Consider the following 57,671-nt stretch of genomic DNA (forward strand, 5'->3'; position numbering starts at 1 on the left):
ATTTTTAGCCGATCGTTATTTGCAGTTGTCGGATGACCTGGCACAGTTTGATTTGTTTAAAGATTTTATCGTTGCCGACTATCACATTTTTAAATCGCTGATTTTTGCAAAAGTGACGTTAGGGTCGGACGAGTTCCGCCTGTATAAAACCATGTTTGACATTATCTATAAAGAAATGCCCAAACCGGGACTGTATGTATACCTCTACCAAAACACGGAACGCTTACTGCAAAACATCAAGAAAAGAGGCCGTTCTTATGAACAGGAAATTCCCGCAGAATACCTGGACAAAATTAACCGCGGCTATCTGGATTATATCAAATCGCAGACCAGCCTTAATGTGTTGGTTATTGATGTTTCCGACTATGATTTTGTGGAAAACCAGGAAGATTACCTGAGCATTCTGGAACAGATCCAGGAAAAAATGCAGTCTTAACCGGGAAACTGCAGTTTTTTAAACAAATCCCAAACCACAATTCCGGCACTAACCGAAATATTCAACGAGTGTTTCGTACCCAATTGCGGAATTTCAATTGTTCCGTCACATTCATGGATTGCCTGCTGCGAAACGCCTTTTACTTCGTTTCCAAAAACCAACGCATATTTCTTACCGGTTTCCGGTGTGAAATCCTGCAATAAAACGGAGTGTTCCACCTGTTCAATCGCAAAAACAGCAACCTCTTCTTTTTTCAGGTTTTCAATTACTTCCAGCACGTCTTTGGCATATTCCCAGCTTACCGTATCGGTTGCGCCCAATGCGGTTTTGTGGATCTCTTTATTGGGAGGCGTTGCCGTGATACCGCACAAATAGATTTTTTCAATTAAAAAAGCATCGGCTGTTCTAAAAACCGAACCGATATTGTGCAGGCTGCGGATATCGTCCAGTATAATGATAATTGGTGTTTTTTCCGCTTCTTTAAATTCCGCTACATTCTTTCTTTCTAATTCGCTATTGGCAAGTTTTCTCATCTTGTTGTAAATAATTGAGGGCAAAATTAATTATAAAATTTGACAGAATCCCCGAATGTTTTTCTTTTTGCTTTTAAAACATTATGTTCAAAACATCTTATTTTTCTATTATAAAAAATCCTTAATTTCGCTCTTTACGAATATTTAAATCTTTAAGCCTTGTCAACAAAAGAAAAAACTCCGAAAGAAACGCCCCTAATGAAGCAATATAATGAAATCAAAAGGAAATATCCCGATGCCTGTTTGCTGTTCCGTGTGGGTGATTTTTACGAAACTTTTGGTGATGATGCTGTTCGTGCTTCCCAGATTTTAGGAATCACCCTGACCAAACGCGGTGCCGGTTCGGATTCTGAAACCGCTTTAGCCGGATTCCCGCACCATTCGTTAAATACGTATTTACCCAAACTGGTAAAAGCCGGACTTCGTGTTGCGATTTGCGATCAGCTGGAAGATCCCAAGATGACCAAAACCATCGTGAAACGCGGGGTTACAGAACTGGTTACTCCGGGTGTAGCGCTAAACGATGAAGTGCTTAGCTCTAAATCCAATAACTTCCTGGCTTCCGTTCATTTTGGCAAAAAACTTTTAGGTGTATCTTTTCTTGATGTTTCTACCGGAGAGTTTTTAACCTCACAGGGTAATGAAGAATATATCGACAAGCTGTTGCAGAATTTCAGTCCGAGTGAAATCCTAGTTCAGAAAAACCATAAAAATCAGTTTAAGGCGGCTTTTGGCGAAAACTTCCATGCTTTCTTCCTGGAAGACTGGATCTTTAAAGAAGACTATGCTTTTGAAACGCTGACGAATCATTTCCAGACCAATTCATTAAAAGGGTTTGGTATTGAAGAACTTCCGGAGGGCTTAATCGCTTCGGGAGCTATTTTATATTATTTATCGGAAACACAGCATAACAAAATACAACATATCACTTCCATTCACCGTATCGCCGAAGATGCCTATGTGTGGATGGACCGTTTTACAATCCGGAACCTGGAATTATACCACAGTACGAATCCGAATGCCGTAACGCTTTTAGACGTTATCGACAGAACGCTTTCGCCTATGGGAAGCCGTTTGCTGAAACGCTGGCTGGCACTTCCGCTGAAAGATGCGCAGCGCATTAAAGACCGCCATGAAGTAGTGGCTTATTTCAAGGAAAACGGAGACGAGTTACAGAAAGTACAGTACCAGATCAAACAGATATCCGACCTGGAGCGTCTGATCTCAAAAGTAGCTACCGGAAAAGTAAGTCCACGTGAAATTGTATACATGTGCAACTCGCTGGATGCTATTGTCCCGATCAAAACGCTGGCAATGGAAAGCACCAATGCTTCGTTGCGAAATATCGGAGACAAATTAAACGCCTGCGAAGTACTGCGTGAAAAAATCAAAGCAACTTTAAATCCGGAAGCACCGGTTTCGATCAATAAAGGAAATGCTATTGCAACCGGAATCCACGAAGAACTGGACGAGCTGCGCAGTATCGCTTTTTCCGGAAAAGAATACCTGGAAGCACTGGAAGCACGCGAAAGTTCGAAAACCGGAATTCCTTCTTTAAAAATATCCTTTAACAACGTTTTCGGGTATTATATTGAGGTTCGTAACACACATAAAGACAAAGTTCCTGCCGAATGGATCCGCAAGCAGACCCTGGTGAATGCCGAGCGTTATATTACAGAAGAATTAAAAGAATACGAAAGCAAAATCCTGGGCGCTGAAGAGAAGATCTACAAACTGGAAGTAGAATTATTCGAACAGCTGGTACTCTGGATTTCGACTTATATCAAAGTAGTTCAGCTAAACGCTAATTTAGTGGCGCAGCTGGATTGCCTTACCTCTTTTACGCAGCTGGCAATCGAAAACAATTATATACAGCCGGTACTGGACGAGAGTTTTGAACTGGATATTAAAAACGGACGCCATCCGGTAATTGAAAAGCAGTTACCAGTGGGTACACCTTATATTGCCAATGATGTTTTCTTAGACAACAAAACGCAGCAAATTATCATGATTACCGGACCGAACATGTCGGGTAAATCGGCGATATTGCGCCAGACGGCCCTTATTGTATTACTGGCACAGATGGGCAGCTTTGTTCCGGCTGAAAGTGTGCGAATGGGCATAGTTGATAAAATCTTTACCCGTGTGGGCGCTTCCGACAATATTTCGATGGGAGAATCGACGTTTATGGTGGAAATGAATGAAACGGCTTCTATTTTGAATAATATTTCCAACAGAAGTCTTGTTCTTCTGGACGAAATCGGCCGCGGAACGAGTACTTATGACGGTATTTCCATTGCCTGGGCCATTGCCGAATATCTACATGAGCATCCGGCAAAACCAAAAACATTGTTTGCCACACATTACCACGAACTAAATGAGATGGAAGTGATCTTTGAAGGGGTTCAGAATTTCAACGTTTCCGTAAAGGAATTAAAGGATACGGTATTATTTATCCGTAAACTGGTAAAAGGCGGCAGTGCGCACAGTTTTGGTATCCATGTGGCTAAAATGGCAGGTATGCCGCAAACGGTAATCCAGAAAGCCCAGAAGTTATTAAAGAAACTGGAAAAAGATCATTCGAGCGAAGCTTTAGCCGGTGTTAAGTCGGATAAAGAGGAAATGCAGCTGAGTATTTTCAATCTGGACGATCCGCTACTGGAAGAAATCAAAGAAGAGATTCTCAATATTGACATCAATACGCTGACTCCTGTGGAGGCTTTAATGAAGCTAAACGAGATTAAACGGATGTTAACCAAAAAATAATTTATTTTTAAACCAAAGGTTATCAATAAATTAAAAAAAAGTTTTGTTTTTTTTCTGAATATTTCTTGTGTAATTAGATTTATGTACTAAATTTGCATCCGCAATACAGAACAAGTATAGCGAAGTTCAAAAAGAGAATGAAAATGCGAAAATAGCTCAGTTGGTAGAGCGCAACCTTGCCAAGGTTGAGGTCGCGGGTTCGAATCCCGTTTTTCGCTCAACTACCTTACAATGCTCGAGTGGTGGAATTGGTAGACACGCTGGACTTAAAATCCAGTGAACAGTAATGTTCGTGCGGGTTCAAGTCCCGCCTTGAGTACAAAAGCTTCAAACTAACGTTTGGAGCTTTTTTTATTTATATAAATATCACATTTTCACGCACTTTTGTTATTTCTTAAAGTTTTACGAAATTCTCAAATTGTAGTCTTTATTTTACACCGTTGCACTTTATCGATTATTTACATCCGTTTAAAGATTTATTAACGTAATCATAATAATCGGGTATATATTCGTCACATCCATAAAGATTATACCAGAAACGTTGATAACATAGCAAAATGAAACCCTTCAAAATTATTGTTTGTTCTTTATTATTTTCATCACAATTATTCGCCCAGGGGCAGAGTAATTCCAATAAAACATATAAATTACCGCAAAGTAACGGTTTAAGCTTTACTACATTCGATTCAGGCGTAAATACTGAGTTATCCGAAGTAGGAACAGCTTTCTTTATGAACAAGTACCTTATTTTGTCTAACAAAAAAAGAGGGTTTGCCAAAGTTTCCGTTGATCCGGTAACAAACACGCCTTACAACAATCTTTTCTGTACCGATCTTGACAAAAACGGAAATCTTTTACGTCCGGTTATTTTCTCGAAATTACTGGATGCCGATACCGATGAAGGCGGAGTGACTTTTTCACCGGATGAGAAAACAATTTACCTAACAAAAGCGAAAGAAAACAATCCTAATCAATATTCGCTTCAAAAGGCGACGCTTGACCTGGAAACAAAAGGATACTGGAAAGATATCCAGGAACTATCAATAAACGGTGATTATTCAATCGAAACGCCTTATATGAATGCTAACGGCAAGAAGATTTATTTCGCGTCGGATATGAAAGGTGGTTTTGGAGGATTTGATATTTACAGTGCCGATGTACTTGCTGACGGAACATTGAAAAATGTAACCAATTTGGGTCCGACGGTAAACTCCGATAAAGACGAGAAATATCCTTATGCTACTGCAGACCAGAAATACATTTATTTTTCTTCCAAAGGACACGAGACTTTTGGCGGATATGACGTTTTCAGAGTTTCTTTAACAAACAAGGCTATCACCAATCGTTCCAACCTGGGAGAAACCATCAACACTCATAATGATGAGATTGCGTTTACCTTCAGCAATAACGCTAAGGGATATATTTCTTCGAACAGGAAGGCCGACAAGTCCGATTTTGACATTTACAAATTCGAATTAGTAGAATTAGAACAAAATTTCAATGCCGTAGTAGAAGAAAGCATCACTAAAACTGCTTTACCCAATGCCAGCATCGTTATTAAAAATGAGTTTGGCGAAATCATCAAGAAAACAACATCTGATGCTCATGGTAACATTGCCCTGAAAATGAATCCGCTATCGGCTTACAGCATCGAAACAAATAAAGAAGGTTACCTGCCAAATACTATATTTTTCAAACCGGACGGTAACGCTACACATTACAACAAACACATTGCCCTGGTTCAGACAAAAGCCAACATAACAGACAGCGCTATTGAAATTGAGAATATCTATTTCGATTTTAACAAAGCATCGCTACAAAAAGAATCAGAGCTTTCGTTAAACAAAATTATCGATGCCCTGGAAGCGAATCCGGACATGAAGATCAACATCAATGCGCATACGGATTCCAAAGGAAAAGCAGATTACAACATGACCTTATCCGAAAAACGTGCTGCAGCAGCTTACGCTTATCTTATACAGCACGGTGTTAGTGAGAACCGCCTGGCTTACAAAGGATACGGTAAAACACAATTAAAGTTTAAATGCAAAGGGAATTGTTCCGAAGAGCAGGAAAGCAAAAACAGAAGAGTAGAATTTATAATACAAAAATAGAATCATGAAAAAATTAATTTTAGCGGGAATTATTTCTGTTTCCGTTTTATCAGCATCATGCTCAGGAGGTTGGAACTGCAAATCAAGTTATGTTAAAAACGACGTAGCGAAAAAGAAAGAAATGCAGAAAGAAGCATAAAGAAAAGTCCCGTAAATCGGGACTTTTTTGTTAGTTTTGCCGTCCGAATTTTACAAGAAAGCAGCACTAAATGGGAGCATTTGTTATTACAAAAAGAGAAAACGGACAATATCGTTTTAATTACACTTCCAGAAAAGGTAAGATAATTTTAACCGGAGCCAGCTACAATCAGAAAGTAGAATGCGTGAGAGACATCCAGATCATGAAGATCTATTTTGAGAAGATGTTATTTCTCCGATTTAAGACTTCCAGCGGCAAGTATTTTTTCAGAGTGGTGGTTCAGGATCAGATTTGCGCTACCAGCAGAAAATTCACCACCGAATTGCGTATTGCAAAAGGTATTGAAGAGATACAACGCAATGTTGAAGCGGCAGAAGTGCTGGATTTTACCGAAGAGATATTCTTTTAAGTCATTGCTTAAAAAATAACCTCACATTTATCGGGCCGATAATCCTCCTTACCTCAGCAATATACCGTATTCCCTGTATTTTTTTCATCCGTATTCCTTAAGAAAGCTTGTGAAATTAAAATTTAATACTACCTTTGCAACGCAATACAGAAACGTATCGCATTATTCTCAAAATCGATTTTATATTTTCAAAGAATATAAGCTTGAGTGGTGGAATTGGTAGACACGCTGGACTTAAAATCCAGTGAACAGTAATGTTCGTGCGGGTTCAAGTCCCGCCTTGAGTACAAAAGCTCCAAACGTTGTTTGGAGCTTTTTTTGTTTTATAGCTGTTTGAAAATTGTGGGTTCTTGTCTTAATAGGTCTTTACTTATGGCTTGCTGTTATTTACTAAGGCCAGATCATTTATTCAAGCTTTAATTTTATGTTCATTTTTGACGAGGGGATAAATTATTCCAATAAATATAGAAAGCACAGCAAAATGTATTCTATAAGCCATCATAGCCACAAGATCTTAATGAGCAATAGAAACCATAAATTCACTTGATCCCAATGTAGATTACAAAGTCATATAATACATAAAAAAGTGAAGCCTCTTCAAAAGAAGAGAAGCCTCACTTTTATCATTTATAGCCTACACAGATTAAATATCAGACAAATAGTGCTCCATACCATCTTTATCATGCGTTGGAGCCATATAACGTTCTATTGCTACCGGATTTTTTAAGCTTTCGAAAGAAATATCCCCTAAACCTATACCAGTTTCAAATTTCTTTTTTATACGCATTTGATCTCCAAAAGTATAATCTTTTACAATCTTTAATTCATCATTAATTTTGGCAACAAATATACTTTCTCCATAACGAAAAATCATATTAATTGGGCTCCTACCAGAAACATACACTACATAAACATCTCCGTAAATTTCATCTTGATATTGGCTTATTTTATATATATTCCTTGGAGCCGACGGAATTGCATCTTGCCATTCTTCATAAAAATCATCATCCCATAATTCAGTTCGTGGAACCATCCCAAATTTATTCTGCAGTTGTTCAATACAAAAACTGTTCATATAAACCAATTTGTTATTATAGTCATCTAAATTTGGTTTTACTAAAGCATCTGCAGCTAATGCTTCGGCTTTTAAAAATTCATTTACAAAGGTTTTTATTTCTTCCATACTTAAAAAAATATATTATTTCAACACGTTTTGTAATGTTTCATCAGCTCCAATCTCTATTGGTATAATTCCATGAACTATTGGTTGATTTCCATTAAGTTTTACTTTTAAAACTTTATAGACCACTCCTTGAATTAACTTTGGATCTGTATCTTTTGCTAGCTCTTCACCTAAACTTTTCAGTATCTCTTTATCTGTATCTGGATTCAAGTCTACAAGTCTCATATATACAGTATTATCAGTCAATTGTTTCCACTTAGCTGTTACCTGTAAATCAAAGGTAATATAATTTTGCTTATTTATTTCTTTCTGATCATCTTCAACTGATTCCAATGCTTCTAGAAGTCTGTTTTCAGCCCCCTTCATAGTTTCTTTATTATATGGTCCAGAAGCCGTTACCAAATTTAATGTCTGCTTATAACCCGAACCTAAAAATAAATCGGCAATCATATGTGAAGCATTAAACTCAATTTGTTGATTTGGATCTTTCTTTAAATTTTCTATAGCCTTATTTGCCTCAACCTGATTTTTAGAATGTGTTTTACCTCTTGAACCAGTTTCTTTTGTCACCAGGTTATCTCCTTTCGCAGACTGCTCAAACAATTTTCCGTCAATATCAATAACTTTAAGGGAGTTTTCAAATTTTCTTATTGCTTTTTTACCATCAACTTCTACTTCATAAAAGTATGCAAATTTAATTTGTTTATTTGCCCCTATATACTCAATCTTTATCGGCTTATATTTTGTATGTTCAGCCTCTTTGGCAGAAAGATCATTCAATTCATATTTATCTCCAAAAGCATGGATATCTGCACTTAATTTATCAAATCGTTCTTGAGCTTTGTCCATACTCTCTGCTTTTTTAGGACTATCCTCCTTAAGCTTTTTAGAATTAACCAATGCTTTTTTAACGGACGAATTTTCGTTTTCTAATTGCGCCAGATCATTTATAATATTAGCATCTTTCCCGTTGTATTGATCTTTATTTTTCTCTACATGATTTCTAAATTTAGTAAGCTTTCTGGTTAACATTCCTTTTTCACTTGACATATAAATCTCGTCATTTTCAAAAGTTAAGGTATGTTTAGCACCATTCATCATAAGCGGTTCAGGTGCAATTTCAGAATCCATATTCTTGAAGTGCTTATCTTCCACTTGCTTTTTATCTTTCTTACTTCCAATACCAACCTTACCTAACAACGCTTTCCCCTTCTCCTTCACAAAATTCCAAAACCTGGTAATTCCGGCCACAATACGCTGACGTATCTTTCGGATCACAGCAAGCACCTTATCGGCCAATCCGCTGATACCTAATATCGAGGCTAACAATCCAATCAATACCGGTATGGCTTTTGCTAATGCATTTTCAATCGCTACGGCCACTGCGCCCACTTTACCGCTGGCAATTGCTGCCACACTATCCATAAAGGCTTTAATTAATTCGGCAATCTGTGCGGCACGCTGTACAAAGAATTTCACTACATCTATAATAGCCATAATAGCTTTTACAAAGGCTCCCACAGGTGATAACAATCCTAAAATCCATTTAATACCGGCCTGAATAACCTGGTTTTGAATGATATCCATAATGGCATCCATAACGGTTTCCTTCAAATCCTGGAATTGATCTTTCAGGTATTCCCAAAGTCCTGCAATACCATCTTTTCGTACTACCTGTACTATTTCAACACCTGTTTCCAGTACTTTCATTAACGGTTCCCCTACTACAGTGGCCCCGATAGAACGTATACCTTCCCAACCCAGGCTAAGTACCTGCATGGTTATCGAGAAAATTCCTTTTAATGAGAAGATATCTTCCGGCATGGTAATCGTAATCCCTTTTGACGCTCCTGTTAACCAACTAAAGAATCCGGTTTTAAGGTGTGTCCAGATATTTGTCGTAAAGTTTGAAAATCCTTGTCCAACACCCGCGATAAGATTACCGAAGAATCCTATAGGGTCCATAATAATAGCTCCTACTACCTCAACCACTTTCGCCAACAGGCTCATCAATGTGTTTTTCACTTCAATGATGAAGGCAAAAACACCGCTCAGGGCTTTTAACGCCATACCCACTAAACCGCCGTTCAGTTCTTTTAACGCTTTAATTCTGGCATCGACAGCTTCAATATTTTCAACATATTTCTTAGCCAATACATCAATAAGTGCATCTTTTTTACTGTCTACGTCTTTTTCAAGCGCATTGAATTTACCCTGGATTTCGCTGATCGCAGCTGCTCCCAGTTTCTTTAAACTTGGCGATAACGTGTCTACATAATTTTGCACCTCTTTTTTACCGGTAGCAATTCTTCTTTTTGCTGCGTTAAGTTGTGATGCTACAACATTAGCGATATTGTCAATGTAAACATCCATCGTTTTGATATAAACTTCTTTTCCGCTTGTAAAGAATTCATTAACTTCCGGTGGAAGACCTACAACGGCATCTTTTACACGTTTTAGATTTCTCCAATCCAACCAGGAATCGCCGTAACGTTTCTTTTTATAGGCTGTCATCTCCTTGTCCACATGGTTTTCAAAAGCAATTTTTGCAGCTTTACTACCTGCTGCAAATTTACCCGCAACGGTATCATCAAGACCATTTAGAATATCATCAACATCTTTTTTGGTATCCCCATAAATTTTATTGATCTTATCCGCAATCTCTTTACGCTTCTCGGTATCTTTCGACGCCGTTTGCTGCTGGTTTCCAAGCACTTTATCCAATCCGCCCTTACGTGTGCCATGCATACCCGAAATTTGCTGTGCCGCTTGTGCCTGAGCTTCATTCTGAGTTTTGTTTATTTGCTGACCTTCCTCGGTTCTAAACTGGTTTGTAGCCGCCTTACTTTGCTCTTTTGCTTTATTTTTCTCATCTAAAGCCCCTTTAAATGAAGGTTCATTAGAGTTGGCAAGCATGCTATCCGTAACACCATGCTCTTTCATCTGGTTATCAATGCTGTCTGTTTCTGACTGAATCGGTTTTTCAATGTTAGCCGCATCTCTTTTTGACGGCATTGCCTTAGACGCATTAATAGCTGACGGAGCTTTACCATGATCCGGCGTTGGCATTTTGGCAACATTTCGAACAGGTTGTGCTCCTGTATCCGGTTTTTGAGATGTCGTATTCGCGATACTTCCCGAAGCGGCATTTTTCTCTTTTTTCACCGAGCCCATTGCCTGCTCGTTTACCTGTTTGATGTTGTTATTTTTTTCAAAATTGTCGGCCTGCTCTTCATTTTTAGGAAGCTGCATCCCGGCAATTTTCTTTTTCAGTTCGGCTTTAAAAGCAGCTGCACTAAACGTACCCGGTTCCTGTTCACTCATTTTTTTCACCTGCCCGGCTTGTGCCTTACTTTGGCGCTCGTTTGCCGGCGAAGGTGCTGCAGCCTGTGCATCCTGTGATGCTTTACCGGCTGGTCCATGTTTTCGTTGTGCTTTTGCTGTTGTCGTTATCTGATCCTGCATTTCCAGGAAAACAGGATTGGCCGTAGCCGTCTTCGGTGTTGCATCTTCAGCTTCCGGTACTTCCTCTTTGTCGGCAACTGGTTCCAACGATTCTGCATTCACCACTTCTCCTTTATCAACAATTGCTGGCGATTTAAGCGGAGCATCCGTACTGGATGTACCCGCGGCAGTAGCCACCGGAACCAGTTCCTCTTTTTTATCTGCCTGAGCCGCTGTTGCTGGTTTCGCTTCCGCCGGCTTAGCATCGTGGTATTCCCTCAATTCACTAATGCCCAGCGTACTCTTATACTCCATCTCTTTCTGTTTGGTATCAGGATGATCCAATTCCCCTGTTTTCTCAAGACTGGTCTGAAGTTGTTGGTACTTTTGTTCAGCACCATCGGAATACGCCGGACTGGAGCCATGAACCGCCGGAATGCTTTCATTACCGGACGTCGGGCTGCTATTCTCAACGGAAGCTGGTCTTTCCTGTATATTAGGGTCCTGCGTTTGAGAATTGGCATTCTCAGTTTCGCGCAGAGAAAGAGGCAAAATCACTGCCTGTTTCTGTTCTTTCTTATGCGCTGCTTTCTTCGGATTACTCTCTTTCTCTGCGTTCATTTACCTTACTATTATATTATTTTCTTGGTTTTGTGATACAGTTTTGCACTATACAAGGCGTAACGGTATGCGTTACATCTCTTATAGCACATTACTGTCTGAAAAAAAATCAAAAAATCAGACGATTGTAATTTGATTTTGGAAGGCTTAATCGATTGTTAAGCAGTTTATGCGAATATTCGATCTTCTTTTAAATATTCTTTTTGAATACTTTCCTTCAATACGTCCAGGCTTACTTTGTAATCGGCCGATTTTGAGGCTATTGTTTTCAAACTTATATCCTGAATGACATTCATGATATTTGAACCTGTCAGTTCATAGCGTCTGGCGATATCATTTAAGTCAATATTTTCTAAGTTCAATTGTTTGGGCAAATTATGTTGCCAGATACGCAGACGCTCCTCATGCTTGGGACTATTGAATCTGATGCAGCTATGAAAGCGTCGCGTAAAGGCTTTGTCCATATTGTTTTTATAGTTTGATGCGAGTATGATCAATCCCGAAAAGGTTTCGATTCGCTGTAACAGATAGGAAACTTCCTGATTGGCATATTTATCGTGTGCATCGCGAACGTTGGTACGTTTACCAAAAATGGAATCGGCTTCGTCAAAAAACAGTATCCAGTCTTTGTTTTCTGCTTTATCAAAAAGCTTGGCCAAATGTTTTTCCGTTTCACCAATGTATTTCGAAACCAGCATGGAAACATCCACTCTAAAAACAGGTCGGTTTATATATTTCCCCAAAAGGCTTGCAGCCAATGTTTTACCCGTACCCGGATCGCCGTAAAACAACACCCGGAAGCCTGGTTTTAAGGTTTTTTGCATACCCCATTCCTCCATGAGTATATTACTGCTACTGTACCAGGCTTCTATGCTTTGAAGTTCGTTTAACGTGGATTGGGGAAGTATGAGGTCGCTCCACGATCTGCGGGTGTGTAATTGTTCTGCCGGAAAATCTTTACTCATTTTTGGCAATAATTCTACGCCCTGCAGGATGCGGTTAAAAGCTTCCTGCGTGACATTTATCTTACTGCCAATTGCGTCTTCATCCTGATTTGCCAGCTTTATAATGTTTTCTTTTATTAAGATATTCGAGTCATCAAAATATTGCAATACCTGTAATCGTCCTGCAATACAGCTTCCTCCTAAAATATACTGTACCGCTTCGACTGTTGGATAAAAAAGCCTGCCGCTATCATTGGTTGAACATACGTCAAACAATACACTATTGGGTACCTCTAAATAGATACGTCGTAACAACGCCGGGTCCAATCTTGGCATCAATGCCATTAAGAGAATGACAACTTCCTGATGGGCAAGCTCTTTTTCCGAGATATAGTCTCCTAGTGGAAAGCCTTCATGGTCACTAGTGCTATATCCAGGTGCTTCTATATTGAAATCTTTTGAAGGATTGTTAATTCGCCAGATAATTACTTGTTCTAGATAACTGAATATTTGCTGTAATTTTTTTGACTCCATTGTATTTTTGGTGTTTGTTTTTTAAACTTCTGAAGTTCAAAATTCACTATTTTTTTTCTCAAAAAGTATTTTTTCGGGCGCTGTATTCAGTAGTTGCAGTAAGTCGTAAAATTTACCATTTTTAAAAACCAAACAACTAAAGATCAACCATATACCAATAACCGCGTACAAGCCGGGAAAACCCGGATTGTAATACTTTATGTGTCTGTTTTTGATTGTTCTTCCGGCTAAGGCAGTATGCCTTAAAAAACCTCACAGGCAGATTGAAATACCTGTGAGGTTTTGTGTTTAGTAGTTCCTTTTTATATAGTTGACTACGATATAGCTCTTGTCTGCCATATTGAAAGAGAGCATACCTTCTTTATCAAAGAATTCGTAATTGTGCGGTTCAACAATGTATGGTGAATAATACTTTCCGTCATCTGTCCTGAAACATACTATGTATTTTATTTGTGCATTTACCAGATCCTTGTCTTCATATTTTTCGGACGGATTATGATAAAACGTAAGGATTTTCAAATAGCCTTTCTCATTTTTATCTCCGGGCTCCATAGCTAATTGTGCTAAATTAACAGCACCATTTGGCGATGTAGCAGGAGCAATGGTCAGCTCACCCGAAAAGTTACCAGTTCCTTCAACATCTAATCTTGCTACAGGTGCCGATGTCCCTATCCCGACATTACCTCCCTGTCTTTGCAGACTTATATCCTTACTGTATTTCTGGCCGTAATTGCCTCCCTGTATATTCGGTATCTGCAGTTTATTAGTCTCCAGTCTTAGTGAGCTATCCTCGGATTTATCCAGAGAAGCAAAAGCACCTTCAATTCCTAAATTTCCTGTTTTTGTTTCATTTCCTGTTTTGCGCAGATAATCGCCGCCACTATTGGTCATACCATTCCAGGGAGACCACTCCCCGTTATAAAATGCACGATGGTATATCATATTGTTCGTTCCATAGGTATGGTAGGTCTGATAGCACATCACCTCATCTTTATAATTTCTGACAACGGTTAACATCCCTGCCATAAATGAAGGATAATTCTTGCCTGATCTCGCTGCTTCATCAGAGTTTTGAGAGAAAATACCGGTTCCCCTGTATTCGTTTAAGTCCTCATCATACCCCAACTGTCCTCTAACATTTAAAGTGCCTTGTACGTCTGCTTTATGGGCCAATCCTTCATACATAACAGTTATACTTTCAGCAAATTTCGCATCCACATCGGCGGCATTCGCTTTTGACGCTAATCCCTGATACATTTCGGCGGCACTTACTTTTTCGGCTAATCTGGCATTCACTTCAGCAGTGTTTGCCTTTAAAGCCAAGCCAGCATTCAGGTCGACCATACCTACTTTTTCAGCTAATTTGGTATTCACGTCAATCGTATTTGCTTTTTCGGCAAGTCCTGAACTTAAATCGGCTTTATTGGCTTTTAATGCCAAGCCTTCATGCATAATGATGTTTGTTTCCGTAAATTTCGTATCCACATCACTTGCATTGGCTTTTCCGGCTAATCCGGAATTCAGATCGGTTATATTCGCTTTTGCAGATAATTTCCCATCAACATCAATAGTGTTGGCTTTTAAAGCCAGACCGGCATTCAAATCGACCATGCCTACTTTCTCTGCTAAACCTGAACTCAAATCGATTTTGCTTGCCTTTAAAGCTAAACCTTCTTGTATAACAGTACTCGTTTCCGCAAATTTCGCATCCACATCACTTGTGTTGGCCTTTCCGGCTAATCCTGAATTCAGATCGGTTATATTCGCTTTTGCAGATAATTTCCCATCAACATCAATAGTGTTTGCCTTTAAAGCCAGACCGGCATTCAAATCGACCATGCCTACTTTCTCTGCTAAACCTGAACTCAAATCGATTTTGCTTGCTTTTAAAGCTAAACCTTCTTGTATAACAGTGCTCGTTTCCGCAAATTTCGTATCCACATCACTTGCATTGGCCTTTCCGGCTAATCCTGAATTCAGATCGGTTATATTCGCTTTTATAGCAAACTTTGCATTAACATCGGCTGTATCAGCTTTTAATGCCAATCCTTCATGAAGTTCTGTCGCACTTACTTTCTCCGCTAATTTTGTATCAACATCCAGTATATTGGCTTTTGAAGCAAGTCCTGCGTTCACATCAGTTATATTCGCTTTTACAGCAAATTTTGCATTGACGTCAGTTGTATCGGCTTTTAATGCCAAACCAGCATTGATAACGGTAGCACTTTCCGATATTTTTGCATTAACATCGGCTGTATCGGCTTTTAAAACCAGTTCCTCATGAAGTTCTGCTGCACTTACTTTTTCTGCTAATTTTGTATCGACATCAAGTATATTGGCTTTTGAAGCAAGTCCTGCGTTCACATCAGTTATATTCGCTTTTACAGCAAATTTTGCATTGACGTCAGTTGTATCGGCTTTTAATGCCAAGCCCTCTTGTAATTCTGTCGCGCTTACTTTTTCGGCTAAACCTGTACTCAAATCAATTTTGCTTGCTTTTAACGCTAACCCGGAATTCAAATCTGTGATATCCGCTTTTAAGACTAATCCCTCATGAAGTTCTGTTACGCTTACTTTCTCCGCTAATTTTGTATCAACATCCAGTATATTGGCTTTTGAAGCAAGCCCTGCGTTCACATCAGTTATATTCGCTTTTACAGCAAACTTTGCATTCATATCGGTGGTATCGGCTTTTAATGCCAATCCTTCATGCAATTCTGTCGCGCTTACTTTCTCTGCTAAACCTGAACTCAAATCGATTTTGCTTGCTTTTAAGGCTAAACCAGCATTCACATCGGTTATATCCGCTTTTAATACCAGGCCAGCATTGATAACGGTAGCACTTTCCGTGATTTTGGCATTTACATCAGTGATATCTGCTTTTAAGACTAATCCCTCATGAAGTTCTGCTGCGCTTACTTTCTCTGCTAATTTTGTATCGACATCGAGTATATTGGCTTTTGAAGCAAGTCCTACGTTTACATCAGTTATATTCGCTTTTACAGCAAACTTTGCATTCACATCGGTGGTATCGGCTTTTAAAGCTAATCCCTCTTGCAGTTCTGTCGCACTTACTTTCTCTGCTAATTTTGTATCGACATCGAGTATATTGGCTTTTGAAGCAAGTCCTGCGTTCACATCAGTTATATTCGCTTTTACAGCAAATTTTGCATTGACATCGGTTGTATCGGCTTTTAATGCCAAGCCCTCTTGTAATTCTGTCGCGCTTACTTTCTCTGCTAAACCTGTACTTAAATCGATTTTGCTTGCTTTTAACGCTAAGCCGGAATTCAGATCCGTGATATCGGCTTTTAATGCCAGGCCAGCATTGATAATGGTAGCACTTTCCGTGATTTTTGCATTCACATCGGTGGTATCGGCTTTTAAAGCTAATCCCTCTTGCAGTTCTGTCGCACTTACTTTCTCTGCTAATTTTGTATCGACATCGAGTATATTGGCTTTTGAAGCAAGCCCTGCGTTCACATCAGTTATATTCGCTTTTACAGCAAATTTTGCATTCACATCGGTGGTATCGGCTTTTAACGCCAAACCTTCATGCAATTCTGTTGTGCTTACTTTTTCGGCTAAACCTGTACTTAAATCGATTTTACTTGCTTTTAGAGCCAAGCCGGAATTCAAATCCGTTATATCCGCTTTTAATGCCAGACCGGCATTGATAACGGTAGCACTTTCCGTGATCTTTGCATTTACATCAGTGATATCTGCTTTTAAGACTAATCCTTCCTGAAGTTCTGTTGCGCTTACTTTTTCGGCTAAACCTGTACTCAAATCTACTTTGCTTGCTTTTAAGGCTAAACCAGCATTCACATCGGTTATATCCGCTTTTACAGCAAATTTTGCATTCACATCGGTGGTATCGGCTTTTAATGCCAATCCTTCATGCAATTCTATCGCACCTATTTTCTCTGCTAATTTCAAATTGACATCAATGGTGTCTGCCTTTAAGGCTAAGCCGGCATTCAGATCGACCATGCCTACTTTCTCCGCTAAACCTGAGCTCAACTCGATTTTACTTGCCTTTAAATTCAGATCCGTTACATCGGCTTTTAAAGCCAGACCGGCATTGATAATGGTCGTACTTTCTGTGAATTTTGCATTCACATCAGTTAGGTCGGCTTTTAAAACTAATCCATTATGCAGTTCTGTCGCGCTTACTTTTTCGGCTAATTTCAAATTGACATCGCTGGTGTCGGCCTTTAAGGCTAAACCGGCATTCAGGTCGGTTATATTCGCTTTTACTGCGAATTTTGTATTCACTTCAGCCAGGTCGGCTTTCAAAATTAAGCCATCATGCAATTCAATAGCACTTACTTTATCGGCTAATTTTGTATTGACATCGGTTAGGTCTGCCTTTAAAGCTAGACCGGCATTAACATCAGCGATATTCGCTTTTACAGCAAACTTTGTATTCACTTCAGCCAGGTCTGCTTTTAAAATCAAGCCATCATGCAGTTCGATAGCACTTACTTTATCGGCTAATTTGGAATTCACTTCAATAGTGTTTGCTTTTAAAGCCAGTGCATCAGCAACGCCACCACTTGAAACAGCATTATTACTTCCTGCTGTTGGTGTGCTATCCACATCGGTTGCTTTTGGAACACGTCCCCAGGCAGTACCATTAGAAATAACCCAATCACCAATTTTGAAATTGTTACCCTGCTGGGCTCCTTCAACATTTACTACCCAATATTTTCCTTTATTAGCCGATGCGACCGGTAAAGCAGGATTATTTGTTGCCGCATCATACGTTCCCTGATAATTAACCGCACCAACAAGGGCATCATTAATTTGTGAAAGGGGTATTTTTCCGTCAACAAGGTCCGCTTTATTCAAGAACCCGGCATTTAAGAAGTCAATTGCGTCCTTTAGCTGCTGATCAAAACCCAGCGCTGTCCATTCCGTTCCATTATGTCCCTCAAACTTTTCAGTCATTGGATTAAAACGAATACGTCTCTTAAGTGCAACATTCGGCAATACATGCGCCTCAGAATCCTCAGGAACCTGCATAACAGTTGTAGCACTTACACCACCAAGATATTCCGAAATTATAACTTCGTCTCCTGTTGTAATTGTTTTACCTTGTGCATTGATTTTCATATTATCGTTTTGTATAAAGTATTATATATTGTGTGTTTGCTCTAAAATCCCAATTCGATAAAGTCCCGGTTATCGGGTCCAGTTGTATTACATCCATATCTATCTGCCCCATATACATCACTGCATTCAGCGTGGTATTTTTAAGCGCATCAACCTGCAGTTCAGAAGTGTCAACGGTTGGAAAAACGGGTAAAAACTGATACGGTGTCGAAACCCTTGCAAATAGTTCAGCATGGGCATTCATGTCTGTTGCATGAATACCGAGCGATGCTTTTTCTGCTTTATTATCAAGATCGGCTTTAAGATTCTGAATTTTAGCCTGTGGAATAATATCGTCTTTATGCCAATAGCTTTCCATCCATTCCCAAAACTGGGATTGTGTTGGAAACAAGCCCGTTTTAAACCAATTTTTTAAAATATTCTTACTTGCCATAATTATCCTTTAAATTCAATAAACATTACTATTTTTTATAAGGGCTCCTTATTTCAAAGGTTTGACCACCATTTGTTATCGTTGCTGGATTCCCCTTATCCGAACCCAATGCCTGAAGGCAGCCTGATTGCTTTATTCTTAAATTCTGTTGCCGAATTAAAATTCCGGCAGGCTTTTTCCTCCTGCCGTTATTACTTTTACCTATACCGTTGGTTCGGCGTCTTTATTCGCCTGTTTTGCAGGTGGTTCCTGCAATCTTAATTTAAGCGCTCCACATACTGCCACAAATATTCTCAAAGCAGCTCCCACCCATTCCGGTGCATTAATTTGTTTTAAGAACAAAGGCATAATGTCTGTTGTCTGATCGATCACTGCTAAAATGATTACTACTGCGAACAAAGTCCAATTTTTAAATTTTTCCATAGTCTATTTGGTTTTATTTGGTTACTGCTTTATGTCCATCTTGACGTATCGATTGGCAGCCTCACCCAGTTATTGGTGTCTACGCAAAAGTATACGTATGAAGATCCTACTCTTATTTCGCCTTTTCTGCCGGTGTCTGTCTGCGATGTCGGAGCGGTATAGCCTATATTCGCATCAAAGTATTTTTTGACCCCTCCGGCCGTCACATAATTCAGATCATTATTGAACTCGCTACCGGAGTGATCCGTTACGTTTCTAAGACCGTAGTTATAGGCATTTACTAATATTCCGTGTCCGGATGCATCGGAAGCTCCCAGTTTCAGAAATGTTTCAAATCCGAAATAGTCTCTAACATACAGTTCTGCATTAGTGCCGGTTCCGGTATCGAATAAATCCAGTTTGGCGCTACCATAGGCAAGCCCAGGTCCTATCTGATCATTACTTTTAGATTCAATTCTTACCAGGCCTCTTTTTTCAGCAATTGAATTGACTGCTAAAACTTCCTGCAATCCGGAAGCCGGAGGAATAACCGGTATCTGATCCGTAGTTGCCAGAGTACCGTTTCGTTCAGGTACGTTCAGGTTGTAGGTAGCGGCTGTTACACCGGAAGTCGGAAAGTTCAGGTTAACGCTGCCGGTAGCAGCATTTTGAATACTTATCCCGTTTTTTTTATAAAATGTTTCCGACAGATTCCCGGTTGTGGCTTTAATCATCATCCCGCCGGGATCTGAAGTATATGGAACCGGATTTAATATTGTGAACTCATTGGTATTGTTTAACGTGATGCTATTGAATGCAGCACTCGACCTGGTATTAAGAACCGTATCTAATCCGGGCGATAATGAACTTCCTTTAAAAAGATTACCGGATTCATCTGTTACAATGGGTTTATAATAGCTGTCATTGCCCGTTGCTTCCATTAGCTTCATGTTAACAACTGCCGGTTTAACCGTTGGCTGAAAATAGGATATCGGAGTTACCACCGTTCCGATTGTTCCATCATAAACAAAATATCGGTATTCTCCTATCATTATTGACGAGAAGCCATACACACCAACAGCTCCGTCTACATCTAACATAACCGCTACTTCATTCCCAAGCTGGTCAGACAGGTTATAATGTATGTTAAGTCTTAAAAAGGTGTAGTTGTCATAATCCGGATACCCTGTATCATTGCCCACTATTTCGATATTAGCATATTCTCCAAAATGCTGATACGGTATATTTTCCACTACGGCTTTACCCGTTAATTCCACATAGGACAATTCTTTTAAAACAAGCGCTTCCGATGCATGACTAACGGAACCATTGTCATTCATCAGCATGACTCTTTTTATGCCTGTTTCCGGTTCTCCGGAATCGGGAGGAACCTGCATTCTGACATCGGCATAGTTTAATTTCCGGTACTGGTAGTTTCCGGTCATCTCTATCGAAATGGTATTCTCATCATCCCAAAGCTGGTAGTTGGAACAATACATTATTCCGCCTCTATCGCCAAAATCTTGTTTTGTAAAGGTGTAGTAATCTGTATAAGTATCTTCGTTTTCGGTTATGGTTAACTCAAAGTTTATTTCATTACTATTTGTTATCGCACTACGGTCCTCGTTGAATATAAAAGTTCTGTTCAAAAGGTTCCCGTCCGGGATGTCTGCCCTTACCGGTACTAATATAAGTGCCGGATCGGTTTCACTGGCATCCGTATCATCACCTAACAAAGCAAAGGTTCCGACTTTGTTATAAGTAAAAGAATTATAATCCATGTCTACCGACCTGTCATCGTCCATCTCGTTATCTCCTGTTCCGAATTTGTTACCGTTAACCATCTGAACCAGGTCCTGCTGCGCTACTATTTCGCCGCTAATTGTTCCCCAGGTAGCCGTTCCGGAACTACCACCATCTATAGTAATATTTCCTTCTTTATCGGCAGGCTTGCCATTTACGGTAATGGGTATGATATACGGATTTGAACCGGGGTCATTTCTTCTCGGGCTGGCCGGCCACACATAGAAATGCCTGCCTTTATAGGCAGAACCCATTTCATGCTGCAGTCCGATATAAACATCATATTTAGGTTCTCTGCTATAGCCGCCATAAAGCCTGTAACCGGAATCATAATATTCGGCATAGTTGTCGTCTGTATCGGCTGTTCCGGATCTGGATATTATTACATTTTTTCTGCTGACGTTTCCCTTATTGGTTACTTCATTTAATGTTGTCGCCGGCAGCACATTGTAAATTGGGGTCTTTTTTAGTTTGTCACCTTCAACAACGACCACTTCCTGGCCCATTCCTTTATCCATAACAGGTGGTAGTCCTGCAATTATATCGGAATACTTTTCTCCTACGAATCCCTGATATTTATATGATCCTCCAGATAAAAACTCAGACCTATAGATCCATTTCCGGTTGTTTGCATCATAATTAACATAGAAGCCTTTCGGGAAATAAGGAGCTCCGTCTTTTGAAACCAACAGCTGTAAATATCCGCCGGGAGGCGTGTAGCTTATATTGCTTCCATCGGCTCTGTAAATTGTACAAACCCCTTCCGTTTCGTCATTTTCTAAAATGACTGCTCCCTCATCCTGAGCCGTCAGCTCTTCTATGTTTCCATAAGGGGTATAGTTGTTGATTATGAAATCGCCAGCATGGTCAAACTTCATATTCTTTCCGTTCATATCCACAAACCGGTGGTTAATCCCATCCGGCATTTTATTGTCCTCTATACCGAATCTGCTTCCGGCACCTTTTTCGGCTTTATTCTCAAGGTCGGTTATAAGGTTTTGAATTCTGGATTGCGGAATAACCTCGTCTTTATGCCAAAACGAGTCCCATGTTGCCCAAAATTGTATTTGTGTTGGCTTCAAACCGGTTTTGAACCAGTTTTTTATTTCTGCTAAACTTGCCATATAATGTTTTTTATTATTTACGTTCCTGTTTATTGTGTCTTCCGGTAATTATCGCTGCAAAATCCGGTTGTATTTATGATCCTCTTTTTATTTTATCCGACAATTGTCCATCCTTTATTGGTCGCAATAGCCCTTTCTTCTGCAGTGAGTAATGAAGAACCCCAGTTATTGGTAATGGTTACGGTTTTTGACACCACACCTGATGCCAGGTTGTTGAATATATCAACCAAGGCACTTTGTGACAGTTTAGAATTAGCATACGTAATTGTATTTTTCGTTCCTGAGAGCGCCGCTTTACTCAAGGAGCCGCAATTGATGAATATGTCGGTGAGATTTGTTCCATTGGACGTATTCAATGCCGGAACAATATCCAGTTTACCGCATGAATGAAACATGATACTGAAATCTGTTCCATTTACCGTATCCAACAGCGGAACGGTTCGCAAGGCTGTACATTCAAAAAACATACTGTTGAATTCGGTTCCGCTTACAGTATTCAATAAGGGAACGGTTCGTAAGGATGTACATCCTAAAAACGTGGCAATAAAGCCCGTCACTTTTGACGTATCAAATAAAGGAATGGTTCGTAAAGCAGTACATCCCAGGAACATGGCATTAAAGCTCACGCCATTGGATGTATTGAATAGCGGAACGGTTTTTAATGCCGCACATGAGGCAAACATATTCGTAAAAAAAAGTCCTTTTCCCGTATCAAATAAGGGTACTTTTTGCAATGAAGTACAGGATCTGAACATATAACTGAAATCTGTTCCGTTTGAAGTATCAAACAGGGGCACTATTTCCAGTGCTGTACAGGAGGCGAACATATTGGTAAAATTCGTTCCGTTTGAGGTATCCAATAATGAAACGGATTGCAGCAGACTGCATCCCTGAAACAATTTACGGAAGTCGGTCATTGCATTATTGCCTAAAAAACAAAACGCTTCTAAATATCCGTGATACATTACAGATCCGCCAATAGCGAGACTCGTCATGTTTTTTCCGCTTAGCCTGATATCCATCCATCCGGAACTGTAAAAATTCAGGAAAGCCTGTTTGTGCTTTCGCTGCAAATTGATACCGGTCAGATTCTGGCCCGCCTGAGGCGTAATCGTAACGATAGCCTGCCGGCAACCGCCTGTCGTTTCCGTTCCTTCAAAAGAGCCATACGAATAAGTATGATAGGCCGTAACTCCGGAGGCGAAGTTTTCAACAACACCATCACCCCAATCTACCGTATAATCTGCTGTAGCAGCAAGCGAAATAAAGTTACTATCTTCCAATACCGCATATAAGCCCACGAATTTCTGATCGCCGGCCACTACCTTGTTTTCTATGGGTAACCAATCTGCAGGGCGCACCCATTCCAGCGGATCTTTTTCGTTATCCGCTGTCGTTATTTCAAGAATCTTACCGGCATATTCCCTAAAGGTGGTTTCCGCAGGAACCGTAACGCCTTTTAAAATGATAGCCTCCCTTATTTCGGCTTTCGTCTGGCCCAAATAGGTTAGTTTATCTGCAATTGTTCCCATCCCGTTAAACTATTTGTCCGTTAATGATATCCATAGCATTCCCTATAGTTCCTATGGCTCCATTTACCGCATCCACTGTGGGAAACTTTGTTCCCGTCCCATCCGGCGTCAGACTATTTTGTTTGTATCCACTATTTTCTTTAGATGCAAACAGAACAGTATGAGCCTGCTCGTCTGTGAGGTGTGCTGTAAATTGTACCTGTCCGGCCTTTTGGTTAAGCATCGGTTCCAAACCATCGATTTTATTCGCTGGAATTACCTCATCCTTATGCCAAAAAGACCGGAATGTTGCGTCAAAATGTAACTGCGTCGGTTTCTTACCCTGTAAGAACCATTGTAGCAGGTCATTAAATGGTGTTATCATATTATATGCTCTGTATTTGATGAAATTATTACGCCATAGGAATCCACTACCTCAAGAGGTAGCCTGCTTCCTTTTATAGTTTTCGGTTTTGTCCTGGTCAGGTTCCGATGCCTGAAGATGGCTTTTTAAATACCGGTTATTCCGATAGTCTATCCGGTTTTATCCCACGATAGTCCATCCTTTATCGGTAGCGACAGCCCTGTCTTCTGCTGTTAGTAATGCTGCGCCCCAGTTATTCGTGATGGTAATGGTTTTAGCGACCACACCTGAGGCCAGGTTGCTGAAAACAGCGACCAAAGCTGTCCGGGAAAGCTTGCAGCCTGTATAGGAAATATTTTCTTTGGTTCCTGAAAATGACGCTTTGCTCAATGTCCCGCAATTGGTAAACATGCTGTCAAAACGAGCAACGTTTGAAGTGTTCAATAGCGGAAGCGTTTCCAATGCATAACATCCCGAAAACAGGACACTAAAATCTGTTCCCTTTGAAGTATCCAATAACGGAATGGTCTGTAATAGTGTACAGCCACTAAACATGGTGTTAAAATTAGTACCGTTTGCTGTATTCAATAAGGGTATTGCCTGTAAGGACGCATTTGAGGTAAACATGCTACTAAAATTAGTCCCTTTTGCCGTATCCAATAAGGGAACGGTTTGTAAGTTGTAACACATAGAAAACATGCCGCTAAAATCCGTTCCATTTGCTGTGTTTAATAACGGAACCGTTTGCAGGGACGTATTTGAGGAAAACATGTTATTAAAGTTAGTTCCTTTTACCGTATTCAATAAGGGTATTTCTTGCAATGCGGTACAGCTCTGGAACATACTACTAAAATTAATTCCCATAGAAGTATCAAATAGAGGAACCGTTCGCAATGACTTACAGTTTTGAAACATATAACGAAAGTCCGTTCCTTTTGCCGTATCAAAAAACGGGACGGTTTTTAAGGAAATGCAATCCTGGAACATATTACCAAAAACAGTTCCTTTAGCAGTGTTAAACAATGGAAGCGTTTGCAGCGCAATACAACTCTGGAACATACTACTAAAGTTAATGCCTTTGGAAGTATCGAGCAAAGGAACGGATTGCAGTAAAGTACAAACCTGAAACATATATTTAAAATCCGTCCCGTTAGAAGTATCCAACATGGGGATGGATTGCAACACATAACATCCCGAAAAAAAACGGTTAAAATCCGTTATTGCATTATTGCCTACAAAACAAAAAGACTCTAAACATCTATGGTAGATGGTTTGTCCGCCAATAATAAGGCTTGCTATGTTTTGCCCGCTTATCCTGATATCCAGCCACCCGCTGTTATAAAGATTATTCAATCCGGCCTGGTTGTGCTTTTTTTGTAAATTGATACCCGTCAGATTCTGTCCGGCCTGCGGTGTAACTGTAACTATAGCCTGGCGGTAACCGCCTGCCGTTTCTGTTCCCGGAAAAGCATCATAGGAATATAGATGATACGCCTGAGCTCCCGATGTAAAATTTTCGACCAGGCCATCACCCCAATCCACCGTATAATTCCCGGTAGCAGACAGGGAGACAAAGTTACTGTCTTCATAGATCGCGTGTAAACCCACAAACTTCTGATCGCCGGCAACCACTTTGTGTGCTATCGGCAGCCAATCGGCCGGACGTGTCCATTCCGCAGGATTTGTGTTTCCCTCTTCTGAGGTTATTTCACGGATCTTACCGGCATACTCCCGAAAAGCAGTTGCTGCAGGAACCGTGATGCCTTTTGAAATGATCGCATCCCGTATTTCGGCTTTTGTTTGTCCTAAATATGCTAATTTATCTGCAATTGTTCCCATTCCCTACTGTTTATCCGTTAGTATTCTCCGATTGTTATCCCGGTCCTGTTTCGATCATTAAAGCTGATTTTATCATTCTTTTTAAAAAATTCTGAAATAGAACCGGTTTTCTTTTTCGCTGCCAATAATTTCCGCCCAACCATTTGCCGGTATCGTTACCGAAGTATTCGATACTCCTGCTACCCAAAAGGTCGTTATTCCAACCCTGTTAATGGTTATGGAGTGTCCGGTATTGTTGATAATCGTGTATCTGTAGCTGCTAAAATTCTCTGCCGGAATTGCCCAGGTAGCATTTGCGGTACCATTATAAACCAGCGTTGTGTGCAATGCTCTATAATCACCACCACTGTTATCCAGCGGGGTTATCAGGGTATTTAACTGCGAATCCGTTAATGTCGCGGCCGTAGTAGCAATCGTTCGGTGGATCAATGCCGGCAGTTCTGATTTAACCGGCAAATGCCCGCTCTTTTTAGGCAATACTACCTCGGCCGGATTACTATTTCCCTATGCCATGTTTGGAATTACCGATACTGCATACCGGCAGGAAGGGTTATTGTAGTGCGATTCAAAGCGTACTCCGTTCAAGGTATAAGAGGCAAACCTGTCGTTACCCGAGCCATCATTTGCATTATAGGCAATCAAAGAGCCTTCGCCGTTTACCTGATTTCTGTTGTGGTTATCGTTCGTTCTGAAATCGACATCTGCATTTATGGTATTCCCGCTTGCCGCAAGTATGCTATCGATATCCGGAATTCCCGGCGCTGCCGCTTTTAGCGTTCCGTCGGGTTGTACCCGGACTACATTATCATACAGGAATCCGCCCATATAGCCGGTATCCGCCGGCAGGTTCAATTTAACCGCGTTAGGCGCTATTCTATGTACGGTGGCTCCATCCAAATAAATACTGGTGTAGCCTGTTAACGCAGGCATTGTCCACGTAGGACCATAACCGGTTGTTGCTGCAAAATGGTCATTCTTGGTAAAAACGTAGTTTCCGGAATGATCATCAACCGATAAGCGTACGGTAATTGTTTCACTTTGGATATTTTCATCAAAGCTACCCGGATCAAGAGCAAAAAAGAATAAACCGTTAAACTCCGGATATTCCGGTGTCGGATTAATCCTGTCAAAATACATATTCCCCGTTTCAGGTCCGCCAAAGCTTGAATACCATTCGAAGCCCGGTTTGACATTACCTTTTAACTCTAAATCGCCTTGTATCGTCTGTTTGTCTGTAAAGGTATTTTCTCCTTTTAGATTTGCTTTATTTTCAAGATCGGTTTCGAGGTATAGAATATTGGCCTGCGGGATAATCTCTTCTTTATGCCAAAACGAGTCCCATGACAACCAAAATTGCATTTGTGTTGGTTTGAAACCGGTTTTAAACCAGTTTTTCATTTCTGTTAAACTTGTCATATTAAAGTGCTTTATTTTTTAAAATTCCTGTTATTTAGACAATATATCCGGTTGTATTTTTATTCTGTTGCTGCTCTTTTATCCGCAAATAATCCAGCTTTTGTGCAACTATGGCGCTTTTTTCTGTCCGGAATCGCGTTCCGTCAAGTCCTTCGCTCCTGCCCGGCAGCTTATACTTCCGGAGTACTTTCAGTAGGTACCGGTTCTCTTTCGATCCAGCCACTCAAATCAGTACCGATAGGTGCCGTAACTCTGTTGGTCGTTTCCTGTCCGTTAAATAATTCCATTCCTTCTCCGGCAATTATTTCTACAAAATATTCGGTTGTATTTGTTATCATATTTTTATTTTTTTTATCCGACAATGGTCCATCCTTTACCGGTAGCGATTGCTTTTTCACCGGCCGTTAATAATGGTGCTCCCCAATTATTTGTTATTGTTATTGTTTTAGACGATACTCCGGATGCTAAGTTGTTAAAGATGTCAACTAAGGCCGTTCGGGAAAGTTTACAGCCCGCATAGGAAAGTACATTTTTAGTTCCTGTAAAGGATGCTTTACTCAATGTCCCGCAATTAGTGAACATCCCGCTAAAATTAGTTCCGGCGGAAGTATTCAGTAACGGAAGTGTTTCTAATGCCGCACACGATCCGAACATGTTACTAAAATTGCTTCCCTTTGCCGTAACAAGTAGTGGAATGGTCTGCAAAGCTGTACATCCGAAAAACATGTTACTAAAGTCCGTTCCGTTTAATGTTTTAAATAAGGGAACGGTTTGTAAGGAAACACAGCCCTGGAACATATAACTAAAATCGGTTCCTTTTGACGTTTCCAATAACGGCACGGTTTTCAAAGAAGCGCATGATTCAAACATACTGGTGAATGCGGCTCCGTTTGAAGTATTCAGTAACGGAATGGCTTGCAAAGCAGTACTCAATGAAAACATCAGACTAAAATCGGTTCCTTTTGCGGTATTCAATAAGGGCACCGCCGGCAGTAAAGTACATCCGAAAAACATGCCGCTAAAACTCATTCCGTTTGTTGTATCCAGCAAGGGAACGGTTTTTAAAGAAGCACATGATTCGAACATATAACTAAAATCCGTTCCTTTTGATGTAACCAATAAGGGAATGGTTTTCAGCGCTGTACACGACGTGAACATATTACTGAAATTCGTTCCTTTGGAAGTGTCCAGTGAGGAAACGGACTGCAGGGCACTGCATCCTGAAAAGAATTTGGAAAAATCGGTTATTAAGTTGCTTCCTAAAAAACAGCATGCTTCTAAAGATCGGTGCATTATTGTGGCTCCGCCAATAACAAGGCTCGTCATGTTTTGTCCGCTCATTCTAATATCCAGCCATCTGGTACTGTACGAATTCAATCCGGCCTGCTTGTGCTTTCGCTGTAAATTTACGTTCGTTAAATTCTGCCCCGACTGCGGTGTAACGGTCACAATAGCCTGACGATAACCGCCCGTCGTTTCTGTTCCCGGAAAAGAGCTGTAGGTATAAATGTGGTAGGCCTGAACACCAGACGCAAAATTTTCGACAACGCCATCACCCCAATCTACCGTATAATTCCCGGTAGCCGATAGGGAAATAAAATTACTGTCTTCATATATTGCGTGTAAGCCCACGAATTTCTGATCGCCTTCCTTAACTCTGTTCTCAATGGACAACCAATCCGCCGGGCGTGTCCATACTACCGGATTTTCACCTCCGCTTCCGGCTGTTATCTCACGGATTTTACCGGCATATTCCCTAAAGGTTGTTGCGGCTGGAACCGTTACACCTTTTGAAATGATCGCATCGCGTATTTCTGTTTTTGTTTGTCCTAAATAAGTTAGTTTATCTGCAATTGTTCCCATTATACTATTTGTCCGTTAATTATATCAATAGCATTACCAATGGTTCCTATAGCCTGATTCACAGCATCTACTGTAGGAAACTTTGTTCCGGTATTGTCCGGTGTCAGGCTATTTTGTTTGTTCGCTATATTTTCTTTGGCAGCAAACAATCCAGTATGAGCCTGCCCATCTGTGAGGTGTGCTGTAAATTCTGCCTGTCCTGCCTTTTGGCTAAGTGCCTGATTAAGACCATCCACTTTAGTTGCCGGAATGACTTCTTCCTTATGCCAGAAAGATCTAAATGTTGCTTCAAACTCTGACTGCGTTGGTTTCTTACCTTGTAAGAACCATTGTAGTATGTCATTAAATGGTGTTGTCATATTATATGTATTTGATAAAAATTACTGCCTTATAAAAGTAGGTTGTATACAGAAGGTACTTTTCCATTATGGCCGTTACACCTTACCTTAAATTCCCGCTGTTTTGTGCTGTTTAAAACCAGGAAAAGCCTCTGAAATGAAGGCAATAATTAAAATTTTGGTGTTTTACTTCCGATAAAAATTCCTGTTTGAGCTTGTCTGCAACCAGGATTACTGTTTGGTCCTATGGAATTGTGAGGTTTTCAATTCCCGGGATATATCGGTACCCAAATGCATGGAGTACTTCTGTATGTGTATTTGGGGTATTACAATAGCAATCAGCACTTTGCCCTAAAGCGTATTCTGATCGTATTTCGATTGTACAAACACCCCTCATCAGAAGGCCGTTCCCAGACGGATGGTCCCACGGGTTTCCCCAGAGTCCTTCTCAAAAAGTATCCCATGCGGTTCCGGATCAGCTCCTGCGGTAGCAAGGAACCACACCCGACACACAAGGGCTACATACAAAAAGAACGTCCTACCTGGACAAGGGTTGTATTGTACTGTTTTAATCGAAATATTTTATTTTTTAAAGATAAACCCCGTCAGAAGGCCGTTCGCAGACGGATAGTCCCACGGATTTCCCCAGGGTCTTGCTCAAAACGTATCCCATGCGGTTCCGGATCAGTTCCTGCCGTAGCAAGGAACTATACCCGACGCACAAGGGCTACTTACAAAAAGAACGTCCTACCTGGACAGGGTTATCCCTGATAATTAATCTAAAAGATAGTTTATGGAATCGGTATCGCCTGCAGAGCCTAAAATAATTTTTAATCCTACGGGCTGCGACCGGTATGCAATACCGTTAATCAGTATTTCCACCTGCATGGTAATCGGTACAAAAGCTTTTCCATGTCTTGAGTACTTAAAAGAACCGGATTTATTGAGGCTTCCTGATGGCAAAAAGTTTTTATACGCCTTATTCGGTCTGAAATAGTGGATGGGTTCCAGGTCAAGAATCATTTCCCGTTCTTTCACAATGTATTCTGATTTTCTTTGCCATAGTTCTGCATCCGTCATTTTTTCCCGATAAAATCCGGACTTTTTCTTAAAGCCGCTACGCAGTCTTTTTTTCTGCTTGTAGCGCTTTATTATGATTTTCGGCTGGTGTGTTTCAATCTTAATTCCGCCAAGTAGTTCTATATGCAATTTTTTATAGAACACTTCCCGGCTTAAGACATGATGATACCCGTTAAAAATCTGAGGATCCTTTCCTGCTTCCGATTCGATTATTATGTGGCCAGCTCCGGAATTAGCAACATCGTCAGCTTTATAAAAGTCATAATACTTATTGAATATTTCTGTGGCCGGCTTGATTGAGAGTCCGAAATTAAGTTCATTTAAATGAACATATCCGTCAATCAGTTCCGAAAACTGGCTCTCAGTAGGGCGGTCTCCTCTTTCAAAATATTTTTTGAGTTCCTCTCTCGTCGTTATATTTTTCATAATCTTGTTGTAATGTTCCTGATGGTTGCCTGTTTGTAACAATTCCACAGTCCGTTAAACATTTCTCAGTATTTTTTTGTTGTTTTTATAAGCCGGATATGCCTTCCGTTACTTGTATGCAGCACTATTGTATCTGCTTATTTTATCGTTACAAAATTCAAATATTGGATTTGAATTTTAAGTGTATTTTGTGTTTGAATTCTGTAGTTGCAGTAAGTCTTACCTTCCGGTTTTCCTGCTGTTCTTCTTATTGAACAATGCAAATTTCAAGTATTTTTATTTCATGCTATAGCTTTTCGGCTATTCTATTCTGTAGTTGCAATACTTCTGATTTTCTTCGAACATTATTGTATCAGCAGCCCGCCCAGCACAAGGCCTACAGCAAAACTGGCCACACCAAACAACAGGCTTTTGCCGCTGCTGCCCTTATTCAGCCGGAGTTGTTCGTTTCTAATTTTCAACTGTTTTTCAGTCAGCTGCAACGTTTCTCCATAAAGCTTGTTTTGTTGTGCCATATAGCCGATCAATACGTCTTTTTCTTTTTGGATTCCGATACAGTCCTCCAGATTTGTTTCTACTTTATTTTCCCTGAGCCGATCATAATCCGCCAGGTCAATCAGTACTTTTCTGGCCACTTCTTTCGAGATCACAACACTATCTTTCGGAATAGCGGTTTGTGAGCTGGCGTGCCAGGCTGTCAGCATCATCAGTATTACCAATGTTAATTTTGATTTGTTCATAACGCATATTGTTTTCTTTTGCCTTAGCAACCTGATCATAAAGCGATTTTTCTTTTTCAGCTATCACGGCGATTTTCTTTTCTTTCAAAAACGCTATGCTGTCTAATCGCATTAAGTGCTGTTCCTTCAGCAGTTCCAATTCCTCCATCTGTTCATCGAGAACAGCATTAAGTTCTTTTTTCAAAAAATACATTCGAATGTTCAGTACTAAGATTATAACAACCAGAACACCCAAAGCATAGCATAGCACCTTATCTCTCATTTTCCTTGTTTTTTATATCCATTCCTTACGCTAACGATTTCAGCATCGCGATGAGTTCTTGCTGAGGATGCACATCAGACTTGTCCGGCCTGAAAGAAGCATGTCCCCATATTCCGCTTTCGCCGCTCAATGCTCTTTTGTTACATTCAAACATAACATCGCCTTTATAGTCCAGCGGGATTTCATATCGTTTGCCCCAATATTCCAGAAGTTCCTTTAAAGAGTCGAGCTGTGCCGGCGTGTATTTCTCAAAATACTGATAGCCCCGAAATCCTTTTTCATAATACACCACGTTTTCTTTCTTTACTTCCTGGCCTGAAAAGGAATAATACCGGGCATTTTTACTGGTCAATCCGCCCCAACTGTCAAGCTCCACTCCTATAAATTCTTTATTTCGCTGGGTATTTGAGGCCGGAAGACCGAATAGTTTAAAATGTTCTTGCTTTATTCCTAAGTGATGTGCCCAATATTGAGAAGAATATAACTGGTGTATCCCGCCATCTCTAGCGATAATTATAGGTGTGGCAACACGTTCCGCAGTGGATTTCCACCATTCGATATCGCCCGCGACCGAGTCGCCAGAGACGGTATGATGCAGCACAATTCCTTTTTTTTTTGTCATTTCCCTGTAATATTGATTTTCAGGGAAATCATGACTTATTGTTTTCATCTGTTTTGCCTTTTTAAGTTATTTTTCATCCTCCTCTTCTTTCTCTTTTGGTGCCTTGTCCGTATTGATCCCGTATGTCTTTTCGATATAAGCTTTTACCGCTTTGTCAATCCAGCTTGGGAGATTTGTTGTGATCATTTTCAAGAATTTATCATAGCCATAGCCAAGGACAAAAAGCATCCCGGTGGAATACCATTTGTCATTGACATTCGCTTTATGCATCACATAACTCATTGTAAAGCCTACGATTATCACAATCAATAAGGTTACGATATGTTCCCAAGGCTGTTTTTTTTCTTTATTCTGAATCGAAATCAATACCCTCAACAGTCCTCCTGAGAATGCGACTGCCGTTCCTATAAATAAGATCTTGAAGTTTTCTAAATTCATTATTCTTTATTTATCAGGTACATATTGTCTAAAAAGCTTTTGCTTTTTTTAATGTTTTGACTCTCATCCAGATAAGCGATATCATCAATAAGATCATCAATATCTTTTTCCGGTTCATCAAATACCCCTTTCTTTCTCTTTGTTGCTTTCTTTTTTCTTTTCATAATTATTAGTATTATACTTGTAGTTAGTGGTTTATCTGGATGCTAATCTGAAAGGGAATGCTTCCGAATGAAGACAAAAAGGTCTCCTGCCCTTTAAGTCAATGCTTAAAAAGCCTGTCATTCTTTGCTTTATTTTTTTATTCTCTGAAGACGCCACTATACAATAGTCATTGCATCAGGTTTCTTTAAATACTGGCTTACGGGCCTGTTTCCCAGATATTAATGTGTGGCGTTGTTTCTTTTTTTAGAAAAGTTCTTAACTGTTTACGATATCCGATGCATAACGGCATGGTAATCTTTTATACTGACAGTTACATTTAAATAGTCTTTACCGTAGTTCCGGGCTTTATTCCCAACCTAACTCGGGAAAATCCGGTTCGTTTTTGTCCTGATAGAACCAGAACAGGTTCCATCCTTTATCAAGGCTTACAATCCTAGTAATCATTTTCATCATCAGTAAGGATATTATATATGGTACGTTCTGACAGAAACAGCATCTCTGTCAATTCAGTCACAATCACCTTCATCTGCTTGCTCTGGTTATGCGTTACGTAGTTCGTAACAAATTCTTTTCGCTTTTCAATTAATTCTTTACTTCTTCTCATCGGTTTGTTTTAAAAATTGGTTGTTTTAAAAATTGATTAAAAAATAAATCCAGCATTTGTTGTAGCTTTTCTTTACGCAAATAGTTCTGCAAAAAAAATAAAAAACGCACAATACCGCACTATGTTCGTATTTTTATTTTGTATTTTTGCAGTTTCCAAAAAGGAAATAAAACACTGTAATATAAGAGCGTCACTTGATTATACCAATACTAGCAACACTGTTAAATGTTGCATATATTTCGTATATTTGCATTAATCTCGATACGCTACACGACAAATATGCGAATTATGTTCGTGTTTACAAAACAAAAAAGAGTACAATTTGCGTTTTATTTTGTTTAATATTTATAAAAATCTCATTATGAATTATTTAGAGTTTAAAGAAATTCGAAAAAACTTAAACATGAAGCAATCTGAGCTGTCAAAATCTATTGGAGTTGGAATTAGAGCGATACAGTATTGGGAAAAAGGCGAACGAAAAATTCCTGAAACGACTGCCTTTTTCATGAAAAGCCTGTTAGCTAAAAAACAGAAACCAACTAATGAAAATGGATCTCCGGTTATTTTTTCCGAATTAAAGGTCATGAATGTGCCGCTTGTAAACCAATATGCGCAAGCCGGTTACCTTAACGGTTTTGCCGATGAAGAATACACGGAAAGCCTTCCTACCATTCCCTTTACTGACGATGTAGAACACCGGGGCGAGTACATGTGCTTCGAAGTTAAAGGCGACAGCATGGATAACGGATCCTACGAGAGCTACCTGGAAGGCGACATCTTATTATGCAGGAATATCAGACAGGATTTCTGGATGAGCAAACTGCATTATAACAAGTGGGACTTTGTGATTATCCACAAGGAAAAAGGTATTTTGGTAAAACGGATCATCAATCACGATGTGGAAAACGGAATTATTACGCTGCATTCCTTAAATGACTATTACAATGATTTTGAAATCCATCTTAAGGATGTTGCCAAACTGTTTAACATCATTAGTACAAGACGCAAAAACAACCGGCGATAACAACAATCGCTTCCTGACCATTTGATCATGGTTTCTTTAAATTCTCAAAAAAACAAACAGAAACGTCGGGCCTTCCGGCCCTACGTTTTCTTGCCACTAAACAACCTCAACCTGCTTATCACGCTCGATTACTTTAACCGATTAAGCATTTAGCCTATGCCAGTGGTATTATTTCACTATGTACAGAATAGCCATTAGCAAAATAATCCAAAGTTCCGTTTACTTCCAGATTATACACTGTAAAATTCCCGCTTATAAAGTCGTCCGTTTGTAATGGTTCCGTTAGATCTCCGGCTTTCATAAGCATAATGTCTCCACTCAGCTGGCCAATCTGAAATGACGGCAGAATCGCTCTGGTCTTTTCCGGTTCATACGATCGCCAGCCAGATGTTGTTCGTACCGGATGTGCCCCCGTTATAAAGTGTACTTCCTCATTCAATCGGTACAGATTAACCTCCGCCTTATAATTAACAGATCTGATAACCGTCACAGAGCCCTTATAGGATTTTAACCGATCTCCTTTTTTGATTTCTTCAATATTTTTTAAGCTTCCGTTTTCCATGGTTATCTTGGTTCCCGGCAAGAAGGAAGTCCCTCCCCGCGGTGATACCGGCTCCTGAATCTGCACTATAACGGTATGCACTTCCGTTGAATGATACCAACCCGCACTACTGCTCAAAAGCACATCAATCTTTCTTTCCCCGGCATCCAGTGGCCCAAAATCCATCTCATTTACAGATGTAGTATTAACCCGCTCACCATCCAGGTACCACTCATATTGTAAGTCCTGAATATTACTTGGATTATTCGTCACAGCCCTAACATTCACAATATCATTGGTACTTGGTTCCGATGGCGTTACAATCAAATTTGTAATACTCACCTGCGTTTTCACATCAAACACAAGGGTAGCGGACCCTTCTAAATTATTAGAATCTTTAACCGTTAACTTCACCGTAAAGACTCCGGCATAAGGGAAAGTTGCTCCTACCGGATTGCTGGTACCCGAGATAATCACATTAGGATCATCGCACGACCATATATAACCGGAATCCGGAATTGTACCTGTTCCAGGCGTTACTTCTCTGTAAATTTTTGACTGGTGCCTCCCCGGTACATACAAGTCCGTAGGTATAGCACTAAGCGCCACCGTTGGAGGAGTATTATTATTTGTTGGTTGCGACACATACCAATTGGTAAGCGTTACCATCTGAGAACAGCCGTTTCCTGCTGTAACCAGGACATTTACCGGGTTTCTTCTAACTTTACCTTTAGCAAAGTATATATTTTTAACATTACCCGCATCATCCGGTTTAACAGAAACATAGCTTCCATTACCCAGGAAATCCCATTTATAATCATATTCCACTCCATTCTGATTCGAAACCTTAAACGTCACAACTGTTTGCGTTGAATCGCCTTCAGGATAATCAAATTTGACCGCATTGATTGTTACGGCAGGTATTGGTAAAACTCTGACCTTACAATTGGTTGGTTTTCCGTTTACTGTAAAACTGATCTCCTGATTCAGTAATGCCGGTTCAACCAAGTCCGGATCAAACAAATATTGTCCGTTGATCTTTGTAACACCTGCAAGGAGTACATTGCCAGCAGCTGCTTTTACTTCTCCATTTGGCGGATTTACGGTAAAAACCATCGGTTTTCCATTTTTACAAACGGTCTGAGACGGAAGGCTTAACGAAATAGGTGTTTTTGGCGTACAACAAATGTAAGGCAGGGCAAAATCGGCAATTACATAAGGATCACTTTCCGATTTGTAAACCACGACAAAAGTACCTCCTTTATGAACTCCATGTTTATGTTCCAATGCCGGGTTTTTCCCAACATAATCGGCAAAATCAGCCTTATAGAAATCCTTATTATTAAGTAGTTGTGTCAGAGATACCGACATTACTTCAAAGCCTAACTGCTTCGCGTTTTTTATTGTCTGAATCGCATCGATCACTTCATGATAATCACCTCCCTGATGTCCTTCGATAAGATAATAAGGCATTTTATCGATGTTGTAATCGAGCGGCATTTGCACGTTAAGCGCTGTCGAAAGATTCGATTTATTATAATTTAAATTCGTATCGAAAGCCCTGTTACTTGTTTTGTCAAAATTCCAAAGGCGTAAAAATTCTTCCGAAGTTTCATAATAAAACGGAATGGATCGGTCTCCTAACGAACTTTTGTTCATTGACGGCGTAATGACAACTCCGGTACCAATATTGGTCGGATTTCTAAACGCAAGGATCAATTGATTAAAGCGTTCGATTAATGTTCTAACCCTTAATGTCTTTTTTTCGCTGTCTAAAACAGGCGAATTATAAAAGTTATGTCTGGTATAATCATATCCGGCTATTGGCAGCAATTTCCCAAGTATGACATGCTTTGGAAAAGAGGCTACATCGGGCAGCGATTTCGTAAAGGAACCCGGTAGTAATTTGACGATTTCGGCAAACGTTTCCGCTAAGTCTTTAAGGACATCATAGGCATACTGAAAATTATTACTCTGATCCGCAAGCTGGTTTAGCGTACTCACAAAGTTGGCCCGATTGATCAACGGGATGTTCATTTTTTCCGAAATAAAATCAATATTCGAAAACATCCAACCGTAATCATTTTCCGTTACAATATTTTTATATGCCTGTTTTAATTGTTCCGGTGTTCCCAGTTGTGGTGTTAAAATAACACGTTTTAATTTTCTGACTGTGGTTACGTTACCCGAGATCATACGTTCCGGGAAAACGTTATCCTTAGCCAGAATCCGGTCGGCACTACTATGTGTCGTAACCAATACTTTCAGGTTTCGAATTTGCTGGATTCCGTGATTATCACAATCCACACCGCGACATGGTTTTACTTCTTTTTCATAACTTTCAAGATAAAGCAGTAAGTATTTGTCATCAAAATCGCCAAGTGTTGCCAACGGCTGAAAATTTGTTGTGGCTTCTTCGGCTGTTGCCAGTTCCCAAAGTTGTACGTTCTGCACTCCTAAATTGGTATGAAAAGGCGGATACATTGCTTTACTATTGTCATAAACCCTCCAATGTGTGTATTCTTTATCGGATATGTTTATGTTTTTTAGTTCGCCCATATAGGCGTCGCCACTTAAATCCTGGATTTTGCTTTTCTTGTTTAACGTAAGCAAATCTCCATCTGTAGTGATTGCAACACCTTGCGAAAGCTTTATTTTGGTAAGCAGGTTATTTTCGTAAATCGGTTGTGGTTCTAAACCACACACAATCCCTACGCCTTCCAGCATAACCCGGGACAAGCGGTCCTGATCTTCAAAAAAATCCAGGAACTCGTTGAATTGCAGATCCTCTACTCTTTGCCCTTTACTAAATTTTCGGTATTGGGTTGCTATGTTATTTAATTGATAATTGTAATTCATTTTTAATAATTTAAATGGTTTAGCAGCTTTTCACAGGAAGCCATACTGCGGTTATTCTGCATTCCGTTACCGTATGTACAAGTCCCGCAGTATCTGTCCTGATTGTATTCAAGCATGACGCGTTTTATAAATCCTTTAAAGATGTCATTACTTACAACTTTTGCATCCACACCCCGTATCTACATGAGCTGTTTTTTTCTCCAACGTTCCCAAATAGTCCTTGTATTTTGCTATAAAAGCATCGGCAGATTCAGTCATAATAATCCTATCTTCTACGGTATCAAAACAAAAAAGAACCTCTTCATTATTCATTACCATGATTTGTTTTATATCGATAACGGCATCGCTTGTAGTAAGCAAACTATCAACTTCAATGACAGTTCCGTCTTTTTCATATCGTTCGATCAGTTTCATATTATTTCTTTATTTCTCCTGTACAAGGGTTAATAGTCAAGAAGTTATTTTTCGGACAACCGTTATAAATTACCGCACCATCTAATTTTAATGTAGTCCATGCTACACCGCTGTGACAAGAACTGTCTGCACAAACCAATGAGAACGAAATGAATCCGTCGTTAGGCTGGTTTGCCGCAACAATGGCCTGTGCCTCTGTTGCCGAAATGCTATAGGTCCACTTACGCGATCTTCCGGAAGTTTCTCCATCGCCATAAGCCTGTCCCGGCTGAAGTGCTGCACTACCATTATTTAAGTTCACAATGTTACTACCATTAGTCGCATTGCCAAGTGGTATCGAATTTGCCAATAACTTGAATCGGGCCGAGTTACAAGCGTGTCCACCCGGACAAGGTCCTTTGGTGTCGTGATACTGAATCGTGACTTCCAGACCGGATAAACATTTCACGGTTGTTTGTCCTGTTATTACAATCGGTTTAAGATCATATTTTTTAGAACAACTGTTCGTGTTCGAAATTGTAATCGTTGGTCTGAAAGTATCTTCCTGACCTGCAACAAGCTTGTACGTATTCTTGATTTTACCATCTAATGGCACTGTACCCGAAGCTTTTTTACCATCGCCAAAATCCATCATATAGGTCAGATTTGCAAGTGCTCCGGTAACTGTAAACGTTACCTCTGCATCCGGAAGATCCGGAACTTCACCGTGAATCGGTTCAGAAGCGGTTACCGTTACATTTGGCAGTGCATGCACGATCATTTTTGCATCCACAGGATCGTCGTTAACGGTAAAGGTGATTGTTTTACCTAAATCGGCCGCAGCCACAAGGCCCGGATCGAAGAAATTCTGACCTGCAGTTTTACTAACGACTTTCACTTCCCGACCTGCAATATTCGCTTTGATGTCGCCATCCAAAGGAATAATCGTAAACGGAATCTTCGCATCATTCTGACATAATTTAGCGGTAGGCAATGCCATAAATACCGGATCTTTTTTGGAACAACACAGGTAAGGCAATGCAAAATCGGCTAAAACGGTATTGTGTTCTTCCGATCTGTAAATCAGATACAAAGTCCCGCCAAACGGTACACCGCCATCATGTTCCAATCCTGATTTCAGGTCAAGGAAATCGCCTAAAAATTCGGTGTCTACCTTTTCTTCTTTGGCCGTTTGTGTTACAATGGAAATTCCCGAATCAGCAATCGCTTTAAAATCGATCGTATTTAATAATTTTAATTGATTATCCAAGCCGGATATTGTTCGCAAGGTTTGCTGTGCATTAACCTGATTACTAATATCACTGGAAATAGCCACTAATTGTGCTCTCAGATCTTTGATTGATATGGTTGTCAACTCTGGCCCCACTGGCAAAACAGGTGTTTCTGGCACAGCCGTTACGTCGCCCGGTGTAACTACGGCAGCAATACCCGCAGCGGCAGCAGCGGCAGTAGCAACAGTAGCTGTAGCAGCAGTAGCCGTTGTAACGGTTCCGCTAAGCGCTCGGGAGGTACTTTTCTCCAGGGATAATCCGGAAACTTTAAATGCCAATCCATATCTATCCCTAAGGGCATTAATATTTTGCATTGCAATGGTATACGGCATCCCGACAAAGCCTTCGATTTTATAAAAATCGTTGTGGTCCATATTGTACAGCAACGGATTCCGAATAAAATCGTCGGTTGCCAGATTGGCTTTATGGTAACTTAAGTTATAGGTTTCCTTATAATTTTTCGTTTTTTCGAAATTCCATTTTTCTAACAGATCCAGATCTACATTATAATAAAACGGAATGGCTTTTTCACTTAGCGCAACACCTGTGTTAGACGGTGTGATAACGATCGGCCCTTTAAACGATTGGAATTTTTTAAGTTTTAGCGTAAAACGGTTCGCCAATGAAATCAATTTTTCTTTGTTTTCATCTTCATGGGTATTGATTGGCGCACTATAAAAATCATGACGGTATGACGTATGATCTCCCTGATTTAGCGGAGCGCCAAGAGGTCCTAACAAAAGGTGCTTTTGAAACGCGTTAATATCCGGACAACATTCGGATTTAAGGTGCAATACCAATCCTTTGATTTCGTTGTATGTATCCACTAAATCTTTTAACAGGTCATAGCGATACTGATAATCGTATGAAGCCGTATTTAATGCCTGATCCAGTTTATCTCTCAGGTTTAATCCACCAAAGTCCATGGTAATATCAAACATATCCGCAATGAGATTAAAACTAAAATCCAAATCGGTAATCAGCGTACCACTCTGAATGGCATTCTGGAATTTTGTACGTAACGCCAATTCCGTTGTCACATTTCTATCCAGAATTACCCTTGGAACTTCAACGTTTCTTAACTGTTCATAAAGTAATTCGTAGTTATTGTACTGTTGATAAATACTGTCATATCCATTACTGTTAAGTGCATAGAAATCCATGTCGCTTCTGTTCGCCAAAAGCACTTTAAGATCAGACACCTGTTCTGCTCCATTATTGTCGCAATCGACATCCTGACAAGGTGATTCTTCATTAGAATAGCTTTCCAGATATAGAATTACGATTTTATTGCGCACTTCCTGTTGCAACGCTGATACAGGACGAAAGGAATCGGCTATGGCTCCTTTTGCTATCAGATCCTCATAGTCGGTCTGGGTAAACAATTCCAATAGCGGCATTTGTGTATTTCCGCTATAGAAATGCGGATATTTGTAGGGATCCAAATAGGCTCTATAGTATGCATATTTTGTTTCGGCATCGTCTATTTTAACCTCTTTAGATTTAGATCCGGGAATATTTTTACGTAACGTAATCAGGTCTCCATCTGTGGTAACACCCACACCTTGCGAAATTGTAATAAATTGAAATTGCTGTTGATACTGTTGCTGGTCCGGGTTTACGACTGCGATTCGTGCCGCAGTATTCGCCATAAAGCCGGTTTCAAAACCGCAACCGACTCCAACACCATTTAGCCTGGTTCTTGATAAACGATCCTGATCTTCAAAATAATCAATAAATTCATTCAATTGCCCTTCGGTTAACGCCTGATTTACGTTGAACTTTCTATACTGGGTCGTGATATTATCTAATTTAGTGTTCATTCTTTTTCTGTTTTATATGTTTGATTGTCCTAGTATGATTTTTCCATCCAGACTGTCGTTATCGTCCACGGCACAGTCTAACAGCCTTCCCGGCTTATAGATATTATTTAAGTTGGTTAGTGCATCCAGTAACGCTTTGGTACTGCTTCCCAAACTGCTAATATTATTTCGTGCTTTATCGAGAAGGAATTTTTTATAGGTTCTTTCGAAATCCGACAGATCACCCATCGCGGTTTCGACCTCACCCTGTCTGTCACCAACCCAACAAATTTTTGCTAAAACGTGTGCCGGAAGTTCTTGTCGGATAACCGTTTCGGCATAACGTCTGAAATCATAATCTGAAAAACGATACGCATATCCGGAAAGCACTACGCTGACACGGTAGGAATACGGATCAAAAATATCGTTCTCACAACCATCTTCGCAGGTAGTCATAAAGGCATCCGGATCGGCAGCTCCAGAGCCGCCATCGCCATCATACATCACAATAAAAGTGTCTTCAATAGCCATACAACCGATACCGCCCATCAAATCATAATTTTTAACCGATGGTTTTAACAACATGTGTTCTACCAGGAAAAGCCCTTCTTCGGTGAAGCGATATTTGAAATAATCTACCAGATTAAGGATCCCCTCTTTTAAGGCATCCTGTGACGTATACGGGTTTGTTTTCTTATGGGATGCGATAACTACAGCCGCTTCGGAATCGTCTACAATTTCCAGATAGAAATTTTCCATCTCCGATTTACGGATGATGATGTTTCCAATACGTTCGTTTCCATTAAAAGTGGTTTCCAGCTTGTTTTCAAGATCTTCCTGATCAATCTGAATAACCTGATAAACGGCTTCGTTTAACGTTTGTGTAGCGCCATACTCAATCTTGAAGCTTTTAACACCACTCAGAATAATGGCATTGTCGGCATCCTTAATACGCCATTTAAAGGCCGGGGCTCCGTTTTCGGTAACTTCGATAATCTGAACAGGCGAATTGGACACATTTCGGTGCTTGTAATCTTTCATTCCCAACAATCGCGCAATTCTTTTTTGTACTCCGGAAACGTTACTGGTATTCCACAAATCGGTATCGGCAGTCAGGGTATAATTATGCCCCAATCCTCTATCGGTACTCAATGTGCTGTACTCGCTCAGGAAAACTTCTTTGTTTCGCAATACAATTTCATCAGTAGACACTCCGTAAAGTGTTTTCATCAGGAAGGTATAATCACTGAATGTTTCTGCAAACCGGGCAGTCAGGTGATCCAGAATCTTGTTTCTTCTTTCTACACTATTGTCCAGTTCTTCATATAAAGCATCGGTAAGCTTATCGTCGTCGTTAGTTACATAATTCTTTACCAGATTTTCAAAACCATTGATTCCTTTAAGCGCCTGTGTAAAATAGGTTCTTTTCAGCGTACCGTTAACACTCAATATTTCTTTTACTTTTTCAAGATGTTTGAAATAACTGGCCAGTACTTTATCGAAAAACAGCAAATACCCTTGTAACTGCTTGGCAAGCGCTTCTCTTTCCACACCCGGATTTCCAATAATTCCGGATGTTCCCACACCATAGGTATCCGGGAATTCATTTAAAATAGAGGCATAATTCCCCAGGTCATAGGCCGTTCCTGTAGGGATTTCCAATGTTTTGTTTAACCGCGCATCTACTCTAAGTGCTTCCTGCTCCTCACGGAATGTTTTCTGGTATTCGGCTACTTTTTTACGATTGATATTTAACGGTAGCGATCCTTTGGAATAGCTAAAAGAACTTAGATCACACAATACCGGTTTTCTTCCTTCTTCAATACAGATCACCCATTCATCACTTTGTTGTAAAGTACCGTCACATCCGGCGATAGAAATTTCTTTAATTTCCTGAACGCCTTCAACCTTCATAATCTCACTGATAATATCGGACAGCCGTACTTCTTTTCTTAGCTGACTGTTTTTAAGTTCTTCCGTATCGATAAAACCATTATCCAAAAGTGGTCCGTCAAAAATCTGATCGGTTGTATATCCTTTGTCCAGCATTTGCTTTAAGGAATAGAAGTGCACTTCCGGCGACAGGTAATTGTTAATGCTTCGCAACACTTTTGCGTGTACGAGTTCTTCGTCGGCTTTGTTTGTTACACCAATCCGGGCACAAACCGCAATACTTTGCGTTTCAACTTCCCTGATATCAACTAAATCCTCACAAAGGCTTCTGTTTGCATGATAACGTTCCAGAATTTTTATTCTGGTGTTCGATCTGTCGCAAACATCGGTTGTATCTTCTCCTTCAAGGTCATCACCATATTCTACATAAAGATCATAAAGTCCCTTTACGTCGAAGCTTTTTGTTTCAGTTACGCCTAAATCGTTCGGGTTTAACGCCAGTTTTGTTGACTTACAATCGGCATAAACCAATTCCACTCTAGGACGCCACCAGCAGTTTTTTACAGCTCTGCTACTGCCCGATTTTAAACCAACATCGATAAATAATTTTCGGTAATCCAGCTCATTCAATGGTCTTGACGGCAGAATTTCGGTAGCTTTAATAAATTGGTTTTCAATATTTTTATCCGGATCTTCAGAAGATAAAATATCTTCCGTATTAAGGTTCATTCGCATGCCCAGATCGGTAATGGCATAACTTAACACTTCCAAAGTAGTGATCCCAGGATCATGAGAATTATAATCTGTCCAGAGTTTACTACCCAGTTCTTCTATGTATTTAATACCTGTCTTTCGTAGGAACTGAAAATCTAACTGGTCTTCCGTTTCAACTTTTTTAGGTATACTAATATGACTATTTTCTGACATAATTATCTGTTTTTTATCTATTTGTTTTGTTTAAATACATACCTGTTTTGCAATAGTCACAGCATGTTGTTTTGCGGATACTAATATGGATTTCGGATCTACTTCGATTAAATATTTCGTCTGTATTTCACCATTAATCATTACCTGTAAACTGTCGATATAGTCAACATAATAAAGTTGCTCCAAATAATTAATCAACTGATTTACATTGAGTTTCATATTAAAAGAAACTACGTCAGAATCTCCGAAAGCCCAGGGCGATATAAATTTTTTAATATCTTCGTCCAGTTGCTTGCTATAAAATGCCTCATCATATTCGTTAAAGAATTTCGCTTCTATTTCTACAGTGGCTTCCTGATAGTTTGGATTGATAACATGGGTTTTAACATGCATTGAATTTAATCCATTAACATAGTTTTGAATCTTGTTCAAACTGGCACGACTTATTCGTGGCTGGTAAATGTCGAATGCATTTTTATTTTTGGTATTCGGAATCACAACCAGTGTCACATGACCAGGAGCCATAAATGATTTTTCGGAAGTATGGTTCAAACATTTCACCATAAAAACGTCTGGGAATTCCTGCAAAACAAGTTGCTCATAATCCCATTGTGTAATCGCTCTGTTTTTGTGTCGTAATCGTTCGCTAACACGTCTGTAGAAGGCCGCGTCGGTTTCCTTATATTTTCCGTCGAAAGAGTTATAGGGCTGACTTACCGATTTGATCTGCGGTACTCTTGTAATTAGTTTTGCGATGGTTCCCGCTTCCAGTCCGTGATCCAGGTGTGTCAAATCATTGTCCTGATTCTGAAAAGTAGCCAGAACAGCTTGTGTATAAATTCCCTGAATTTTACATACGGCGTCATAGCTTGTTTTTGTTTTAGCTCTGATCCATATCCCTTTTTTCTCAAATAAGGTTGTGTTTATATCAATATCCTTCGGAATCTTAAATTTCAGGATTCCGGATTCCAGGAATCGTTTCGTTTCGTTTGTCAGGATATTGTTTCTAAGACTTATCCATGTATTCTTAGAAAGAATATCCCATTCAATATTTTCATTGTTCTCAAAGGTATCGGCCAAAGTGTTTTCACTTCCTTCCAAAGCCTGGATTAGCAAGGATACCGTTTCACTTGGATTGGCATCCAGGCAGATAAACAATTCGCCTCCAGCTTCGTGAATCGGTACAATACTATTGGCGGACATTTCTTTTTCAACCTGACCAAATGCATCTTCATAAAACAATGTTACTTCTTTGTTCTTTGCTGATTTTACACTGTTTGCCAGAATACTTCGGCTCGGAGAAATGCTTTCAATGTTTAATGATTTTACATTCTTTGCCAGAATATTTTGGCTCGCAAAAGCGCTTTTTGTATTTAATGCTTTTACATTCTTTACCAGAATATTTCGGCCCGTATAAGCACTTTCTGAAGCCGAATAGTTCAATTCGACATTTTCGGTCACTGGGATATACGGTTCATTCGGGATCAGGATGTTTGTTTCGCCGCTGGTTAATGCCAGTGTGTATAATTTTGGATATACATCCTGTAATGCCGATTGTTTTAAGGTTAACCGGATCGACTCGGAAGTTCCCGCAACAGGACTGGCGTTTTTGATCGAAAAATGCGTTTGATAACCGGTTTCCGTTTTTTGGTACAACTGGATGTCTGTCGCTTTTATAGCCCATCCTTCTTTTTCTAAAAGAGAAGCATTCGCTTTAAAATGATCATCCTGAACAACAACAGAACTCTTCATTTTAGCAGCGCTAAAAGTATTTTTCGAAACAACAACATTGGGCTTAATCGTATAGCCTTCATAAAGATCTTTTATCGATGTTGGTGTGTTTTTCCAATTGATTGTAATGGATGCTTTATCCCATTTTTTAGCAAACATCTCCGGATATTTAATATAAAAATTAGATCCTGTTACCGGTTGTCCTGTAAATGGGAAATAATCTTTTTCCGGATTTAGCGTACTGCTATCGTTTTCAATCAAAATGGATTTTACTCCTTTTACATCAACGGCAATGTCTACATTCTGGATTTCTTTTTCCGCCAGTGCCTCATAAAGTTCATAGTACTTGTTTCCTTCGATCATGAATCGTGCAATGGCAAAATTGGTCAGGAATGTTCCGCCCAATACTTCTTTATTGTAGTTTACTACGGCCGGGAAATTCTTTGTCAGCGTAAAGGATAACTGTAGACTTTTAGCATCGTTGTTAAGACATTTTATTGCACTACCAGACACCCATTCTTTTTCACCACTGTAAAACAATTTGATATTGTTTTCGATTTCATTAGGCTTTAAAGCCGCTAATCTTGAGGTTCCGTTATTTCGGAAGCTGATCGTAACGGTTACGGTACGTTCGCCTTCTTTTAAGCTTAGCAATGAGGAAGCGATTGAAAAGCCCAGTTTGGCGTTTTCAAGTTCTTTAAAGTCCGATTTTTCAGGCTTGGATTCGTCCGAATTGTATCCAAAAGGCCACCAATAATTACTGGTTTCCGTTAGTTTTTCGGCTATTCCGTCTAAGGTATTAACCGCACGGGCTATTTTTAGTTCTTTTTTTGTTTTATCGTTTAAAAAGCTTTTCAGTCCGACCACTTTTGCCTGGCTGGCAATAAGTTCTTTTTCGGTTTTAAAAACACGTTTTTTACCTGTTGCATCTTTTTTAGCGTCAAGTAAGGTCCCTTCCGGCACTCTTTCCTGGATTGCTTTTTTGGCTAATTCGAAAATCACATAAACCTTATCCGATTTGGCATCTTGTTTTTCGATCTGAAGAATTTCATTGTAATAGAAATCCAGATGTCTCTGGGTAAGGTTATTAAGTGCCTTTTTCGAAAAATCCATCAACTTAATAAAGCAGATAAATAAAGTCAGGTGAGGCGTAAGACTTCCGTCTTTCTCAAATTGAGCGACAAGTTCTGTAACCTCTTTTTTCAGGCTCTTGTAAGCAACACTTTCCCTACGCGGAATGGAATAATCATCGGCACCTAAAAAAAAGCCTTCCCAGCTTCCGTTAGGTGTTGTTGCATCATTTTTATCAAAATAATTTACATGATTGGCAAAATTGTTTGCAAAGAGTAGCCAATCAAACAAATCGAAATCGTGCAATTCAAGATTACTGGGATCAAGTTCTGTTAAAAAGCGTTGCATTTGTGATTTTCCGTCACGATAATGCGAAAATGTATCTATTTTTTTCATTTGTTTATATTTAATTTTCTATGGTCAGCTGCAATACTTGATGTAAACTATTCTGGCAAAATCGAATCGGGTTACAGTAATTACAAGTCGTTTAGATTGCTGTGGCTTCTCCTTTATAGAAAGGGAAAACAACATTGCTTCTCGTATTGGTATTTCTTACTTCATAATCGATATGTATCAACACCTGTCCTTCCAGTTCTTCTGTAGTATCAATTTCAATACTGATAATATTGATCCGGGGTTCGTGGTACAAGATGGCGCGTTCAATAATACCTTTCATTTGTGTGATTAGTGTTAGTTCCAGGGGCTTAAAAAGCATTTCCTGTAAATCACAGCCATAGTTTGGAAACATGACACGTTCTCCTGGTCGCGTAGACAAAAGGATTATTAAACTGTTATTGATATCTTCAACATCAGTAGTCATCGTCACGCTTCCTTCTGCTTTATTAAACTCAGGCGGAAAGCTCCAACCTATTCCTAAAAAATCTGTATTTATTTTCATACTGTTCTTTATATTTTTTTTATTGTAATAGTTTATCGGTAATATGATGCCTTTGTTTACCGCGGTGTGGTTATGGATGTTTCAGTTTTCAGGCCAGGCCGAATACGGGTAGCAAAGCCATTACTGAGTTTAAATATCATTGTGCAGCATTATCCACCAATTAACACGGTGGGCAGACCAGCCGATATGACACCTCCATGTGCTGTGGTATCGCCTTGTCTTGCTGCCGGTTTTCCGCCTATTAAAACGGTCGATGATCCGGCGGCTATCGTATCGGGTGGACCGGTACAGATTGCTTTGTCGCCTACTCTTGCTGCGGGCATTCCGCCAATTAATACTGTCGGTTCGCCGGCCGGCAATATAGGTCCGCCTACATGAGGTACATTTCCGGTAACCATCGGGCAGGTATGCATATCTGTAATTCGTGCTGCTGGTTTCATATATTGTTATTTATAATTTTTTCAGATCGTAAGGCGTCGCTTCCTTTGCATTTCTTTTTTCGTCATCGCGATCCTTATCGCTTTTTAGTTGATTTTTACCTGAGAGCCTTTAACTACGGTTACTGCTCCTGAGGACACTTCCGAACCGGAACTTCCTTCAGCTTTAAACTGTGCGCTGGCTTTCAGTTTTACATTGGTTCCTTCGATGCTGACATCTCCGGAGGCTTTAATTTTAATATCTCCCGCACTTTCCATCGTAATACCATCACTCTTAAAGGTGAGTATGTTCGAATGTTCATCTTCAATCTTTATAATATCGGCATCTTCGTCTAAAATCACTTTCTTACCAGCCGGTGTTTCAAGTGTGTAGGAAATTTTATCATCATTGAAAATCATTTTCATTTCACTTCGGGTCACGAATCCTTTTTCATGATTGTCATCGGTGGCTGTTATCGGTGCCGGTTTGGCACTGCTGTGCAACATTCCCAGGACTACGGCATCGTTTGGATCGTCGTTTATGAAACCAATAATAACCTCATCACCAATTTCCGGTCTGAAAAAAGAGCCTCTGTTTTCTCCGGCATCAAGTGTTGCTACACGACACCAGATTCCTTCTTCTTCATTGTTAATAATTGGTATTTGTACCAGGATTCGATCTTCTCCATCCGGATCCGATTCCAATTGTGATACCACTCCAACATGCAAACCGCTAATGGCCGGCATGATTCCGGATCCCGGCATTTCGCTCACTTCATAGGTTTCTGAGAACCACGTTGGTGTTAATCCAAATTGTGCGGTCACCAACCAGTTTCCTTCTGCAACTTCATGGCGCACGCCTGTGACATAAATGGTACCGTTAAATCGGTTTCCTAAGCCTTCTAATTTTAATAAAACGCCTGGTTTTACTTTTGAAATCCCCTGAAACTTTACTGTTCCGCGTGTTTTCGCTAATTGCTGAAAAACGGCTTTGGCATCGCCCCAGTCCTGTAGTTCTTCCTGGGTTATCTTACCTCCGTGTCGCAACTGCAGGTCTTCAATTCCGAAAACAGCAGCCAGATCACCTGGCGAAAGGTCACCATTGAGTGCAATTGCAGGATCCTGCGCTTCTGCTTCTACGATTTCCTGATCGGTATAACTCCACGAAGTAGCCGTGATTTTACTAAACTGATTTCTGGCGTCGATTTCTCCGTCAAATTCATGAACAGAAGAACCAAAGGCTACGGTTTCTACCGTTTCGCCACTCACTTTCGGTTTGGCTACTTTGATGGTGCCGTCGTCTACAAAACAAAGTTTCCCATTGGCCTGTGCCCGGGTTACCATAAAATCCCAATCGGACGCACGGTATTGCACCAATTCCTTATGTGATTTTGCTGTAGCTTCAACATCGGCAGTAGCACCACTATTTCCGATCAGCTCTTCGATAATATCGCTGTCCTTACTTTCGTAGAAATACTTGCTTTTTCTTCCCAAAGTCATCTTGACGGCTTTGTCTTTACACTCCACAATCAGGTAAGTCGATCCGTTTTTAACTTTTAAGTTATGTTTTACCACAACTCCTTTAAAAAGGGTGTCTTCTTTGGAATGGTATCCAACCGTAATTTCAATTTCCTTTCCCGGAATCAGTAAATTTTCACTACTTAGTTTAAAGTTCTGATCCGGAGCACTTCCATCTAAAATAACAATGCGGGCATGTGGAATCCTGTTCACTTCTTTTTCTACCACAATACTTTTTACGCCGTATTGAACGGGCAGTTCTGTGCCTCCGGACATCACTTTATAGGTTACCAGGTCGGGAGTTTTTGCTGTTTGTATGTAGCCGCTATTATTCATCTTATGATATTTTTGCTATAGGTGGAAAGAATAATTCCTGTCCGGGAGTTAATTGCCTGAAATCGATAATACCGTTTACTTTGGCGACTTCTAAATAGTATTTGGAATCACCATAAATTCTTTCGGTCATCAAAGGCAGTGTGTCACCATCTACTACCGTTCGTTTATGGGTAAGATCGGGCGAGTTCAGTTTATCTGTTTTTGCAGCGAGTTCCGGGCTAATGGATTCTGTAAATTTTGCTTTTCCGATTGCCCGTAACGGTTTTCCTTCATTATTGAATAATTTATATTCGATGGTAAACTCCGACAGAAATCCCAGAAATTCAAAATCACCCCAGTTTATAATAACATTATAGGGTTTGTGAATCCTTCCTTCAAGTTGTCCTGTAGCCTTATAAAAATCTTTTATCTGTTTTGACACTGCAGCCGCTGCGAATGCTGATCCCTGACCCGCTTTTTGCGCCGCGCTACTAAGTGCTTTAGTTACGGCATTTGCTTCTGATACTCCTGTGCCATCAAAAAGAAAATCTAATTGTAAATCAGACGGAACCGAATTGGTATATTTCAAATCTGCTTTAGAAGTACCCATTGCCTGATCTGAAGCAAAATTTGATTTATAGGTCATGGAAAAACCCGCAGGATTGATAAACGCTTTAAAAGCCCCCATTAAGATCCTGGATTCATAGTTTGAATCTTTATAGGTTCCAATCGTTAATTTTTGAATTGATCCTCCCATTATCTTTCTTTTTTACGTTGTTCAATAGTTACTATTTGTTCTACGCTTTCGCTGATTGCCCGCATGATTCCTTCCTTGTCTACCGATGTGGCAGTTGTTGTACCGGATGCATTTTCGTCCACATTTATCTTAATATGGAGTTCTTTTATTTCTATTGGCATTTCGTTTGCTTTTAATGGATTAGTAAACGCTTTAAATACTGACAATAAGCACTTTAAAGCGCTATTTATTAAAAAACCAAACACATAAAGCGTCCGTTCAGGTTGATTTTAACAATCAAACTGTCGCCTTTTTTTTAAAAGATTTAGTTAAGATTTTACCTTTAACTAATACACTTTATGTGTTTAGTTTTGCTATTCAAATTACAAGCTTAGACCGCTTGCTTAAGGTATTGTGTAATATCTATATTTGAGTTCTATTGTTTCAATAGCCAGTTTGCTTTCTTCGGCGTTAAATTCGGACACATCCCATTTTACCGGATATGCGCCTACAACATTCCAAGACATCGATGGTGCTGTTGAATCTGTTCCACCTGAAAGCGTAATGACTAAATCTTTGGGGGCGAACTCGAATCGTTCCATGGCAGCTCTACACCATTCAATCAATCCGGAGTCTTCTACAAGCCCACGCTTTAAAACTAAATTAGGGTATTTTGGACGCAGTGGAAGTTGATGAACAAATCGGTTCTCACCTCCTTCTGCATACTCCTCAGTTCCAATTTCTGTAGATAATCCAGATACAGATTGAAATCTGGAGTCAATACCCTCTGATGCTACTCCGCTAACTGTAAACGAAAAGCTTGTTGGAGGATATAAGCCTGCCATGACTAGTTATTTTCAATAGTTAATCCTTCGTGAGCGATCTCTAACGTTTCGATAGCAACTTCACTTGCATCGGCTTTCAAATCGGTAGCCTGTAATTTAACAGGGAATGCGTTTTTCACTTTCCAGGTAATGGCCGGTGCTCCGGTTTCGTCTAAAAGTGAAATCGTAACCGAACGACGCTCAACTGTATTCAGGTTGATGGTGTTTAACCAGGTAAAGTACTCGTTATCTCCTTTGAAAGAACCACGTTTTAATGTGATGTTTGAGAATTTTCTAAGTCCCGGCATTTTGATTTTACTGAAGTCCGGGCTGGCTCCGTGTCTGTATTCCGTAACGTCTGTTTCAACTTGCATTCCGGTAACTTCCGTGAAACCTAATTTTGTTCCACCCCAATCAACTTCGAAGGAAAACTTTGCTAATGGATATTCATTCATAATTTTTTGTATTTAATTGTTATCTATTTTTTATGCTTCTTGTAATTTGTGTGAAAAGCGTAACACGATAAATTCTGCAGGACGAACTGCCGCCATACCGATTTCAACGATCATTCTACCTTCTAAAATATCCTGAGCCGACATCGTTTCGTTTAAACCAACGCTTACGTAGTAGGCTTGTTCCGGAGTACTTCCGGCTAAGGCACCACTCATCCATTGCTGGTTAAGGAAATTTTCGATCATCGCTTTTACACGTGTCCATGTTTTAGCATCGTTAGCATCAAATACAAAACGTTCTGTAGCGTTTTTAACTGATTCTTCAACCATGTTAAAGAAACGACGTACGGATACATATCTCCATTCGTTGCTGTTTCCGTCTAAAGTTCTGGCACCCCAAACTAAAGTACCTTTACCGGTGAATGTACGGATCGCATTGATTGATTTTCCAGCTTTAGCATCAACGTTTAAGCTTTCCTGTTGTTTATGAGAAATTTTCTCAACCGGAGCAACTACATAGTTAAGACCAATGTTTGCCGGTGCTTTCCATACTCCGGAAGTACTGTCAACTTTTGCATAAACTCCGGCCATTGTTGAAGACGGTGCCAAAACAACACGTTTTGCAGCAATATCTTTTTTCGCCGAGTTGTAACAAGCCGAGTTGTATGTTTTTAAAGCATCCAATTTTGTTGGAGCTCCTACAACAGCTTCTAAAGTATTTCCTACTGTTTTTTTGTAGCTGGTAATAGCAATATCTGCATCATTATAGCTATATGTCAAAATTGTTTCCAAGTTCGGGTGGTAGGCAGCTCCATATTTTAAACCGGTTGCTTCCACTCCTTCTCTGAAGGCATCAACACCACCAATAGTATCCATAATCACAAAACGGTCACCCATTTTTTCTGCATGGTTTAATGAACTCTTGTATAATGAGTGTGCATTAGGTACTGTTAAAGCTTCTGCATCCGGATACACGATTAGTGTTGGCTCATCTTCTTTTTCTAATAATTCCAACGCTGCTACTAACTTATCGAAATCTACTGCATTTACACCTGTAGTATACCCCCCTACAGAAACGATATAACAAGGACCACCGCCATTTGCAAAATACATTTGCAATGCATAGTACATTTTGAATTTGCTAATTTTAGCTTCATCAATTGTAACAGTAGCCACATCGTCTGCAATGCTAATTTTAAAAGTGTCTTTTTCTAAATCGGCGCCTCCAAAAAGTGTAACATACTCCATTAAGGAAGAAATTCTTGTTGGCTCATCTTTTGGTCCTTTTTGAGTATATCCAATAAAAGCCGGAATAGCTGTTTCTACTTGTGCCACTGATGGTGGGAATTTTACAATTTCCTCTACGTAAACCCCTGGTGTTTTGTAATTCATGTGTTTTAATTTAAAAGTTATTTATTAATTGTTTTCGATTGTTAATCCTTCGTGAGCGATTTCTAAAGTTTCAATAGCCACTTCACTTGCATCAGCTTTCAAATCGGTAGCCTGTAATTTAACAGGGAATGCGTTTTTCACTTTCCAGGTAATTGCCGGTGCTCCGGTTTCGTCTAAAAGTGAAATTGTAACCGAACGACGCTCTACTGTATTCAGGTTGATACTGTTTAACCAGGTAAAATACTCGTTGTCTCCTTTGAAAGAACCACGTTTTAACGTGATGTTCGAGAATTTTCTAAGTCCGGGCATTTTGATTTTACTGAAGTCCGGGCTGGCTCCGTGTCTGTATTCCGTAACGTCAGTTTCAATCTGCATTCCGGTAACCTCCGTGAAACCTAATTTTGTTCCACCCCAATCAACTTCGAAGGAAAACTTCGCTAATGGATATTCATTCATAATTTGCTGTATTTAATTGTTATCTATTTTTTATGATTCTTGTATTTTGTGTGAAAAGTTCAACACAATAAATTCTGCAGGGCGAACTGCCGCCATACCAATTTCAATATTCATTCTGCCTTCCAGTACATCTTGCGCCGTTGTTGTTTCTTTACCAACGATAACGTAATAGGCTTGTTCCGGAGTTGTTCCCGCTAAGGCACCACTCATCCATAACTGGTTCAGGTAGTTTTCGATCATGGCTTTCGCTTTTACCCAGGTATTCGCGTCATTGGTTTCAAAAACGAATCGCTGCATTGCATTTTGAACTGATTTTTCGATCATATCAAAAAGACGACGAACCGAGATATATTTCCATTCGGTGTTTTCCGAGTCGAAAGTTCTTGCACCCCAAACCAGATTTCCTTTACCGGTGAACGTACGGATTGCATTAACCGATTTTCCGCTTGGATTTACGTTTAAGCTTTCCTGCTCTTTGTCTGAAATTTTTTCGGTTGGAGCGATTACATAGTTAAGTCCCAAATTCGCCGGTGATTTCCAAACCCCTTGTGTACCATCAACTTTAGCATATACTCCAGCCATAGTTGAAGACGGAGGTAATACCACGTTTAGTTCAGCGATTACTTTTTTAATCTGATTGTATAAAGCGGAATTTGTAGTTTTTAACGCATCCAGTTTTAATCCGTTTGCATCGCCTTTTTTATCCTCAGCTCCTTCTACCGCAGTTTTCAAGGCAGCTAGAATTCCAATAATAGCTTCATCATCAGCTGTTCCGCTTTTCAAGTACTGTAAATACGTTTGAGCATCCACCAACGAAACTTTACTATCGGCCGTAACATTTACATTTTCTACGATAGCAATAGCACTCTTTATAATACCGATAAGCTCTTTTGTATCAGCAGGTTCCTCAGGAGTTGCATCTTCCAGTTCCGCCGAAGCCAGGCTGCTTAATGCACCCAAATCGGCCGCAGCATCAGCGAAGAAATTCCCCGGAGCATTGGCTAACTGTAATCCGGCATGGTCGATTACAGCTTTTTCATCGAAACTGTAGTTCAATACGGTCTTCAAATGTGGAAAATAGGCTGCAGCATGCATTGTCGTCGCGATTTTGTGACGAAGATATCCAACCGTATCAAGAGGCGAATCAGCACCAGCAACCGGTTCTTTCGTTTTTGATTCACCACGGAATGTATCCATGATCAGGAATCTGTTTTTTAAGTCATCAGCCTGAACTAATGCATCCTGATAAATTGCATAAAATTCTTCCTGCTGTGTTAATGATGTTGCATCAGGAAAAACAACAATTGTTGATTCTTCCTGCAAAGCAGAAGCATCCAGACCTAACTTCAGATCACTTTTGTTTACACCGCCGTCATAACCGCCTACAGAAACGATATAACACGGACCACCACCATTTGCAAAATACATTTGCAGGGAATAGTACATTAGGAACTTTACATTCGGTTTTACAAGGGTCAAGCCTTGGTCTTCAGTATCTTTTAATTGGATACTTTCTTTTTTCGCTTTTCCAAAGTACGTTTCATAGTCCATCAAAGAACTAATCTTTGTAGGCACCATTTTCAAGGTCTTTTTGTTTTTGTCAAGCGCTGTTTCAGTATAGCCGATAAATGACGGTACTGCCGTTTCTACCTGAGCTACAGATGGTGGAAATTTTGGGATTTCCTCTATAAAAACGCCCGGAGTTTTAAATTCTGACATGTTTTAAAAATTTAGGTTAATAATAATTTTCTTAGATTTTTTTTTCTTTTCTTAGGATATCGATATCTTCGATTACTTCCGGATAGGTTTCTCCGGTTTTTTGGATTTTCACAATGCTTATTTTGTATAAAGCAGACGGAATTACTTTACCACCAAGCAATCCCCATACATAACTTAGCTGATCAAAAGGAAGCGGGTGTAATTGTAATTTAACACTGAATCCCTTTGTTTCATTAACAAATGTTTTCTGAGTATGGAAGGTTTCAATAACTTTAGAAATATTTCGAAGTGCGATTTCATAATTGTCACGGTTTGCCGCAACCATTACATACAGGTTCAGATAAGCTGTCGGATTCTTTTTCTTATACCCATTAGGTATAGAAGATCCCTCAGGATAAATGGGTTCATACCTTGATGTATTTTTTAATACCGATTCTTCTTCTGCGCTCAACAATGTAATGACCACCTTATTGCCAATCGCTGTCGCATCATTATCTTCTTTTGCTATACTATCAATTACGATGTCTACCGGTTCCTGAACCGGATACTCCGGATCCGGAAGATTTAGTTCATGATCCAGCGTGTCACTTAATGCTTTTAATACTTTATAAATCATAATTTTCTATTGTTGATTATCACGATGCAAACATACAATCACCCCTTTCGAAAAAACGAATATTTTTCCCCCTCAAAACTGTCTTTGCAGTAAGTCGTTTTTCCGGGCATTTGTGGAACTCAATAAAAAACAATTCATAACACACTGATATAATGCTATTTAAAAACGATTATATTACCTGAAATTTTAGACTCTTTTAAGGTGCTGATCCCGCAACAAGCCAGCCATTAAAAAGGCAATTCGCACCAATAAAAATCAAAAAACTCTTTTCGCAATATTCAAACAGAAAAAAACAAGGGCGATATTAACAATACAAACAAAAAAAAGAGTCTGTAAAATCCATTAATGAACCATTTTTCACAAACTTCATCGCACTTAAGTCAAAAAACAAACTCGTTTACCTCCTCTTTTCAAAAAAAAAGAACACCCGAACCGACGATTATAGTTTCTCCCTGTATTCACGCCTATTGCAAAAGATTCAGCCTTAGTACAAACCCCTGTTCCAAATTCCAATCTACTGCAAAGACAGAATCCAGACGACTAATAACTAGCCTGATGCAATCACTTCTAATAATTTTGGCAGTATAATTTTAATACTAAACCCGATGAATTTTAAAAATCTTTTCCACAAACGCAATGAGATTGCGGATGGTCATTTTAATGAGTTTCGTTCCAAAATCGGATTCGCAAATGAAAGCGACGAGCACATTTTTTCGAAAAGGGAAACCATCTGTAATGCCTGCCCTTTAAAAAACGGCAACAGTTGTGACACGCAACGATGGATCCATCCCTTGACTTTTGAAGTTTCAAATATGCCTCAGGAAGGTTTTATAAGAGGCTGTGGCTGCAGGCTAAGTGCCAAGCAAAAGTCAAAATACAGCCGTTGTCCGGCCGACTTTTGGGGAGGAGAATTTGAATAATTACAAGTAGCTGATTTATAAAATAAATTTACTGTGGAACAAACCCATATTATACATAAAGTTGTCATTGAAGTTTCGGTTAACAACAGGAAAAAGGCGTATGAGATAAAAGACGATATCAGTAGCTTTTTGACTATGACAGTTTTTCCAAAACTTGAAAAGCATCTTAACACTGTACAAGCCCGAATACCGGCTCACACCTTAC

46 protein-coding genes and 3 tRNA genes (2 of these 49 cut by a window edge) are annotated in these 57,671 nt (G+C 39.8%); 11 read left to right on the forward strand and 38 right to left on the reverse strand.

All coding sequences use genetic code 11. The features are described from left to right. A protein-coding gene (gene folK, locus BGO42_RS01855) for a 2-amino-4-hydroxy-6-hydroxymethyldihydropteridine diphosphokinase (protein ID WP_273245533.1) crosses the window boundary here: on the forward strand, nt 1–436 show its final stretch. The gene continues 701 nt to the left of window position 1, outside the view; 436 of the gene's 1,137 nt are visible here — the last part of the coding sequence; its start codon lies off the left edge, out of view; it ends in the stop codon at nt 434–436. Here folK and BGO42_RS01860 read toward each other — a convergent pair. Continuing rightward, nucleotides 433–969, reverse strand: a complete 537-nt coding sequence (locus BGO42_RS01860; protein ID WP_273245531.1) for an RNA methyltransferase — start codon at nt 967–969, stop codon at nt 433–435. The two genes, folK and BGO42_RS01860, sit on opposite strands and share 4 nt — an antisense overlap. 159 nt (nt 970–1,128) lie before the next feature. Between BGO42_RS01860 and mutS the strand changes: the two genes are divergently transcribed. The 7 genes from mutS (at nt 1,129) to BGO42_RS01895 (ending at nt 6,684) form a co-directional block, all read left to right on the forward strand. After that, a complete protein-coding gene (mutS, locus tag BGO42_RS01865; RefSeq protein WP_273245529.1) occupies nt 1,129–3,735 on the forward strand; it encodes a DNA mismatch repair protein MutS in 2,607 nt (868 codons plus the stop codon). A gap of 145 nt (nt 3,736–3,880) precedes the next feature. Continuing rightward, nucleotides 3,881–3,953: transfer RNA gene (locus BGO42_RS01870), tRNA-Gly, on the forward strand. Nucleotides 3,954–3,968: 15 nt separating this feature from the next. After that, nucleotides 3,969–4,054 (forward strand) — tRNA-Leu (locus tag BGO42_RS01875). Nucleotides 4,055–4,292: 238 nt separating this feature from the next. Then, a complete protein-coding gene (locus tag BGO42_RS01880) occupies nt 4,293–5,849 on the forward strand; it encodes an OmpA family protein (RefSeq protein ID WP_177731951.1) in 1,557 nt (518 codons plus the stop codon). A 4-nt stretch (nt 5,850–5,853) separates the two neighbouring features. Continuing rightward, entirely contained in the window at nt 5,854–5,988 is a 135-nt protein-coding gene (locus tag BGO42_RS01885) for a hypothetical protein (RefSeq protein ID WP_262888438.1), read from the forward strand. Between the two features lie 70 nt (nt 5,989–6,058). Next, nucleotides 6,059–6,397, forward strand: coding sequence for a YegP family protein (locus BGO42_RS01890; protein WP_177731948.1), 339 nt, complete (start codon nt 6,059–6,061; stop codon nt 6,395–6,397). Between the two features lie 201 nt (nt 6,398–6,598). Beyond that, nucleotides 6,599–6,684 (forward strand) — tRNA-Leu (locus tag BGO42_RS01895). 356 nt (nt 6,685–7,040) lie between these two features. On the opposite strand, the gene BGO42_RS01900 is transcribed toward BGO42_RS01895, so the two are convergent. From BGO42_RS01900 to BGO42_RS02000, 21 genes are all read right to left on the reverse strand, one after another. Then, nucleotides 7,041–7,580 carry a hypothetical protein gene (locus BGO42_RS01900; RefSeq protein ID WP_273245525.1) on the reverse strand — a complete coding sequence of 180 codons (540 nt, stop codon included), beginning with the start codon at nt 7,578–7,580 and terminating at the stop codon, nt 7,041–7,043. Between the two features lie 15 nt (nt 7,581–7,595). Then, entirely contained in the window at nt 7,596–11,645 is a 4,050-nt protein-coding gene (locus BGO42_RS01905) for a DNA/RNA non-specific endonuclease (RefSeq protein WP_273245523.1), read from the reverse strand. A 167-nt stretch (nt 11,646–11,812) separates the two neighbouring features. Further along, nucleotides 11,813–13,123 carry an ATP-binding protein gene (locus BGO42_RS01910; protein ID WP_273245521.1) on the reverse strand — a complete coding sequence of 437 codons (1,311 nt, stop codon included), beginning with the start codon at nt 13,121–13,123 and terminating at the stop codon, nt 11,813–11,815. 288 nt (nt 13,124–13,411) lie between these two features. Then, entirely contained in the window at nt 13,412–18,241 is a 4,830-nt protein-coding gene (locus BGO42_RS01915) for a pyocin knob domain-containing protein (RefSeq protein WP_273245520.1), read from the reverse strand. 1 nt (nt 18,242) lies between these two features. Next, the gene (locus BGO42_RS01920) at nt 18,243–18,674 is read right to left on the reverse strand and encodes a hypothetical protein (protein ID WP_273245518.1); all 432 of its coding nucleotides are present in this window, start codon (nt 18,672–18,674) and stop codon (nt 18,243–18,245) included. 201 nt (nt 18,675–18,875) lie between these two features. Continuing rightward, nucleotides 18,876–19,073: a hypothetical protein gene (locus tag BGO42_RS01925; protein WP_177731926.1), complete on the reverse strand. Its 198-nt coding sequence runs from the start codon at nt 19,071–19,073 to the stop codon at nt 18,876–18,878. A 53-nt stretch (nt 19,074–19,126) separates the two neighbouring features. Further along, the gene (locus tag BGO42_RS01930; protein WP_273245515.1) at nt 19,127–22,003 is read right to left on the reverse strand and encodes a hypothetical protein; all 2,877 of its coding nucleotides are present in this window, start codon (nt 22,001–22,003) and stop codon (nt 19,127–19,129) included. Between the two features lie 92 nt (nt 22,004–22,095). Further along, nucleotides 22,096–23,535, reverse strand: a complete 1,440-nt coding sequence (locus BGO42_RS01935; RefSeq protein WP_273245514.1) for a BspA family leucine-rich repeat surface protein — start codon at nt 23,533–23,535, stop codon at nt 22,096–22,098. Between the two features lie 4 nt (nt 23,536–23,539). After that, nucleotides 23,540–23,899 carry a hypothetical protein gene (locus BGO42_RS01940; protein ID WP_177731919.1) on the reverse strand — a complete coding sequence of 120 codons (360 nt, stop codon included), beginning with the start codon at nt 23,897–23,899 and terminating at the stop codon, nt 23,540–23,542. A 159-nt stretch (nt 23,900–24,058) separates the two neighbouring features. Next, nucleotides 24,059–25,717 carry a BspA family leucine-rich repeat surface protein gene (locus tag BGO42_RS01945; protein ID WP_273245511.1) on the reverse strand — a complete coding sequence of 553 codons (1,659 nt, stop codon included), beginning with the start codon at nt 25,715–25,717 and terminating at the stop codon, nt 24,059–24,061. A gap of 81 nt (nt 25,718–25,798) precedes the next feature. Further along, complete coding sequence (locus tag BGO42_RS01950) at nt 25,799–26,173, reverse strand: hypothetical protein (protein WP_273245510.1); 375 nt, start codon at nt 26,171–26,173, stop codon at nt 25,799–25,801. A 48-nt stretch (nt 26,174–26,221) separates the two neighbouring features. Then, nucleotides 26,222–27,133, reverse strand: a complete 912-nt coding sequence (locus BGO42_RS01955; protein WP_273245508.1) for a hypothetical protein — start codon at nt 27,131–27,133, stop codon at nt 26,222–26,224. 170 nt (nt 27,134–27,303) lie between these two features. Continuing rightward, nucleotides 27,304–27,471: a hypothetical protein gene (locus BGO42_RS01960; protein ID WP_273245506.1), complete on the reverse strand. Its 168-nt coding sequence runs from the start codon at nt 27,469–27,471 to the stop codon at nt 27,304–27,306. 13 nt (nt 27,472–27,484) lie between these two features. Further along, a complete protein-coding gene (locus BGO42_RS01965) occupies nt 27,485–28,996 on the reverse strand; it encodes a BspA family leucine-rich repeat surface protein (RefSeq protein ID WP_273245504.1) in 1,512 nt (503 codons plus the stop codon). After that, the gene (locus tag BGO42_RS01970; RefSeq protein ID WP_273245502.1) at nt 28,996–29,355 is read right to left on the reverse strand and encodes a hypothetical protein; all 360 of its coding nucleotides are present in this window, start codon (nt 29,353–29,355) and stop codon (nt 28,996–28,998) included. Before BGO42_RS01970 ends, BGO42_RS01965 begins: the two co-directional genes overlap by 1 nt. Before the next feature lie 753 nt (nt 29,356–30,108). Beyond that, nucleotides 30,109–30,840, reverse strand: a complete 732-nt coding sequence (locus tag BGO42_RS01975; RefSeq protein ID WP_177731902.1) for a hypothetical protein — start codon at nt 30,838–30,840, stop codon at nt 30,109–30,111. A gap of 344 nt (nt 30,841–31,184) precedes the next feature. Further along, the gene (locus BGO42_RS01980; RefSeq protein ID WP_273245500.1) at nt 31,185–31,580 is read right to left on the reverse strand and encodes a hypothetical protein; all 396 of its coding nucleotides are present in this window, start codon (nt 31,578–31,580) and stop codon (nt 31,185–31,187) included. After that, on the reverse strand, nt 31,495–31,842 hold the full coding sequence (locus tag BGO42_RS01985) for a hypothetical protein (protein WP_177731896.1): 348 nt from the start codon (nt 31,840–31,842) through the stop codon (nt 31,495–31,497). The genes BGO42_RS01980 and BGO42_RS01985 overlap by 86 nt, the downstream gene beginning before the upstream one ends. Before the next feature lie 25 nt (nt 31,843–31,867). Continuing rightward, a complete protein-coding gene (locus BGO42_RS01990; RefSeq protein ID WP_273245498.1) occupies nt 31,868–32,512 on the reverse strand; it encodes an N-acetylmuramoyl-L-alanine amidase in 645 nt (214 codons plus the stop codon). A gap of 18 nt (nt 32,513–32,530) precedes the next feature. Beyond that, nucleotides 32,531–32,902: a hypothetical protein gene (locus BGO42_RS01995; protein WP_177731890.1), complete on the reverse strand. Its 372-nt coding sequence runs from the start codon at nt 32,900–32,902 to the stop codon at nt 32,531–32,533. Further along, nucleotides 32,902–33,066, reverse strand: a complete 165-nt coding sequence (locus BGO42_RS02000; RefSeq protein WP_177731887.1) for a hypothetical protein — start codon at nt 33,064–33,066, stop codon at nt 32,902–32,904. Before BGO42_RS02000 ends, BGO42_RS01995 begins: the two co-directional genes overlap by 1 nt. A gap of 966 nt (nt 33,067–34,032) precedes the next feature. Here BGO42_RS02000 and BGO42_RS02005 point away from each other — a divergent pair. Beyond that, nucleotides 34,033–34,695 carry a LexA family transcriptional regulator gene (locus BGO42_RS02005; protein ID WP_262888437.1) on the forward strand — a complete coding sequence of 221 codons (663 nt, stop codon included), beginning with the start codon at nt 34,033–34,035 and terminating at the stop codon, nt 34,693–34,695. Nucleotides 34,696–34,849: 154 nt separating this feature from the next. Here BGO42_RS02005 and BGO42_RS02010 read toward each other — a convergent pair whose 3' ends face one another. The 16 genes from BGO42_RS02010 to BGO42_RS02085 form a co-directional block, all read right to left on the reverse strand. Continuing rightward, nucleotides 34,850–38,095: a Hint domain-containing protein gene (locus BGO42_RS02010; RefSeq protein ID WP_273245495.1), complete on the reverse strand. Its 3,246-nt coding sequence runs from the start codon at nt 38,093–38,095 to the stop codon at nt 34,850–34,852. Nucleotides 38,096–38,242: 147 nt separating this feature from the next. Then, nucleotides 38,243–38,509: a hypothetical protein gene (locus tag BGO42_RS02015; protein WP_177731877.1), complete on the reverse strand. Its 267-nt coding sequence runs from the start codon at nt 38,507–38,509 to the stop codon at nt 38,243–38,245. Nucleotide 38,510: 1 nt separating this feature from the next. Further along, complete coding sequence (locus tag BGO42_RS02020; RefSeq protein ID WP_273245492.1) at nt 38,511–41,603, reverse strand: hypothetical protein; 3,093 nt, start codon at nt 41,601–41,603, stop codon at nt 38,511–38,513. A gap of 12 nt (nt 41,604–41,615) precedes the next feature. Continuing rightward, complete coding sequence (locus BGO42_RS02025) at nt 41,616–44,402, reverse strand: baseplate wedge protein (protein WP_273245491.1); 2,787 nt, start codon at nt 44,400–44,402, stop codon at nt 41,616–41,618. 30 nt (nt 44,403–44,432) lie between these two features. After that, nucleotides 44,433–47,600, reverse strand: coding sequence for a baseplate J/gp47 family protein (locus BGO42_RS02030; RefSeq protein WP_273245489.1), 3,168 nt, complete (start codon nt 47,598–47,600; stop codon nt 44,433–44,435). 91 nt (nt 47,601–47,691) lie between these two features. Beyond that, the gene (locus tag BGO42_RS02035; RefSeq protein ID WP_177731865.1) at nt 47,692–48,102 is read right to left on the reverse strand and encodes a GPW/gp25 family protein; all 411 of its coding nucleotides are present in this window, start codon (nt 48,100–48,102) and stop codon (nt 47,692–47,694) included. 149 nt (nt 48,103–48,251) lie between these two features. Further along, on the reverse strand, nt 48,252–48,542 hold the full coding sequence (locus BGO42_RS02040) for a PAAR domain-containing protein (RefSeq protein WP_177731862.1): 291 nt from the start codon (nt 48,540–48,542) through the stop codon (nt 48,252–48,254). Between the two features lie 84 nt (nt 48,543–48,626). Continuing rightward, the gene (gene vgrG, locus BGO42_RS02045; protein WP_177731859.1) at nt 48,627–50,372 is read right to left on the reverse strand and encodes a type VI secretion system tip protein VgrG; all 1,746 of its coding nucleotides are present in this window, start codon (nt 50,370–50,372) and stop codon (nt 48,627–48,629) included. Between the two features lies 1 nt (nt 50,373). Continuing rightward, the gene (locus BGO42_RS02050) at nt 50,374–51,108 is read right to left on the reverse strand and encodes a CIS tube protein (protein ID WP_273245485.1); all 735 of its coding nucleotides are present in this window, start codon (nt 51,106–51,108) and stop codon (nt 50,374–50,376) included. Beyond that, nucleotides 51,108–51,269: a DUF5908 family protein gene (locus BGO42_RS02055; RefSeq protein WP_177731853.1), complete on the reverse strand. Its 162-nt coding sequence runs from the start codon at nt 51,267–51,269 to the stop codon at nt 51,108–51,110. The genes BGO42_RS02050 and BGO42_RS02055 overlap by 1 nt, the downstream gene beginning before the upstream one ends. 222 nt (nt 51,270–51,491) lie before the next feature. Then, nucleotides 51,492–51,932 carry a phage tail protein gene (locus BGO42_RS02060; protein ID WP_177731850.1) on the reverse strand — a complete coding sequence of 147 codons (441 nt, stop codon included), beginning with the start codon at nt 51,930–51,932 and terminating at the stop codon, nt 51,492–51,494. A gap of 2 nt (nt 51,933–51,934) precedes the next feature. Then, nucleotides 51,935–52,366: a phage tail protein gene (locus BGO42_RS02065; protein WP_177731847.1), complete on the reverse strand. Its 432-nt coding sequence runs from the start codon at nt 52,364–52,366 to the stop codon at nt 51,935–51,937. 30 nt (nt 52,367–52,396) lie between these two features. Further along, on the reverse strand, nt 52,397–53,755 hold the full coding sequence (locus BGO42_RS02070) for a phage tail sheath family protein (protein ID WP_177731844.1): 1,359 nt from the start codon (nt 53,753–53,755) through the stop codon (nt 52,397–52,399). A gap of 24 nt (nt 53,756–53,779) precedes the next feature. After that, nucleotides 53,780–54,211, reverse strand: coding sequence for a phage tail protein (locus BGO42_RS02075; protein WP_177731842.1), 432 nt, complete (start codon nt 54,209–54,211; stop codon nt 53,780–53,782). A 30-nt stretch (nt 54,212–54,241) separates the two neighbouring features. Then, entirely contained in the window at nt 54,242–55,930 is a 1,689-nt protein-coding gene (locus BGO42_RS02080; protein WP_273245481.1) for a phage tail sheath family protein, read from the reverse strand. Between the two features lie 31 nt (nt 55,931–55,961). Continuing rightward, nucleotides 55,962–56,546 carry a Pvc16 family protein gene (locus BGO42_RS02085; protein ID WP_273245480.1) on the reverse strand — a complete coding sequence of 195 codons (585 nt, stop codon included), beginning with the start codon at nt 56,544–56,546 and terminating at the stop codon, nt 55,962–55,964. Nucleotides 56,547–57,151: 605 nt separating this feature from the next. On the opposite strand from BGO42_RS02085, the gene BGO42_RS02090 reads away from it, so the two are divergent. Next, the gene (locus tag BGO42_RS02090) at nt 57,152–57,466 is read left to right on the forward strand and encodes a hypothetical protein (RefSeq protein WP_177731833.1); all 315 of its coding nucleotides are present in this window, start codon (nt 57,152–57,154) and stop codon (nt 57,464–57,466) included. Nucleotides 57,467–57,499: 33 nt separating this feature from the next. Beyond that, nucleotides 57,500–57,671, forward strand: the start of a protein-coding gene (locus BGO42_RS17890; RefSeq protein WP_353681416.1) for a contractile injection system tape measure protein. The gene runs 1,793 nt beyond the window's last position; only the first 172 of its 1,965 coding nucleotides appear in the window; its start codon is at nt 57,500–57,502; its stop codon lies beyond the right edge, outside the window.

The organism is Flavobacterium sp. 40-81, from assembly GCF_001898245.1.
In the GTDB taxonomy this organism is placed as follows: Bacteria; Bacteroidota; Bacteroidia; order Flavobacteriales; family Flavobacteriaceae; genus Flavobacterium; species Flavobacterium inviolabile.

Coding starts and splice junctions, on each gene's coding strand:
- BGO42_RS01940 (WP_177731919.1), bottom strand. CDS start 23,899: ATGATAACACCATTTAATGACCTGCTACAATGGTTCTTACAGGGTAAG.
- BGO42_RS01955 (WP_273245508.1), bottom strand. CDS start 27,133: ATGACAAGTTTAACAGAAATGAAAAACTGGTTTAAAACCGGTTTCAAA.
- BGO42_RS01920 (WP_273245518.1), bottom strand. CDS start 18,674: ATGGCAAGTAAGAATATTTTAAAAAATTGGTTTAAAACGGGCTTGTTT.
- BGO42_RS02070 (WP_177731844.1), bottom strand. CDS start 53,755: ATGAATTACAAAACACCAGGGGTTTACGTAGAGGAAATTGTAAAATTC.
- BGO42_RS01860 (WP_273245531.1), bottom strand. CDS start 969: ATGAGAAAACTTGCCAATAGCGAATTAGAAAGAAAGAATGTAGCGGAA.
- BGO42_RS01980 (WP_273245500.1), bottom strand. CDS start 31,580: ATGAACAAATCAAAATTAACATTGGTAATACTGATGATGCTGACAGCC.
- BGO42_RS01985 (WP_177731896.1), bottom strand. CDS start 31,842: ATGAGAGATAAGGTGCTATGCTATGCTTTGGGTGTTCTGGTTGTTATA.
- BGO42_RS01990 (WP_273245498.1), bottom strand. CDS start 32,512: ATGAAAACAATAAGTCATGATTTCCCTGAAAATCAATATTACAGGGAA.
- BGO42_RS01900 (WP_273245525.1), bottom strand. CDS start 7,580: ATGGAAGAAATAAAAACCTTTGTAAATGAATTTTTAAAAGCCGAAGCA.
- BGO42_RS02040 (WP_177731862.1), bottom strand. CDS start 48,542: ATGAAACCAGCAGCACGAATTACAGATATGCATACCTGCCCGATGGTT.
- BGO42_RS01975 (WP_177731902.1), bottom strand. CDS start 30,840: ATGAAAAATATAACGACGAGAGAGGAACTCAAAAAATATTTTGAAAGA.
- BGO42_RS01965 (WP_273245504.1), bottom strand. CDS start 28,996: ATGGGAACAATTGCAGATAAACTAACTTATTTAGGACAAACAAAAACA.
- BGO42_RS02080 (WP_273245481.1), bottom strand. CDS start 55,930: ATGTCAGAATTTAAAACTCCGGGCGTTTTTATAGAGGAAATCCCAAAA.
- BGO42_RS01945 (WP_273245511.1), bottom strand. CDS start 25,717: ATGGGAACAATTGCAGATAAATTAGCATATTTAGGACAAACAAAAGCC.
- BGO42_RS02025 (WP_273245491.1), bottom strand. CDS start 44,402: ATGTCAGAAAATAGTCATATTAGTATACCTAAAAAAGTTGAAACGGAA.
- BGO42_RS02000 (WP_177731887.1), bottom strand. CDS start 33,066: ATGAAAAGAAAAAAGAAAGCAACAAAGAGAAAGAAAGGGGTATTTGAT.
- BGO42_RS02090 (WP_177731833.1), top strand. CDS start 57,152: ATGAATTTTAAAAATCTTTTCCACAAACGCAATGAGATTGCGGATGGT.
- BGO42_RS02015 (WP_177731877.1), bottom strand. CDS start 38,509: ATGAAACTGATCGAACGATATGAAAAAGACGGAACTGTCATTGAAGTT.
- BGO42_RS02075 (WP_177731842.1), bottom strand. CDS start 54,211: ATGAATGAATATCCATTAGCGAAGTTTTCCTTCGAAGTTGATTGGGGT.
- BGO42_RS01995 (WP_177731890.1), bottom strand. CDS start 32,902: ATGAATTTAGAAAACTTCAAGATCTTATTTATAGGAACGGCAGTCGCA.
- BGO42_RS01910 (WP_273245521.1), bottom strand. CDS start 13,123: ATGGAGTCAAAAAAATTACAGCAAATATTCAGTTATCTAGAACAAGTA.
- BGO42_RS01960 (WP_273245506.1), bottom strand. CDS start 27,471: ATGATAACAAATACAACCGAATATTTTGTAGAAATAATTGCCGGAGAA.
- BGO42_RS02020 (WP_273245492.1), bottom strand. CDS start 41,603: ATGAACACTAAATTAGATAATATCACGACCCAGTATAGAAAGTTCAAC.
- BGO42_RS02050 (WP_273245485.1), bottom strand. CDS start 51,108: ATGGGAGGATCAATTCAAAAATTAACGATTGGAACCTATAAAGATTCA.
- BGO42_RS01880 (WP_177731951.1), top strand. CDS start 4,293: ATGAAACCCTTCAAAATTATTGTTTGTTCTTTATTATTTTCATCACAA.
- BGO42_RS02035 (WP_177731865.1), bottom strand. CDS start 48,102: ATGAAAATAAATACAGATTTTTTAGGAATAGGTTGGAGCTTTCCGCCT.
- BGO42_RS02085 (WP_273245480.1), bottom strand. CDS start 56,546: ATGATTTATAAAGTATTAAAAGCATTAAGTGACACGCTGGATCATGAA.
- BGO42_RS02030 (WP_273245489.1), bottom strand. CDS start 47,600: ATGAAAAAAATAGATACATTTTCGCATTATCGTGACGGAAAATCACAA.
- BGO42_RS01885 (WP_262888438.1), top strand. CDS start 5,854: ATGAAAAAATTAATTTTAGCGGGAATTATTTCTGTTTCCGTTTTATCA.
- BGO42_RS01970 (WP_273245502.1), bottom strand. CDS start 29,355: ATGACAACACCATTTAATGACATACTACAATGGTTCTTACAAGGTAAG.
- BGO42_RS02010 (WP_273245495.1), bottom strand. CDS start 38,095: ATGAATTACAATTATCAATTAAATAACATAGCAACCCAATACCGAAAA.
- BGO42_RS02055 (WP_177731853.1), bottom strand. CDS start 51,269: ATGCCAATAGAAATAAAAGAACTCCATATTAAGATAAATGTGGACGAA.
- BGO42_RS01905 (WP_273245523.1), bottom strand. CDS start 11,645: ATGAACGCAGAGAAAGAGAGTAATCCGAAGAAAGCAGCGCATAAGAAA.
- BGO42_RS02065 (WP_177731847.1), bottom strand. CDS start 52,366: ATGAATGAATATCCATTAGCAAAGTTTTCCTTCGAAGTTGATTGGGGT.
- vgrG (WP_177731859.1), bottom strand. CDS start 50,372: ATGAATAATAGCGGCTACATACAAACAGCAAAAACTCCCGACCTGGTA.
- BGO42_RS02005 (WP_262888437.1), top strand. CDS start 34,033: ATGAATTATTTAGAGTTTAAAGAAATTCGAAAAAACTTAAACATGAAG.
- BGO42_RS01915 (WP_273245520.1), bottom strand. CDS start 18,241: ATGAAAATCAATGCACAAGGTAAAACAATTACAACAGGAGACGAAGTT.
- BGO42_RS01935 (WP_273245514.1), bottom strand. CDS start 23,535: ATGGGAACAATTGCAGATAAACTAACCTATTTGGGCCAGACGAAAGCC.
- BGO42_RS02060 (WP_177731850.1), bottom strand. CDS start 51,932: ATGGCAGGCTTATATCCTCCAACAAGCTTTTCGTTTACAGTTAGCGGA.
- BGO42_RS01930 (WP_273245515.1), bottom strand. CDS start 22,003: ATGGCAAGTTTAGCAGAAATAAAAAACTGGTTCAAAACCGGTTTGAAG.
- BGO42_RS01890 (WP_177731948.1), top strand. CDS start 6,059: ATGGGAGCATTTGTTATTACAAAAAGAGAAAACGGACAATATCGTTTT.